This window comes from Bifidobacterium oedipodis (genome assembly GCF_012932425.1).
Taxonomy (GTDB): Bacteria; Actinomycetota; Actinomycetes; order Actinomycetales; family Bifidobacteriaceae; genus Bifidobacterium; species Bifidobacterium oedipodis.
This window is the reverse complement of the sequence record NZ_JAAIII010000004.1, coordinates 1-57,671: the sequence shown is the minus strand read 5'-3', so window position 1 is coordinate 57,671 and position 57,671 is coordinate 1. Positions and strand designations below refer to the sequence as shown.

Below are 57,671 nucleotides of genomic sequence, written 5' to 3'. Positions count from 1 at the left end.
GCAAGGGCTTCTTCTCCAAACTTAAGGACGCGCTGAGCTGATCGTCTGAAGATTGAGGATGATCAGCTCAGGCTGGTTACTTGTTGATTACCTGCTTATTCCCCTTAGCAGATCGTGGCACATGCGGCGGTACTGGCTCACGTAACCGCCGCCGAAGAACACGCAGTGGCCGGCGATGGGGTAGAGCTGCCAAAGGGTGATGCGATCCTGCCAGCCGGCCTTCAGCAGGTGCACGGACTGGTATCCCTCAAGAATGTCACGCAGATAGGTCATGCCGAACAGGTTCAACATGGCCAAATCCTCCTCACGGTGACCGCCATGGGCTGCCGGATCGATCAACACAGCTTCGCTGTGACCCGAGTCGGCGGTCCACATCACATTGCCGCTCCACAGGTCGCCATGGATGCGCGCGGGTTTGTCGTCTGCCGCGCGTCCCATCAGTTCGGGCAGTGCGGCTATCACCTGTTCGGTAAGATCCTCATCGTTGTGGTCGAATTCGCCACGTTCCATGCCCATACGCACCATGGGGCGCAGGCGTCCTTCGGCGAAGTACGACACGGGATCGCTCCATTCACCCGTGTCCATCGGCACCGGATCCTGTAGGGGGCCAAAATAACAGGTGCCGTCATAGCCTGCAGGCGCGGAACCGAAATAATCGGCACCTGCGTCGTGCATGTGGGCAAGAGCGGCACCGAACTGTCGAGCGGCCTCGATGGTGGGGGCGGCGCTCTGCACCTTTTCAATGTCGAGATAATCCTTGCCCCAGCCGATGACCTGCACCACGCGAGGACCACCTTGGCTTCGGGCCTCTCCCAGCCATTGCAAGCCGCGGCCCTCGCATTCGAAGAAGCCTTTCGGCGCGAACAGTCTGCTTTTACGGTATGTGGCCATGATCGCCCTTTCTGCCCTGCATATGCATCGGATAATGATTCCGTGCTGCCTCAACCATTGTAGAAGCCGTGGATATTGCGGTTTCTAAGTCTTGTTCTACACCCCCGTGGGTAGGGTGTTCATGGGTTCGATCCGACATAACCAGTGAAACACGTTACAGGAGAGGGGTTATGGATTTCTTTCAAGCTATTGTGATGGGCTTGGTTCAGGCGCTTACCGAATATTTGCCGGTATCGTCCAGCGCCCATATTCGTATCCTCGGCGATCTGATGATCGGCAAGGATCCGGGCGCGGCGTTCACCGCCATCATCCAGATCGGCACGGAACTGGCCGTAATCCTTTACTATCGGCGCGACATCATCCGCATCCTCGGCGCATGGTTCGGATCGCTGTTCGGTAAGGAAGGCAAAGACGTTAAAAGCCGCTTGGGCGCGCATAATCCCGATACGCAGATGGGCTGGTACATCATCATCGGCACGCTGCCGATTCTGGTCATGGGATTGCTGTTCAAGGACATGATCGAGACCACATTGCGCAACCTGTGGATCACGGTGACGGTGCTGGCCGTGTTCGGTGTGCTGCTGTGGTTCTTCGATTCCCGCTCCAAGCAGGCGAAAACCATGAACCAGATGACGTGGAAGGACGCGCTGCTGTTCGGCATTGGCCAGATGCTCGCGCTGATCCCCGGCGTATCCCGCTCCGGCGGCACCATCACCTTCGGACGCGCGATGGGATACACCCGCGAGGCGGCCGTTCGCGTGGCCTTCCTGATGGCCATTCCCGCCGTATTCGGTGCGGGCATTCTCGAAGCGGTATCCGCCGTCAAGGATGTGAGCGCATGCTCGGCAGGCGACGCCGCGGCCTGCACCGCCATTGGCGCGTTCCCCGGCTGGGGTCCGACCATCGCCGCCGCCATCGTCGCGTTCTTCGTGGGCTATGTGGTGATCATCGGCTTCCTGAAGTTCGTGTCGACCTTCTCCTACAAGGCCTTCGCCATCTACCGCATCGGTTTGGCCGTGGTAGTGGCGCTGCTGCTGATTACCGGCGTGCTGCCCGCCATCGACCCGTCCGTGGCATAGCAGGAGTTCATCGGCACACACGTATATACGCGAACGGGCCCGTTCTCACTGATTCGATGAGAACGGGCCCGTTCACGTATGGACACGGCGACAGGCTCCGGTATACTCTAAGCCGATTTATGCAATCCATCCGCGAACAACGAGGGGGCCGACATGCGCCAGGGATTCGACAACGATAAATACATCGAGCTGCAGGCCAAGCATATCCGCGAGCGGATCGAACAGTTCGGAGGCAAGCTCTACCTCGAGTTCGGAGGCAAGCTGTTCGACGACTATCATGCAAGCCGCGTGCTGCCCGGCTTCGCCCCCGATTCGAAGTTCCGCATGCTGGAGAGCATGGCCGACGATGTGGAGATCGTCGTCGCCATCAATGCGAACGACATCGAGAAGAACAAGGTCCGCGGTGATTTGGGCATCACCTATGATGAGGACGTGCTGCGTCTGACGGACATCTTCCGCGGCTACGGGTTCTATGTGGGATCCGTGGTGCTCACCCAGTACGCCGGGCAAGGCGCGGCCGATGTGTTCCGCCGTCGCTTGGGGGAACTTGGCATCACCTGCTACACGCACTATCCCATCGAGGGATACCCGCACGATATCGACCTTATCGTGTCCGACGAGGGTTACGGTAGGAACGACTACATCGCCACGACGCGTCCGCTTGTGGTGGTGACGGCCCCCGGGCCCGGTTCAGGCAAGCTCGCGACCTGCCTGTCGCAGCTCTATCACGAGCACAAGCGCGGCATCGCTGCCGGCTATGCCAAGTTCGAGACGTTCCCCATCTGGAACCTGCCGCTGAATCATCCGGTCAATATCGCATACGAGGCCGCCACAGTGGATCTCAACGACGCGAACATCATTGACCCCTTCCACTTGGATGCCTACGGCAAAACCACCGTGAACTACAACCGCGACGTCGAGGCGTTTCCCGTGCTGCGCGCCATGATGGAGAGGATCCAGGGGAGGAGCCCCTACCAGAGCCCGACCGACATGGGTGTGAACATGGCTGGATACGCTATCGTGGACGACGACGCCTGCCGTGAGGCCGCCAAAATGGAGATCGTGCGCCGCTACTTCCAGACTGCCGTGAACCTGAAGCGCACGGGCGTGGGCGGCGATCAGGTCGACAAGCTCAACCTGATCATGAAGAAGGCTGGTGTCGATAAGGACTTCTCGCCGGCCCGTTCCGCCGCGCTGCTGAAGGAGGAGACCACCGGAGCCCCGGTGGGAGCCATGATCCTGCCCGACGGCACCGTGGTAACGGGCAAGACCTCCACGCGGCTGGGGGCCGCAAGCTCCCTGCTCATGAACGCGCTCAAGGCGATCGCCGGCGTGGATATGGAGCTTGAGGTCATCTCGAACGACGCCATCGAACCCATCAGCCGATTGAAGACCCGCCAGCTGGGCAGCAAGAATCCGCGTCTGCACTCCGACGAGACGCTTATCGCGCTGTCGATCACCAGCGCGACGAGCGAGGACGCGGCACGCACCTTCGCCGCGCTCGAACAGCTGCGAGGCTGCGACGCGTTCTTTTCGGTGATCATTTCGGCCATCGACGAGCAGATCTACCGCAAGCTGGGCATCAACGTGTGCTGCGAACCCAAATACGAGCGTCACGCCCTGTATCACCGTTGACCACGCGAACCCCGCTGTGAGCGGTCGACCGCAGGCGAGAGATACGTCTGCCGACCGGGATCGTCTTCCCTCGGCTCGCCGAGGGTTCTCCGGATCTGCGCCCGGCTCTTTTCCAACAGCTCCAGCGCTCCACGGCGGATCGCACTCTTGACAGTCTATACAACCTATAATTCGCTTATAGCGAACCTAACGGAAGGGTCGCCTTCCGAAAAGGTCAGTTCTCATGAAACAATCGCGCATAGGCGACGCGCCATTGATGAGCAACAGTCCGGCAGTCCCGCGAAATCTGTCGCTTGTCATTACGCATCATGGAAACAGAGCATAGACTGATATCACCCTATGCTGCGCAGAAAATCCTCGGTTTCGCGCACGAGCTGTTCGGCCTGAGGGGCACCAGGCGAAGCCTCTTGCCTTGCCTGCTCCTCCAAATCGTATTCGTGCTCCAAATGCTCTACATAGTCGTGCAGCTGATCGTTGCAGCGAATCAGAATCGATGCCTTCGCTTTCCAATGCTCTGCCTGCTTGGGCAAATCTCCCTCGGCAAAATCAGCGTCCAATAGTTCATCCAGTTCATGCAATAGTCGCAGCGTGCCGGCCGCGCACGCATCGCTGTCAAGATACTGGGGGATCGATACCCACATTGACGTGTGTGCCAATCCCTCATTGCCAGCCATCATGCCCAGCACGGTGGGAATACCCACCGGTCCGTTGTATTCGCGGTCGCACTCGCACTGATGATCCCCATCCGAAACATCCAGTGGCAGCGGGCGCGTATGCGGGCAATCGGAGAACATCGAACCCAGGGTGATGATGTGGGTCACATCCAATTCCTCGGCGATGTGCAGCACCTCACGGCAGTATTCCTGCCACCGGTAATTCGGCTCAGGAGCGATCAGCGCGTAGAGACGGCCTCCTGAAGGCGGCGTGATCGAGAACACGGTGGTGGAGGGCCATACGATGTTCGCACGCCCTGAAGCGTGGCACAGCATGGGCCGCGCCACTTGATAGTCGTAGAAGCCCTCGCTGTCAATATGACGAACCTCATGGGACTCATACTGCTTGACCAGGTGGCGCACAACGTTCGTGGCCGCCTGACAGGCATCGTTCCAGCCTTCAAAGGCCGCGATCAAAACGGTCTCGTGTGTGGTCGCTTCTTCACTCATACCTCTAGGGTAACGGGTCTCGGGCGCGGCAGAGCGGGCTTTTTGCCGTGGGCGTCATCGTCAGCGGTAATCGCCCTGCTATTCGCTATCGTGCTGAAAACGGCGGAATACTGGGCGACACGCCGAGATTTTGCAAACCGCATAGATGTGAGTATAGTAATCACTCGTGCTCCGGCGGGGACAACCCCGGAAACACCGGAAGAAAGCACCTTTGCGGACATAGCTTAGTTGGTAAAGCGCAACCTTGCCAAGGTTGAGACCGCGGGTTCGAGTCCCGTTGTCCGCTCTAGGTCCGAAGAGTTGACAGACCTTACGGTGGGTTAGCCAAGCGGTTAGGCAGCGGCCTGCAAAGCCGTATAGACGAGTTCGACTCTCGTACCCACCTCTCAGGAGCGCGGAGCACCCGTGTGAATGAGACGCAGACCCGGGCGGTTGGCGCAGTGGTAGCGCACTTCCCTGACACGGAAGGGGTCACAAGTTCGAATCTTGTATCGCCCACAGATGAAAGTCCTGGCTCGAAAGAGTCAGGACTTTTTGCATGTCATAGCCAAATTGTGGATTAGTGCCCCTGTCCATTCATGGCGAGTCTTTCAGTTTTGTGCTATAAATGATGTGGTGGCGCGGTAGCGCTACCTCCAAGTGCCGAGGGTAGTCCCTCGGCTTTTTTGTTCGGAGAAGACAGTATGAAGGAACTCAGCATTTTCGTAGATGAAAGTGGTGACCGCGGTGGTCAAGCCAAGTATTATCTGCTCAGTCTAGTCTTTCATGCTCAAACAAACGATATACGAAACATGGTTCAGCAATATGAACAGTCGTTAAGCGCAGCAAACCTGCCTAACGTTCCTTTCCATTCTGAACCGTTGCTCAACGGCCATAAAGAGTATGAGTATCTCAGTCTTCAACAGCGTAAAAAGATGTTGAGTATGTTTGCCTCATTCGTTCGGCATCTTCCTATTGCATATGCTTCTTTTTCTTACAAACGCAACGACTTCGAGAGTCCTGAACGACTGACCGTCAGAATGAAGAGAGACCTGACCAATCTTTTGGTTGATCATCTCGATTATTTTCAAACTTTTGATGACGTAAAAATTTATTATGACGATGGCCAGGATATCGTCAAAAAGGCGTTGGATCAATCTATTGGATTTGTGCTCTCTAAAGAAGCGGTTGAACGACGCAAAACTTCAATGACTGATTACCGACTGGAACAAGTTGCTGACTACCTGTGTACTCTGGAACTTGCTGATTTGAAGTATCAAGCCGGAGAAGATGGTAACACCTACAACAAGTTCTTTGGTGGCAGTGGTTCTTTCAAAAAGAATTGGCTAAAACAGGTAAGAAGAAAGCAGCTGTAATAGCGGTAATAAAGTTTGTCTGCATATTCGGGCATTCAGGAAGCCGTAGACTTTACGTGTTGGACTGCCCTCGTGGCACTTTTCGAATATTAATAAGAAAAGTGCCACGAGGGCAGATCTTGTCAAGCTCATGCGATTCAGCTTCGTCAGAGCATACCGAAATACATGAAGGCATGGATGGTGACGGAGCAGGCCGTCTGGAACCAGCACATCAACGCACCGGCCAGCAGACCCGGAATATAGGGGTTGTTACAGCGTTTGAAAGCGCGTCGGATGAACACCACAATCACCGGGAATACGGGAATCGCGTTGATCGTATACGTGAACGTGTAGTTCGAGCCGAAAATCGTCGGCGCGACCTTGGTCTGGGCGAAGATCCAATAGCCGATAACCGTGATCAGCAGGGCGGGAACCATGTTCATCACCGCGAAGAACAAGTCGTTGACCCATTCCTTTTCATGCGCGATGCGGCAATGGTAGGCGCTGTTCAGCGCGATCGACACCGACAATCCGAACACCAGGAAGAACGGCAGATAGGCCAAGAAAGTGGGCCACACCTGCATCGGCACGTCACGCAGGCCCCAGAGGTAGTAGCGGAAATCGGTTCTGAACACGCGGTTGGCCAGCTCAACCATAGCCAATATGCCTAGCAGGGCGATAACGACGACAAGCAGGCTCTTGCCGAAGTCGCGCCACGGTATCCTCAATCCCCAGCTGCGCATCGTGGCACCATGCTTGCGCGCATACAGGCGATAGGACACGAATGAGGTAAGGAACATGAACAGGCCGTTGGCGAGCGCCCAGAAGGCGTAGATATTCGACGGCTGCTGGGCGAGCACTTGGGTGTTGAAATAGCCGAGGCCAAATTTGAATATCAGGGAGATGCTGACGAACGCGAATGCGCAGTTGGCTATGGTCAGTCCCCAGAACCATATCTTGCCCGGCCTGTCGGCAGGGGGAGGTGCGAGTGAGGCGTTCTCGCCGGCCCTTAACGAGGCGAAGAGCTTCAGATGTGTGAGCGAGCCGATCAGGTTGATGGCGAAGGCGAGTACAGCAAACAGGCCAAGCACGTTGAACAGCTGATACCAGCGCACCGTCTGATTGGCGCCAAGGCGATACCGTGGCGCTTCGAAGGAGGCTTGGAAGAAGTCGCATACCGCGGCTACGGCACCGTCCCCGTCTTGAGCTTGCGGATGGATTTCGTTGGCCTGCGTGACCTCGCGCACCGCGGTGCGTCCATCGATTTCCCGCTCGTACCATTGTCCCGGCACTACTTGGTCACCGGCGAAGTCAGCGGGGTCGTCGCCGAATGAGAACAACGACTTGGCGCTGTCGGAGGTGAGCCAATCGGCGGCCTTCACCGGCGTGCCGTCGGCGTTCACGGTGGTGAAATACACGTGGTCGTAGGTGGTGTAGTACACGCCGACGTCACGATTGCCGTACACGTTGGCCCATTCCTGATCCTGATCCTTGTACACCGGTTCGGAGGAGACGAGATACACGGCCTGAATCGATTGTGTGGCTTCCTCGTTGTCGAGGCGCACCGCGTTGTTGGCGGCTTGCCCGCCGACTGAATGGCCGGCCACGCCGATTTGGTCGGACTGCACGTATGGCAGGTCTTTGACGTACCGTACGGCGGCGTACATGCCGTAGGCTTCGTTGTCCGTGTAGGGGCCAAGGAATTCGGATTGCGGGCGCACGTCGGAGGAACCGTGATTGATCAGGTCGGGGGTGACCACGACGAATCCACGTTTGGCGAGCTCCATGCCGTATTGCGCGTAACTTTCCTTGTTGGTTGACAGGCCGTGGGCGAATACGATCGCCGGTGCTTTGGCCTCATCCGAGGCACCGGCTGGCTTGTATACGCGCAACGCCACTTTGGCGCCGGCTGACGTGGATGTCGCGTCGTCGAACACGGTGATGTTGCCCGCGTCGCGCAACACCAATCCGGATAGGGACATGCAGATAATGGCGGCTATCAGTGCCGCGATCATGCCAATGATTGAGGTTTTTCCGCGAGTGTACTCGCGCAACCGATGCGTCGCGCTCATGGCGATCACGCTCCTTTGCATGGCACGGATTGGCATATCGCTGTTTGGTCCGTGCACGAGGCGTCACGTAGTTCAGACGAATGCGTCAATCCGGTGCGTATGGCTTGTTAATCCAGAAGTTGATTGAATCTGGCGGGGTTTGGTATCGGGGGATACGGAAATACTGGAACAAAGACAGCCGCGGCGTCGTCGTCCGGCGTGGTGAACAACCTATAGACCACCATTGGCCCATTCGCTGAACTATATCAGCTTTTGTGGGTGCCGTACGGTCCGCCGTCAGCTGAAGAATCGCACCTGCCTTGCGTAAAGGGTCGCGCTGTGCCAACGGCCCGTTATCCAGCAAATTCGACACGCCGAGCAATCCCAGTTGGCAGTAAGGTTTTATGGGTGTCTCGGCAAGGTCGATTTGCGTGATTGAATAATCGCATGTATTGTATCTACTCGTTGCCAAGCGGCGCACCAAGACCTGAGGTCAAGGTGTGAATGGCGGAAACGCAAGCTTTTAAGCGGTTTTCGTTCATTGGCTGTTGGTGATGGATAACTGAATACTGTAGCGTTACGGGCGATTGGCGCAGCGGCTAGCGCACTTCGTTCACACCGAAGGGGTCGTAGGTTCGATTCCTACATCGCCCACCGGATGAGGCTCCCATCAGTTTCGATGGGGGCCTTCTTTGTTTGGTTTTCCTTGGTATTCCGCCATTCCGTCGGCGTGTCGCAAAATCGCCTCAGAGGCCCCGTTTGCGACAGTTTCCGCACGTTTGAGACTGAGATGTATGCCACGTTGTTGCCACGACGCATGGGGGCGTCCATGAGCACGACACGCCGGAGAAGAAGCACCTGGGGTTCCGTCATCGCCCGCACCGGCCCCGACGGGAGGGTCAGGTCATGGCGGGCCAGCTACGCCCACCCCAGGATCAAGGGCAGGAGGGTCTGGCGCGACTTCCCGTCCGACAACGAGCGCCTGGCATGGATATGGCTGGAGGACGAGCGCCGCCTCGTCGAGGACGACGCGCGGGGGAGGGCCGAGTGGACCGCGCCCGCCGACAGGGAGCGCGCCGAACGCATGAGGGACGCCACGTTCCGCGAGTTCGCCGAACCGTGGTACCGCGACACCCAGCGCTCCAGGCGCGGCCGGCCCCTGGCCCCCGCCACCATGCGCTCCAAGGACCTCGCCTTCCGCCGCCTGGTCGACTACTGGGGCGACTGGCGGCTCGACCGAATACGCCCGCCCGACATCGCCCGATGGCTCGCCCGGCCCGGCTTCGACGGCTCCGAGCCGCTCCGCCGCGCCTACTGCATCCTGAGGGCCGCGATGCGCGAGGCCGCCAACCCGTCCGACGGCACCGCCCCGCTCATCGAACGCGACCCGTGCCTGGAGCCGTTGCCCGTCAAGCCGAGGTCGCGCCGCGCGCTCATACCGCCGGCCACCGGCGACGAACTGTCCGAACTGCGCGACGCGATGCCCGACTACACCAGGATCGCCGTGGACCTCATGGCCGTGCTCTCCCTGCGCATCGGCGAGGTGTGCGCCCTGACCGTGGCCGACTGGGATCCGAAGGCGCGCGTCCTGACCGTGCGCCATTCCGCAAGGCGCGGCCCCGGCGACCGCGGATCGTTCACCATCGGGGGCGCGAAGAACGAGAGCAGCGTCGCCGCCATCCCCGTGCCCGAGGGCCTGGCCGCCGAGATCGACCGGCACGTCGCCGCCCACTGCGGCGGCTCCGGCATGCTCATAGCCCCGCTGCGCTCGCGCGTCATGTCGCCGAACACGCTGCGCGAGCACTTCGACCGCGCGCGCCGCGCCGCCGGCCGGCCCGACCTGACCCCGCACGTGCTGCGCGCCACCGGCATCACCGAGGCCGTGCGCCAGGGCGCGAGCCCGCGCGAGGTGCAGACCTTCGGCCGCCACGCCGACGCCCGGGTCAGCCTGGAGCACTACCAGCGCGCCTCCGACGCCGGCCGCATGCGCGAGCTGGGCGAGGACGTGTACGCCGCGCTCGTCACCCGCACCCGCACCCGCGAGTCCCTGGAACGCGAGCTCGAGGCCGCCTACCGGCGGCTCCGCGCCGAACAGGATCGGATCGAGACGCTCATGGACTTGAAGCGCCGCCGCGGCTGGTGACGCATACGGTGGTGAATATTCGCCACGCCACAAATCGTTCTTGATTGTTATTTTTGCTAGCCTATTGCCGTCATAAAATGCGGACGCATGTCTTGGGTGATAGAAGCTGAGATAAGGAGCTTCCGAAATCTTAGGACAGCGGAAACTAACTAGAGCGGAAGGAATCAACGATGATGATAAAGAGGTTTGGAAAGGGCGTTTTAGGCGCCATAGTCGCGTTGGTGATGATGGTCGCCTTCGCACCGGCTGCGCATGCGGCATCCTACTCGATTGAGGATCTGAAAAACGTACGCGGTTATTGGGTCAACCTGGTCGAAGATCCCTCGTGGAACACAAAGCACTACTTCGATAATTTCGATTACAGGAACGCCGGCCCCTATACAATGCCCGCCAACACGAGCACCACCGATATTCATTGGGGAATGGGTCCGATCCCCTCGGGGTGGACCGTGGAGATGGTGGCGGCGGATACCGGAAACTCCCTCACGGTCACTAGCCCAGACGGCTCGTATAAGATGACGTATCGTGCGGTGCACGCCGACCCCACCACCCCCGACTCCACCGGCCTCTCCTCCCTCAAGGTCACGGCAAACGGCCAGGCTCTCTCCTTCATTCCGTCCCAATCTGAGTACCGAGTGTCCGGCGAGGTGGTCATCACCAACCTACCCGCCAACTGGTCGACCCGCATCATCGCCCAGCAGATCTCCTTCTACGACGCCAACAAGCTGTGGGTGGGCGACTACTACTTCTACGGTGCCTCGAAGATCACCGTGCGTTCCGCCTCCGACCCCCAGTGGCCGTCGACGGACAAGGACAGCCTGGGCCGCAGCCCGGTCTACCGCCTCTACAACCCGAATAACGGCGAGCACCTCTACACCATGGATCTCAATGAGTACAAGGCGATCGTTCCGAAGGGATGGCGCGGCGAGGGCATCGCATTCTACGCCTGGCCGAAGGACGGCACGACGGGCTATCAGGTCTACCGCGTCTACAACAAGTTCTCGGGTCGTCATCACCTGACCGCCAGCAAGGGCGAGCGCGATGGTCTGGTGCGCATGGGATGGCGCGACGAGGGCGTGGCCTTCCGCTACCGCGACACGGACGAGACGGTCTACCGCGCCTATAACCCGCACACCAGCGACCACTTATGGACGTTGAGCAAGCCTGAATTGGACAATGCGGTCAGGGCCGGCTGGCGCGACGAGGGCATCGCCTACGGGCGCGGCGCGAACAATTAGCCGCTAAATCGTTAGCGTTCATCATAGGCTTCCGGTGCGTATTGCATCGGGGGCCTTTTCTTTTTGCTTGATCATTATCGACGATCATCGCTCTGTCCTTGGCCTGTTTTGCCGCTGTGTGGTTTCTGCATAGCAAGGGGTGAAGCCGGAAGCAAACCGCAAGCCGGCCGAACAGAAAGGAGCGCCATCATGGCTGCTCGCATTTTCCCTATTGATCAGACCCGCTTCGGTAGGCTCAACATCATTTTCGCCTCGCCCTCGATGAAGCGGGGCGTCCAGAGCACGACGCCCGATGGCGTGCCTCAGTGGGATGTTGAGTGCGCCCGCACTGACGGCGAGTGGACTGGCCGCGTCACCGTTCAGGTCGTTTCCGAGGCCAAGCCCGCCATCCCCGCCGGCACCGAGGTGCTGTTCGACGATCTCAAGGTTATCTACTGGTGGAAGAACGACACTACCAAGGCCAGCGGGGTGTTCCTCGTAGCCGAGGGCGTGACGGCCGCCTAATCGGACAAGAAACCGGGTGTGGGGTGCGATTCGGTAACGGTGCGCCCCACCCCTCTTCCTGTAAGGAGTCGATAATGAAAAAGACTAATGACGATATTGTGGCTGCCGTGTTGTTGGCGGTGTTGCGCGTGCTGCTTATCCCCGCTGTGACGCTGATGTGGCTCGCGGCTTTCACGGCGATGATCTCACCCCATGTCAGCGATGTCATCGGGACTCTGTTGTGCTGGCTGGTGCCGGTGCTGTTGTCGGGCCTGACTATGGCCTATCTGGCCGTGCGCAAACGTGGCTGGGGCTGGCGCGTGGGTTGCTTGCTGCCGGTGATCGGTGACGTGATCCGGTTCCGTCGTCGTAGGGCGCGCATGCTTGGCAATAAATTCGTTCGCGACGTCAAACTGGTCGATAAGGCCGATGAACGACACTATCACGTGTACCTCTATCCCAAGAAGGGGCTGCTGGACATCAAGGTGCTGCCCGTGGTCGGTTTTAATATGGCCAGCCTGCGCCGCTCGGCGGCGCAAGGTCTGGCCCTGATGAACGCAATCGATTACTCGGCAGACGAATACGGCGTGAATTCCTATAGGGTTCGTTTCCACAGTCGTGCCGATCTGGCTCGGTTGCGTGCGCCGCGCGAGCTGACGGCTCCACCTCGGATTGTGGCGGAACCGGGGCGGATCTCGATACACGTCGGTCGCACCTTGGACGGCGAGGCATGGGTCGATTTCGCGGAGATCTCCGGTGGCGTCTGGGCCGGCATGCCCGGCACCGGCAAGAGCTGCGCCTGCACCCTCATCGCCGCAGGACTGCTCACCGTGCCCGATCTCGTGGACGTATATGTGCTCGATGGCAAGGGCGGCATGGACTGGGCGTGGGCCGTTACTGATGGCGGATTGCCAAAGAGCCGGTTCGTGGCCGGCCGTGCCGGCGATTACGGGCGAGCGTTGGAGGTTCTGCGGGATGTGCAATCGACAATGGAGTGGCGCTTGGCGTGGGAGAATCAAGTCGGTTCGTTCTGGGGTCATGGGCCCACCGACCGGGAGAGGGCCGTGGTCGTGATCATCGACGAGTGCCAAGCGTGGGGTGCGTCCGATGGCACGAGGGAGGGCAAAACCAACGCTGCCGAATTCAACGCCTTGGTGACGGATCTGGTTAAACGTGGGCGGAGCGCCGGTGTGAGCACGCTGATCATTACGCAGAAGCCCACCTCCGATGCTCTCCCTACCGCGATCCGTGACAGCTGCGTGTTGCGCTCGTGCGGTTACGCCATCTCTTCGGAAACGGCCAAAGCCGCGTTGGGTGACATCCCCGAGGGAAACCCCACACCGGACTTACTGCGGTTCGAGGACAAGGGCATGGCCGTGTGGCGTACCCCCAGCAGCACGTTCGAGATTGTCCACTACGATCACTTCGACCCAACCCAGATCAGCGTTCAACAACAAGCCGACAAATAGCCTGATACCGCCATTCGTACCGCTTCCGGCGGCGTCTCAATCGGAATGTTTCGGGCATGTAAACCGCTGACGCATGGGGTGTTCTGCGAAGGGTGGCGAACGCCGCCCCGCAGGAAGGAAATATGCGCGAACCGCATCGGCTTGTTGCAGGCAAAGTCCCGGGTAGTGTTACCCGGGACTTTGCTGTGCCATGTGTCAAAACTCCCATTTCCGGTGTTATCTCGCCATTTTCGTCGGCACATGAGAATGACACAAACAAAGGTCTGTGCCAGTCCCCGCATAGGGGGCTGACATGGTAACGAAAAAGAAAATCACCAAGAACACCACCAGCACCAGCGAAAGTCCACGACACCGGGATTGGCTGGTCACCATCCCCTATGATCGGATCAGTCTCGACGAACTTGCAGCCCTGATGCAGAACAAAAAGGCGACGTGGATCGCGTCCCACGAGAAAGGCGGTGCCAGCACCGAGAAAAACCCCAATGGGTACGAACACTGGCAGCTTTTCTTCCAGACTGCGAATGCGCTGCACTTCACCGCCGTGAAAAAATATTTGCCGGCCGGTTCCCACATTGAGGCCAGGCGCGGATCGGTGGCGCAAGCCGTCGCCTACTGTTCGAAATCCGAAACGCGCATCGACGGCCCCTACGGCAACAAACCCGAAGAATTCCAAGGATGGAAGCCCGAGGGGCAGAAGATGCGCTCGACCGACAGCGAGAAGAAGCGCCAGATGCTGAGGAACGCCATCGAGGGCGGCATGAGCTACGACGATTTGTTGAGCGACGATCAGCTCGGCCTCTATGCATCCGCTTGCCTTCCGTGGATCAGGGAGATCTACGCGTTGAAGAACCGCCGCAAGCCTCACTCACGCAACGTGCAGATACTGTGGGTCTATGGCAATGACACCATTAAGTTGGAGATCGCCGTGCGTCGCTGGCTCGATGGCTGGCAGCCGGGCTCGTGGTCGGAATGGCTGTCCGGGTCCGGATTGCAGCCTGGAATCAGCGATCGTACTGAAACGCTTCTTGTGTCCGATCCTCGGCAGTGCATGAACTGGTTGCCACGCGCGGTCAGCGGCGCGCCTCTCCAGGTGCACAGCGAGCTGTCAAAAGTCACCTGGGCGGCATGGACAACGGTCGTCGTTGTGGCCGACTGCTCCCTGTATGACCTTTCGCTTGGTGACAAATGGGAATCTCATGGCAAGGCGATTGAGTTGATAGGTTCCTGCAAGCCGATGATTGTGCCGGCCGACACGTTGGATCCCGATTTGCTCACCCACCATCTCGATAAGATGATCGCAGGCGAAGGTCTTGAAACTTTCCTGCCCTTGGCTCGTGGTGCCGGCCTGCAACTGGAAGGAAATACGATTGTCGATATTGTCGGTGTAGCGCCGTCGTCGGGCCTTTTGATTGCGGACTATAACGAAGAAGAAGATGAGTTCTGATGCTATGGCGGTGCAAGACGCCGGTGTGTCGCAAGAGCGCGACACGCCGGCGCCTTGCACCCGCATGATGTTTCCCCTAATATGCCATCTTGTTGCCACGAGATAACACGGGTCCTCGGAAACGTTGGAATCTCGCGGAAAAGTGAGATGCAGGATGGGTTCCTACATCGCCCACTGGAATCCGCTTCTCACGGCGGAATCCTTTGCGGACATAGCTTAGTTGGTAAAGCGCAACCTTGCCAAGGTTGAGACCGCGGGTTCGAGTCCCGTTGTCCGCTCCATTCAAACCTCGCTGTTAAGCGAGGTTTTCTTGTTTCTATCGTCCCCTTAATAGCCCACGTGGTCTTTTCGATTACATGACAGGCCCATACGCGCATAAACCTCCCTTACCGTTGAATTATCGGATATTCGTATGCGCCGACGGCTCGGGCCACGCATGACACAGGGAGGCGAAGAATGCGTAACCAAGCAAAGCCATATAAGCTGCCCATGATCATGACAAGTTGTATGCTCGCTGCCATGTTGTTGTGCGGCTGCGGCAATATTGCTGTGCAGCAGGAAGAGTTTACCGATGACGCTGCGGTTGGAATGGCAGACATTGCCCAGACCATGCTGTCCGATGATCGGATTACACGTTCGGAAACACAGCAGGCGATCGAAAACATCGTGCGATGCTACGAGGAACGGTCGCTTGCAGGGGAATACGCAGTGAATCTGGATATATACCCGTGGATGTTCGGCGGTTCCATAGGGCTTTCCACCACGCATCCCGATTTTCAGCGATTGCCAGACATATTGGATGACGAAACGCGTAAGCTCGCCGAACAACAGGGCAGTATCATCAGCAGGATCCAATCACAGTGCAACGCTCCATATCAAGACGTTTACGATTGGATTTTCGCGCATGCCGATCTCTCTGAATATGAATTGAAACGGTACGAGGATGTGCTGCTATGCACGGCAAATGCCGCCCCGACCTTATATCGCAGAATCGATTCGCAGTGGCGTGAGCATGAGGATCGGGACATAATGCTCAGTCAGATCAAGCCGTATCCTGCAAACGCGCAGGAACAGGCTGAGTATGAACGGTTCGTGGAGTGCCAGGTGCACGGCACCACGCCGTTGGTGACGTTCGGCGTATCGTAGCCTGTATGGCGTTCAAGGCAGCAGGCGGAAGCATGACACGCAAGATCGGGTTGGTGGACAATGATCCGTTCACCTTGGCGGCACTGCGATCGGTATTGGCCGATATGTCCAGCTGCACGGTGGCATGGGCGGTTCGTTCGGCGCTTGAGGCGCTTGAACTATGCGCGGGGGAGGCCACGAGGCCCGATGTGCTGGTCACTGACGTGTCGATGCCGGATATGAACGGCATCACGTTGTGCCGGCTGATACGCAGTGCCACACCGCAGGTGCCGATTCTGGCAATCACCTCCTACAACCTTGATGTGTATGCCATGCAGGTGGCCGCCGCCGGTGCCCAGGGCATCGTCAACAAAGATGATCCGATGACGATCACCGCGGCGGTTGCGGCGGTGGGTAGCGGTGCGGTCTGGCCGTACAAGTCGAATGGTAACGGCAGGTCGATGGCCGTCCGATTCCGTACCGCCGAACAGGCTTACGGCAGTGTCGAGGCATCACCTGCGGCTCAAGCCATCGCCACGCTTAGCGCCAAGGAGTTGGCGGTGGTGCGACTGACCTGCGAAACACTGGGAACCTTCGCCGAACTGGCCAGCCAGCTTGGTTGCTCTGAATCAACGGTGAAAACCCTTGCACAACGCGCCTACCGGAAACTTGGCGTATCCAACAAACGCGAATTGATGGCCTTATGGAACGAGGGGATCATGGCATGAAAAGCACACTGATCGCACGCATGGGCGAAAGCATGCGGAAGATAATCGCAACCGCTCTCCGTTTGCTGCGCATGCGTTGGATGCTGACGGCGTTGACCGTGGCGGCCGGCGCATGCTCTCTGGCGGTGGCGCTTGTCGACGTCACTCTGGCAATGAATCTTGTCTATCATCCGCTGCTGGGAGCACTGATGAGCGCATACGTTGTTGCGCTGGTTATGCTGCCATTCCAGCCGGTATGGGCGGCAGGTGCGCTGATCGTCGTCTGTGCTGGATGGGTGGCTTCGGTTCCGTATGAGGTCGGCACATTTGCTGGCGGCGTGTGCCTGGCAGTCGGCGTACTCGCCTATCGAGGGGCAGAGTGTGCCTTCTGGTTGCCGTTCATTGGGTGGGGTTTGTTTCTTGTGGGTACAGGTATCGGCTGGGTGTGGCATCGGCATGATATCTACCGTTTGGGTGACATGCTGTTGCCGATCGCATTGGCCGCCACAGCCGCGTTCTTCCTGGGTTGGTCGCTGCATTGGCGAGTGTTGGCGAACGAGGGGCAGACGGCGCGGATGGAACGGCAACGAGCCGAGTTCGAACTGGCACGCCGCCGACAGAACGAGCACGTTGCCAAACGGGTGCATGATTCGCTCACCGGCAGCCTGTCGTATATCGTATTGATGGCACAACGGCAAATCGCGACGGACCCAACCAGTGCGGACGATGCCACGGTATGGCGCAATATCGAACGGAATGCACTCGAAGCGCTCTCCGGCGTGCGCAAAGTCATCGGGCTGCTGGAAGCCGGGGATACGCCAGACATGGCGGAAGCGAATGGGCTACGGTCCTTCGAGACGATCACGCGCGAACAGGATGCCAAACTCGCCGATTTGGGCATTGACGGCACCAGCGTGGTGATCGACCCGGGCGTCGATATCGCCGATGACACGAGACTGCGCGCGGCATACGCCATATTGGAGGAGATATACGCCAATCTCATGCGCCATTGCCCCGTTGGTGTCAATGCGTACTTCTTGCGCGTTGGCGTTAGCGAAGAGGGCATCACCATCGCCGAAGCGAACGCGATGCGCGAACACGGTGAGCAGGCCTCGTCCCTACCCGACTCCGGCACCGGCTTGGTGCGTCATGCGCTGGAATTGCGGCGAGTGGGCGGCACACTCGATTATCGCGCGGAAAACGGCGAATGGCTGCTCAGCGCTTTCATCCCTAATGCAGACATATCGTCACGCCACTGACGTTTCGCATCGTTCTATCGGGTTCATCGCGTACTAATTCACCGTGCGCCAGCTGCTTTCTTTTCTGCTGCACCGTCGCTGCGCTGTCGTCCTTTCGGTGACGGCCGCGCGTGATCCTCGCTGTTTCCCCATCGACAATGGAACTGGGCCATCCTTACGAGGCGGCTACTGCTCGTGGTTGAGCAGCGCAACACCATCAGGGCAAGGAAGTGCATTATGGAACGGTCGATGATGCTCATACGGACTCGCACTGCCGCAGTGTCGTGCTTGCTGGCAATCACAACTGCAATGCTGTTGTGTTCTTGCGCGGGGCCGTCGGAACGTTTTGTCGATGCCGAACAAAGTGTCTCCGGGAATCAATACGAACAACTTGCCTCAGCCGTGCTGCTCGATGATGCGGTGAGTCGTGCGGAAGCGGAGCAGGTTCTTGATGCAATCACACAGTGCCTGTCGCAAGGAGGTCTTACAGGCGAATACGGCAATAATCTCGACGAGTACCCTTGGTGGCAAGGCAACTATGGTCTTTCCTCGCGCCATGAACTGTATCAGGTGATTCAGGATACGGATTCCAGAGAAGAGCAGGCCCTTATGGAACGCCAAAGCCAAGCCATAGGGCAAGTCGTCGATACCTGCGATTCGTATTTCGAGCACGTCGAGGAAACCTATATGGCTTCTGCTGACTGGGAACGTCTTGATACGGCGAAAGCACAAGGGATTCATGCCTGCTTCGTCAACGCGCAGCCGGAATATGCGCAGATGCTTCCGCAGGAGTTCGATGATACCCCAGGTTTGGAGTATCTCAGCGAACTGCTTACGGATAACGACTTTGACGACGAGGCCAACAGAACATTCGCGAAATGCTATCAATTTGGTTCGGCTGATGTGAAAACATATGGCCTGCCTTGATTGGCTGGGAGGTGAATTATGAAACGGGCGATTTCAGCACTGCTGATCGCGTTGGCAGTAGTGCTGCCGACGGTGGGGGTCGGCGTGTTTTCCTGGGCGCAGGCGCATGATCCGCAGGCTTTGGCGCCGAAACCTACCGCAGTGCTGCAACAGCCCAATCCCATCGATGATGATGGTGCCACCGAAGCGACGATCATAGTAACCTTCAATCCAGCGGTTACCGTGAACGCTCCGAACTGGACCGGCATCATCACCCGCGTGGACGTGGCGGCCGGCTCAAGCGTGAGCACGGGAACCCCATTACTGGCTATTAACGGTGTGACACGTTTGGCCGCGGCCACCGCTTCGCCGTTCTATCGCACGCTTGACGAAGGCATGCAAGGCGATGACGTACTGCAATTGGAAACCCTGCTGCAGCAACTGGAATATTTCTCCGGTTGGCCCGACACCAACTACGATTGGATCACCGCCGCCGCGGTACGCAACTTGGAAAGCGATCTGGGCATTGCACAGCCAAGCGGCGGCTTCGATCCGTCATGGTTCGTATGGATACCCGGCGAGGGACTGGCTGTCGATACCGTGCCGTTGGCGGTGAACCATACGGCACCCGCTCAAGGGGAGACGGTATTCGCCACAGCCCGCAGCATCAATACGATCGCACTAACCGTTGCCACCGGAGCATTCCCCTTTGACGGCACCACACGGTACGTGCTCAGCCAACAGAATGCCGACATCGCCACCATCGTCGCAGACAGCGACATCAATGCCGGACTGCTGGATCATTTGACCGCATCCGAAGATGATTCCGCACAATCCGATACACGACGCTACGCGGTGACAATACGCCGCGAGCAGCCGGTACGCATGCTGGCCGTGCCCACATCATCAGTACTGACCGGACAGAACGGAACAGACACCTGCGTCTTCGGCAAAACCGGTACGGATGATACCGACTACAGTGCGCGCGCCGTCACCGTCAGCAACGGATCACTGGGCGTCAGCCACCTGGCCGCAAACGACGCACTGTCCGACTTCTACGTGCTTGCCAATCCATTGGACATACTCGGAAAAGACGCGCAATGCCCATCGAACTAGACAACGTGACTTTCCGATACGGGCCGCAAACGCCGCTGGTAATCGACGGCATGAGCTTCACCGTGCCACACGGGCAAATGCTGGCGCTGATGGGCCCCTCCGGCTCAGGCAAATCCACACTACTGCAACTAATCGGCGGCATACTGCGACCCACATCCGGGCAAATCAACAATTCGATACCATCGCATGAAACAACATGGGTGTTCCAAACACCGACACTACTGAACGCACAAACCGTGCGCCACAACATCGACATCGCGCTATACGCCACCGGTTGGAGCCCAAAACAACAACATGCACGGGTTGAAACGGTAATCGAATCGGTCGGACTGCACGGATTGGGCGAAACCGGGGTCAGCACACTCTCCGGCGGCCAACAGCAACGTGTGCAAATCGCCCGCGCATTGGCCGCACAACCACAACTGGTATTGGCCGACGAACCAACCGGGCAACTCGACCATACCACCACCGCACTGGTCATGGACGCACTCATCGCCGCCCGCGACGCAGGCACCGGCATCATTATCGTGACCCACGACCGATACGTCGCCGAACGATGCGAACGCATCATCACACTCGAAGACGGGCACATACTATCGGACGAACATCGCGCCGAGGGGAGTCCAACATGATGCCGCAATGGACAATACACACCGTGATACGCCAAGCATGGCGATCATTCGCCTCACGCATAGGCTTCGCAGCAATAGCGGTCTGCCTGATCGCCATGGTCTCTGCAACATGCGGATACTTGGAAGCGGGTGCACGACAGAACGCGCTCGACGAAGAAACCCAACTGACAGCCGCAGGCCAATACGTGTATCGTGCACAGGCCCGCGACGAAAACGGCAGCGGACTGATCCCAGCCGCACTCTGCCAAAAACTCAACAACGTACAAGGCGTTAAATCCGCGATGGGCATAGGTGCCTACCAAACGGCGACCGTACGGAAAGCACCCGGCGAACACATCACCTACGTGCCGGTAACAGGCAACCCCACACCCATATTGGACGCATCACAACCATTAATGCAAGCCACCACAATCGGCGATAGCGACGAATCCACCAACGAAACAATAGGCGACATCATCATGGACGCGGCGCTCGCAAACCGACTGGGCATCACCGACGGCACGCGCCTGCAAATCACGGTCGGCGACCAGCCACAGCAGCTTGGCGAAATAGTGCGCGTGCATACATTGGACGCACAGACACGAGGCTTCGCAGACAGCCAGCTTATCTGGAGCCAAAACGCCCCGATCGGCATGGTGGGGGAGTGCGTGGCAGAAGTCACGCCCGGAGTAGACGAACACACGGCACGCGAACTCATCGCCACAGGACTGGACGATGGAAGCGGCACCATCATATCGATCAGCACCCTGCTGGAACGCGATCCAAACACGCGCTCGCCGCTGGAACGGTTCCGCACGCGCAACACCCGATGGCTATGGGCCGCCTCCGGCATGGTCTGCTGGGCCCTGTTGTTCATACCTTTGCTGTTCCGGCGACATGAATTCGCCCTGCTGCGCAGCGTGGGCGCGGGCTCCAATCCCACGGCACTGACGTTTGCGGTAGCCAACATGCTGCCGTTGCTGGCCGGCCATATCGCTGGATGCGGATGGATGATACTGGTCTCCCTGTGGATTCATCGCAATCCTCTAACCGAACCGTGGCTTGCAGCAGCCTTCATCGGAGCGTCGCTATTGACCTCAATAATGCTGCTTATGGTGGGATGCACCATACTCGCCAGAGGCTCCATCACCCGTTTCATCCATAACCGACTGTGATCGTTGAGTCGTATAATTAAAAAGCGGTTTCAATGGGGTCGGTCGCATGAATTGAGGGCGAGATGGTGGTTGTGATGGTAATGGGGCAATCAATTCCGAGGCGATCACGCCACAAGGTGGCAAGATCCATTATTTCCGTTGTGACATGTGCTGCATTGCTGATGATGGTGGCGGCATGCGGGGGAGAGGCTTCTGCTGCGAAGAACGACGGTGCAACCGCACAGTCCGATGACGTAGGGCGCCTGATGAATGATGGACTTGGCGAAAAGGCGGCGTCATCCCTATCCGAATACATCGATCAATCCATGCGAACACTTGAGTCAAGTCAACAGATGAAGGAGTTCGATCCCTCCGGTGAAGCCACCCAGCGAATACTGAAGGTGCTTGAACGGGCCAAGGAACAGGGAAGAGTTTCCGTATCGGATTACGAATCGGCCTGGGCCGACTACAAGCAGTGCATGGCGGATCGCGGATACAAGGAAATCGTGCTGATCAAGGAGCCCAACGGCATATACAAGGAGGCGTCGCACCGCGCAGGAACCGCAGAACAGGACGCCCGTTATGGGCAGGACATGCTTGCGTGTGGTGCAACCACATACTCATCGATCGCCGACGTGTACAAGATGCAGATCGGCAATCCGAACCTATATAAGAACCAGTATGAGGCGGCGCTGGATTGCCTTCATCGCAACGAAGCGGCACCGAAGGACTACAGCATGGATGATCTGCGATTCGACTTGTACGAAGCCGCTTCCAAGGATGAGCTGAAGCTTGACATCTACACGCCGGAGGTCTCGCAATGCTTGGTGGCGAACAACATCACCGTGTTCAGCGACAACAGCGTAACCGAACAACTCTGGTAGGCAAAGGAGTTTGCGATGACTCGGGCGTCGGCGAAGCGCGGCATGCGCATTCTTCTGTGCGTCATATGTGCGCTGGCCGTTGTCGCAGGCGGTATTGGATGGTATCTTATCCGCGCGAAACAGAATTCCTCACCACTGGTGATCGCCTACGCCCATGAGGATGGGCGGCAGTCCGTGGCAACAACTCAATGGGCACAACGCGTGGCCGCCGCCTGCGATTGCGACATTATCTGGCGGGACGTAACGCCGAACAGCATAGAAGCACAACATGTATATGGCATGTATACCCCGTACAATTCGGATCCCGAACTGAAGGATTTGGCGCAGCCGGATGTATTCGTCTCGTTCGCTCCGGTGACTGGACGTGACGCCATCGCTCGCGGACAGTCCGACGATTATCTGAATCTGCGCAAATATCTCAAACGTATGCCCAACGTGACTCGATACTTTCAGGAGGTTCCCCAAGCATTCGAAACTGCGCAGCAGGCTGATGGATCGATTCTTTCCATTCCAGGGGATGCCGGTGAGGATTATGACGGTTCCACCGTGCATATGTTCATCAACCGAACATGGCTGAATCGATTAGGCTTGAGCGTCCCTACCACTTGGGCGCAGCTTAAGGACGTGCTGACAGCTTTTCGAGACGGCGACCCGAATGGCAATGGTGGGCATGACGAGATTCCGTTCGCCATCAGGCCCACGGAAGACAACTCTCGCGAGAGCACTGCCACATTCAGCAATGATGGATGGCAATTGCTGCTCAATTCCACCGGCATGACCACACAACTCAATGAGCAGGCCGGCCAGAATCTGTTTGTCGTCGAGCATGCAGCCATACAAGACGTTGCCACATCCGATGCCATGCGGCGGGTGGGCAATTATCTCGCCGATCTTGCATCCGAAGGCTTGGTGCCCAAGGAGTCCTTCGCAAGATCCTATGCGCTGAAACGATATAACGAGGCGATGGCCAATGCTGCGCAGGGGAAGACGGACGCAACTAATCCTGTTCCTGATGTTTCCGCTACGTTTGTCGGCACGACTTTCGCCGAATACGAGTCCCAGCTGGCCTCGGCGACGCCGCTGGTGGGTGTGGCATTTGCTTTTGATACGTCAGCGTTTGGAGACAATGCAGATCAGTATGAATCTTTCCCCGTTCCTGCCGAACATGATGGCATCCAACCGGTCTGGGATCGAAGCGGTCGCACACGTTTCAACCTTACGGGAGTATCGGTGCGGGCAGACAGCTGGCACAGGGACGATGCGTTGCAAGCGGTGGACGCGCTATTCGACGAGACAATTTCGTTCGCCCAGTTCTATGGGGAAGATCACATCGAAATCTCCCATTCGAACGGTCACACCACGGTGAACGTGCAGGGTGACGGAACCTACCCGTCGGGCTACGGGCGTTCGTTTGTCGGATGGATTCGGCCCGGCACCATCATCACCGGAGACAAACCCCGAGAACGCTACCTGGCAGCCGACAAACCGTATCGGGAAATCTACCGTCGTATGGGATCAAACGGCGTATTGCCGATGGGCATGTATGCGCCACAGATCGGCGGAACCGGCATTGGTAGCCCCACGGACGAATGGCTGGCCGAACAGGTGTGCAATGCGTCAGCTGGCTTTGACCGTGATGCCTCATGGAACGCCTATGTGCAATCAATGAATGAGGATTATGGCCGCGCCGATAATGCACGCGACTGGCAGAAAGAATATGACCAGTATATGAAGCGCGATCAAACGCTACGATAATGGTCGTCGATTGTCTTCCCGCGCTCCTATCGTGTCCACTGTTGATTAACCAGTCCAGGTCTGTACTTTAGTAACGCGGACCCCGAAAGATAGGACATTATCATGGCTGCAAGCCCCATCTCCATTACGGTCAACGGCGAAGTGAAGGAGGTGGAAGCAACCACCACCGGCACTGAGCTGTTCGCGGATGACAAGAACATCATCGCCGTGCGCCTTAACGGCGAACTGCGCGATCTGTACACCCCGTTGAGCGACGGTGACACCGTCGAGCCTGTGACGCTCGACTCCGAGGACGGTCTGAACATCATGCGTCACTCGGCCACGCACGTCATGGCCCAGGCCGTGCAGGAGATTTATCCGAACGCCAAGCTGGGCGTCGGCCCGGTCATCAAGGACGGCTTCTACTACGACTTCGAAGTGGACAAGCCTTTCACCCCGGAGGATCTCAAGGAGATTGAGAAGCGCATGCAGCGCATCATCAAGTCTTCCCAGTCGTTCCGCCGTCGCGTGGTGAGCGAAGAGGAGGCACTGGCCGAAGAAGCCGACCAGCCCTTCAAGATCGAACTCATCAAGGACAAGGAAGCACATCTCGACCCTGAGGCCGCCACCGAAATCGACGAGAAGGAACTGAGCTTCTACGACAACGTCGACCGTGACGGCAACGTGGTATGGAAGGATTTGTGCCGCGGTCCGCACCTGCCGAACACTCGCTACATCAAGGCGTTCAAGATCGAACGTTCCGCCGCAGCCTACTGGCGTGGCAGCGAGAAGAACCCGATGCTGCAGCGCATCTACGGTGTGGCGTTCTTCACCAAGGACGATCTGAAGACCTATCAGACCCGACTGGAAGAGGCCGCCAAGCGCGACCACCGCAAGCTTGGCGCTGCGATGGATCTGTTCTCCTTCCCGGATGAGATCGGTCCGGGCCTGGCCGTGTTCCACCCGAAGGGTGCCGCGGTGATCAACGCGATGGAAGACTATTCTCGCGAAATGCATCGCAAGCACCACTACAGCTTCGTGCAGACCCCGCACATCACCAAGGGCGGCCTGTACGAAACCTCCGGCCACCTGCACTGGTACAAGGACGGCATGTATCCGCCGATGCACCTCGATGAGGAGCGCGACGCCGAAGGCAACATTACCAAGCCGGGCGCGGACTACTACCTGAAGCCCATGAACTGCCCGATGCACAACCTGATCTTCAAGGCACGTCAGCGCTCCTATCGTGAGCTGCCGCTGCGCCTGTTCGAGTTCGGCACCGTGTACCGCTACGAAAAGAGTGGTGAGGTTCACGGTCTGACCCGTGTGCGTGGTTTGACTCAGGACGATTCGCACATCTACTGCACCCGCGAGCAGATGAAGGACGAGCTGACCAACCTGCTGACCTTCGTGCTGAACCTGCTGAAGGATTTCGGTCTGACCGACTTCTACCTGGAGCTGTCTACCAAGGATGAGCACAAGTACGTCGGCAGCGACGAAATCTGGGAGGAAGCTACCAACACGCTGCGTGAGGTCGCCGAGGCATCGCACCTCGACCTCGTGGCCGATCCGGGCGGTGCCGCGTTCTACGGCCCGAAGATCTCCGTGCAGGCCCGCGACGCCATCGGCCGCACTTGGCAGGTCTCGACCATTCAGCTTGACTTCAACCTGCCCGAGCGTTTCCAGCTCGAATACATCGCCGCCGATGGCACGCACCAGCGCCCGGTGATGATTCACCGCGCCCTGTTCGGCTCCATCGAGCGCTTCTTCGCCGTGCTGCTTGAGCACTATGCGGGTGCGTTCCCAGCGTGGCTTGCCCCCGTGCAGGTGCTTGGTGTGCCGGTGACCGACGAGGTCGTGCCGCATCTGGCCGGCTTCATCAAGTCCCTTGAGGACGAGATGGTGCGCTGCGAAGTGGACTACTCCGCCGACCGCTTCGGCAAGAAGATTCGCAACGCCTCCAAGTCCAAGGCGCCGTTCATCCTCATCGTGGGCGACGAGGACATGACCAACAATGCGGTGAGCTTCCGCTTCCGCGATGGCAGCCAGCTCAATGGCATGCCGGTGGACGAGGCTCGCGCCAAGATCCTCAAGGTGATCGCCAAGCGCGTACAGGTCAACTCCGCCGACGACTTCAACGCCGCCACCGCCGAGTAGGAAGACGAAATCATGACTGACGAACGCGTGCGTGTCGACGATCCGGGGGAGTTCCCTCCTCAGGAGGACACCGTTGAACGACTGTGGACGCCGCAGCGCATGACCTATGTGCTGCGCAACAGCGAGGATCGGCCGACAAAGCCGAAAACCAAGGAATGCCCGTTCTGCACAGGCCCGAAAAAGTCCGATGAGGATGGCTTGATCGCATGGCGCGGCACGCACGTGTTCGCCATCATGAACCTATATCCCTACAACGTGGGGCATCTTATGATCTGCCCATACCGCCATGTGGGGTTCATCACCGAATTGGACGATGCGGAACTGTTCGAATTCGAAAAGGCCACCACGCTGGCCATGAAGGTGATGGAAAAGGTCTCGCACCCCGACGGTTACAACATCGGCATCAACCAAGGCGAGGTTGCTGGTGCCGGAGTCGCCGCACACCTGCACCAGCATGTGGTGCCGCGCTGGAACGGCGACGCGAATTTCATGCCGATCGTCGCACAGACGCGCACCATGCCGATTCTGTTGTCCGATCAGCGTGCTGCCTATGCGCAGTGCTTCGCCGAACTTGCGCCGGCGTTCAATCTTCCCTCGCACAACTGAGCGAGACGTATTACTGTCTGCTTAATACGAGCAGACGGTTCCTCTCATTGTTCGCTCGTCCGGTTTCCATGGTTTTGGTGCCGCGCGAGCGAACAATGCGTCTCACTCAGGGAGCATCATTGGCCGTTTTGTCGTAAATGCGGCCTACAATCATCCCGTTTGACTTATCCGATTCATATTCGCTAGGAGCATTATGTCAGGTCATTCCAAGTGGGCGACCACCAAGCACAAGAAGGCCGCCATCGACGCCAAGCGCGGCAAGCTCTTCGCCAAGCTTATCAAGAACATCGAAATCGCCGCCCGTCTTGGTGGTGGCGATCCGGACGGCAATCCGTCCCTGTACGACGCCATCTACAAGGCTAAGAAGGCCTCTATGCCGGCCGACAACATCGCCCGCGCCGTCAAGCGTGGCTCCGGTGCTGAAGACGGTGCCGCCAACTATGAGGACATCGTCTACGAGGGCTATGCTCCTGCCGGCGTCGGCCTGATCATCGAATGCTTGACCGATAACCGCAACCGTGCGGCTGCCGAAGTGCGTTCCACCCTGACCAAGGGCAATGGCTCTCTGGCCACCTCCGGTTCTGTGTCCTTCAACTTCGAGCGCAAGGGCCAGATCGTTGTGCCGTCCGAAGGCGTTGATTTCGACGACCTGTTCGAGAAGGCTGCTGAGGCCGGTGCCGAAGATGTGACCGACGATGGTGAAGTGTACACCGTCATCACCGGCCCGTCCGACCTGTTCACCGTGCGCAAGGCCCTGCAGGATGCCGGCGTGGATTACGATTCCGCCGACCAGGTCATGCAGCCGAAGAACGAGGTCGAATTGAGCCTCGAAGATGCCCGCAAGGTCTCCAAGCTCATCGACAACCTCGATGATCTGGACGATGTGCAGAACATCTACTCCAACTGGACCGCCTCCGACGAGGTGATGGCCCAGCTGGACGAGGAGTAATCTGCAGTGATTATCCTTGGCGTCGATCCCGGGCTTACGCGCTGCGGGGTTGGCGTGATCGAAGCCGGCGTGCATCGCCGGCTTTCGTTTATTCACGTCGATGTGGTGCGTTCCTCGCCCGACTTGTCGCAGGATCTGCGACTGTTGGCCATCTACAACGGTCTGGTGGAGAAAATCGAACGATTCGCCCCCGACACCGTATCCATCGAACGAGTGTTCGCACAAGACAATCGCAACACTGTGCTCGGCACCGCACAAGCGGCCGGCATGGCGATGCTTGCCGCTGCGCAGCGTGGCATTCCCGTGGCATTGCACACGCCGACCGAAGCCAAATTGGCGATTACTGGCAACGGCCATGCACAGAAGGTGCAGATCGAACGCATGGTGACGCGCATGCTGAACCTTACGAAAATGCCTACACCAGCTGATGCCGCCGATGCGCTTGCCTTGGCGATATGCCATGCGTTGCGCCCAGCAGGCGCGCTGCAGGGCGGGGAGCGCGAACAGCATCTAACCACAGCGCAACGTCAGTGGGCCGAAGCCGCACAGCGTTCCGCCCACCGCCGTCGCATCAGTGCAGACAGAGGAATGTGAGCCGGAACAAGCGAAAGCCCAGTGGGCTTTCGCCCGGCGGAGCTATCCTTATAACAAAACTGTAGCCAGTGCTTTGCATGTTTAAATCAATCCAGTTCCAATCTTGGAACTAACTGATGCCAAACCCCGCAGCATCTCATACACCCCGACCCATCCAATATGATATACTTCGAACAGTTGTTCGAAGGAGTGTGCCATGATAGGAATGCTGACTGGGCGCGTGGAATCGGTCGAAGCCGATGCCGCGCTGATCGATGCGGGAGCAGTAGGGTATGAGGTGCGTATGTCAGCCGCCGATCTCGGGCGCATGCATGTCGGTCAGGATGTCCGCGTCTACACATATATGAACGTGTCGCAGGATGCCATCACACTGCACGGCTTCCTTGACCGTGAAGCCAAAAAAACGTTTCTGCAACTTATCAAGGTTTCCGGTATTGGACCGAAGGTGGCCCAATCATTGCTATCCACATTGACGCCGAATCAGCTGGCACACGCCATCGCCGATAACGATGCCGCAGCGCTGGCCAAAGCACCAGGTTTAGGCAAGAAGGGCGCACAGAAAATCATCCTTGAACTCAAAGGCTCAATCGATTTAAGCCAGATTGAGCAAAGCGAAACGGTGAAAGCCACAAGCGTCGCCCCTGTGGATACGGGCATGGAACAGGTAATCGAAGGCCTGATGAACCTTGGATGGCGGCAGCAGGACGCACAACAGGCTGTTGATGAAGCCTGCCGTGAGAACGAGATAGCCACACCACTGTCCAGCGAGGATGTGCCGCGTGTGCTGCGTTTCGCGCTCACCCTGATGGACAGAGGCCGCTGAAACAAGCGGAAAAGACTGGCTATGCCAAGCGCAACTTGTAAGATAATTCGTCGCGAGATAACAGGCGTCGCAACCGAACGGATGGAGGGATAGGCGTGAGGGAAAGCCCGAACTACGGACAGTCGAACACCGGTGCCAACGAGGAGTCGTTGCGCATGGTTTCCTCGCAGCCCATCGGCAACGAACCGGTGAGCGACGAAGAGCTGCGCCCCCATGTGTTGGATGGCTTCATCGGGCAGCCTACGCTCAAAGCACAGCTTCAGCTGTTTCTCGATGCCGCGCGTAAGCGCGATGTGCCGCCTGATCATATCCTGCTCGCAGGTCCTCCAGGTCTAGGCAAAACTACTTTGGCGATGATTGTGGCCAACGAACTTGAGGTGCCGATTCGTGTCACCTCAGGCCCGGCTATCCAGCATGCCGGCGATTTGGCTTCGATTCTGAGCTCACTGGACACCGGTGAGGTATTGTTCATCGACGAAATCCATCGTCTGCCCAGGGCAGCCGAAGAACTGCTGTATATCGCCATGGAGGATTTCCGCGTGGACGTGATGGTGGGCAAAGGACCTGGTGCCAGTTCGATTCCGCTCACCCTGCCGCGTTTCACGGTGATCGGTGCCACCACGCGCGAGGGCATGCTGCCCAGCCCGTTGCGCGCCCGCTTCGGCTTCACCGCGCATTTGGACTTCTATCCGCACGAGGAGTTGGAAAAGCTTATCGAACGCTCCGCCAACGTGCTCGGCGTGAACCTCGGTGAGGGCTCGGCGCAAGAGATGGCGTTGCGTTCGCGAGGCACGCCACGTATCGCCAACCGTCTGCTGCGCCGCGTGCGTGATTGGGCCATTGTGCACGATCTGGTGACCGTGCATCCCAATGATGTCAAAGAGGCGTTGGCCTTGTATCAGATTGATTCCGAAGGCCTCGACCGTCTCGACATTGCGGTGCTGAACGCCATTGTGCGCAACTTCAACGGCGGCCCGGTGGGACTGAACAATCTGTCGGCCATGGTGGGGGAGGAAAGCGAAACCGTGGAAACGGTGTGCGAGCCGTATCTGGTGCGCGAAGGCTTCCTGATGCGCACGCCCAAGGGGCGTGTGGCCACAGATAAGGCATGGCGTCACTTAGGCATTGTTCCCAATGATTCCAAGGATGATGTCAGCAAGCTCTTTTAGACTGCTGAAGGTTGCATTAGTTCCTGTTTCTCATGTAAGGAGTTCTGAACCCCATGGAATATATGTCCCTGATTCTGATTCTTGTGGTGTTCGGCGGAATGATGTGGTGGCAGTCCAGGAAGGCCAAGCAGCAGCAGGCCGAGAAGCAGGACTTCCGTCGCAATCTGAAGCCCGGCACTGAGGTCATCACCATCGGCCAGGTGATTGGCAAGGTCGTCGAGGTCGATGAGCAGTACGAAGAGATCGTTATCGATTCTGAAGGCTCCAAGCTGCGCTTTGGCTTCAACGCCATTGCCCGTGAATACGTGCGTCCGGCCTATGTGTCCGATGAGGAATATGAGGCACAGCAGGCCGAGGCCGCCGAATCCGATGCTGACGCCACCGCTGATGACGAGCCCGCCCAGGTTGCAATTGAGGCTTCTCTCGCCAACAACAACGCCGACGTGACCCCGGTTGACGAAGCCACGGATACCAAGGATTCCGCGACCAAGTAGTTCGCACACGACTCTATATTCCATTCCAATGCACTGGCAAGAGGCTTAGCATGACATCAAACGACATCACCATTCGTGATTTGGCTCGAGTGGGGGCTGAAGACGCCAACTATCTGGTTCCCCTGATCGGCACGATTCCCGACGTTCCTAAAAAAGGCATCCTGTTCAGGGATTTCATCCCCGTACTCAACGATGCACGTGGACTTCGCATTCTGCTGGACGCTCTTATTGCCTCTCTGCCGGTTCCGGCCGACGAATTTGATTCCATCGCCGGTCTCGAAGCCCGTGGCTTCCTATTCGGTCCTGCCCTGGCCGCTCGCTTGGGTAAAGGTTTTATCGCAGTGCGCAAGGCTGGCAAATTGCCCACCGCAACCATCGGCGAGGAATACCAACTGGAGTACGGCACCGCGAAAGTCGAAATCGAAGTCGGCGCGGTCAGCGAGGGCGAACGCGTGCTGATCGTGGACGATTTGATCGCTACCGGCGGGTCCGCCAAGGCAGCGGCTGATCTTATCGTAAAGGCCGGAGGCACGGTGGCAGGCTTCAGCTTTGTTATGGGGCTTGACGGTCTTAACGGCACCGACAAGTTGGGGGAAGCCCCCACAAGCATTCTGGTCACCATGCCCGCCTGAGACTGCCGTCTCATATAGGGACAATCGTTGATCGCAGTCCGGCATGTAACGTGTACTGTTACATGCCGGACTCACTAATAGCAGGGAAGGATTCATGGATCTTTACGAACACCAGGCAAGGGAGCTGCTCGACGAGCAGGGCATTCCCACCCCGGGCGCTATTTTCGCCCAGAACTCCCATGAAGTCGCCGAAGCGGCGGATCGCATTGGATACCCGTGTGTAATCAAGGCTCAGGTAAAAATCGGTCACCGTGGCCAAGCCGGCGGCGTCAAAATCGCGCATAACCGTGACGAGGCCGTGCTCAAAGCCGAATCGATTCTGCCGATGACCATTCACGGCCACAAAGTGTCCGGTGTGCTCGTGGCTGAGGCCAAGAACATCCTGCACGAATACTACGTGTCGATTTCCGTAGACCGTACCTCACGCGATTATGACGTGCTCGCCACCGCCAACGGCGGCACCGAGGTCGAAACCATCGCCAAGGAACATCCCGAATCCGTCAAGCGATTGCACATCAACGCCCTTGATGACTTTGATCTGGAAGCGGCCACGCAGATGGCCGAAAGCATCGGTTTCTACCATGCCGACACCGAGCAGGCCGCGCAGATTCTGCTTAAGATGTGGCGTTGCTTCAAAGACAACGATGCCACACTGGTGGAGATCAACCCGTTGGCTAAAATCGGCGACCCCGATGACGAATCCAGCAAGCAGTTGAGCGCGCTTGACGCCAAGATCTCCCTCGACGACAACGCCGCCTTCCGCCATGACGGTTGGAAGCGTTTTGAAGATCCCATTGTTTCCGACCCATTCGAGCAGCGCGCCCGTGAACACGGGCTGCACTACGTGCACCTGCACGGCGAAGTCGGTGTGATCGGCAACGGCGCAGGCCTGGTCATGAGCTCGCTGGACGCCGTATCTGGTGCCGGCGAGGAGCAAGGCACTAACATCAAGCCCGCCAACTTCCTGGACATTGGCGGCGGCGCATCCGCGGCAGTAATGGCCGAAAGCTTGGAAATCGTGCTTTCCGACCCGCAGGTCGAATCCGTGTTCATCAACGTGTACGGCGGCATCACCTCTTGTGTGGAAGTGGCCAACGGCATTCTCGAGGCCAGCGCACAGCTCAACAACGCCAAGCCGATTGTCGTGCGTTTTGACGGCAACGCTGCGGCGGAAGGCCTGCGCATTCTCGCAACGGCTAATAATCCGACCATTCATGTGTCTGAAACCATGGAGGGCGCGGCCGCAAGGGCCGCCGAACTCGCTGCCAAGGCAGCCGGCAAAGAGGAGGTTCGCTGATGCTGTTCATCGAAGATGGCGCACCCGTTATTGTCCAGGGCATGACCGGCCATCAGGGCATGACGCATACCGCTCGCATGCTGAAAGCCGGCACTAATATCGTCGGCGGCGTCAACCCGCGCAAGGCCGGCACCACCGTTACCTTCGAAGGTGCCAACAATGGTGCCGATGCTGAGATACCGGTGTTCGCCACCTGCGGCGAGGCCCGTGAAGCCACTGGCGCCAAGGCATCGGTGGTATTCGTGCCGCCGCGTTTCGCCAAAGATGCTGTGGTCGAAGCCATCGAAGCCGGCATCGAACTGATTGTGGTCATCACTGAAGGCATTCCCGTGGCCGATTCCGCCTACTTTGTGGAACTCGCCCTTGCCAAGGGCGTTCGTATCATCGGCCCGAACTGCCCGGGACTGATCACCTTGGGTAGCCAGCCTAACAAGCCCGGCGTGAACCTCGGCATCATCCCCGACGGCATCGTTGGGCGCGGTCCGCTCGGTCTGGTTTCCAAGTCCGGCACGCTCACTTACCAGCTTATGGGCGAATTGTCTGATATCGGCTTCACCGCATGCCTGGGTGCAGGCGGCGATCCTATCGTCGGCACCACGCTGCTGGAAGCGCTGGAAGCCTTCGAAGCCGATCCCAATACCAAAGCCGTAATGATGATCGGCGAAATCGGCGGATTCGCCGAACAAGACGCTGCAGCATGGGCCAAGGAGCACATGACCAAGCCTGTTGTGGCCTATATCGCCGGTTTCACCGCTCCCGAAGGCAAGCAGATGGGCCATGCCGGTGCCATCGTTTCCGGTGGCAAGGGAACCGCACAAGATAAGAAGAACGCGCTGGAGGCCGCAGGCATCCCCGTGGGACGTACCCCGGGCCAAGCTGCTGCCATCATGCGCGACGTGCTCGCCAAAGCCCATATCGCCTGATACGTTGCGAGACGCCAACGCCATATGAGCATTATGATTCGCCAATGGATACGAGGAGCGCTAGCAGCCCTCGTATCCATGGCTATATACGCCATCGCCTTGGGCTGTTATCTGGCCCTGATGCTGCTCGTCATCTCCATGGAGGAGGGCGGCGACAACCTCACCACGCACACCAATCCGCTAACCTTTGCGCTGGTGCTACTTTCCGAAGGTTCCGGTTTCACCACCACTGCGGTGACACTGACCATCACCCCATTACTGCTGACCATATTGCTGATCTGGTTGATTGCAACTGTGACCACACGGTTGAAGGCAATCGATTTGCCGGCCTATGCGGCTGGGCTAGTCGTCTGGCTCGTCATCAACGAAGGTTTCCGCCGGTCCGTGGAAGTGGGCTTGACGGATGACCAGTGGCTGGTGCTGTGCAAGGCCGGTGCAGTGTTCACATTGGGTTTCGCCTGTGCCGCGCTTCCCGCCAGCAAACGCCTGCGTGGTGTAGTCGCCAAAATCGCCTCACAGATATCCGTATCAGTGAAACGGTGCTTGATTTTGGGCACTGTTGTCGCCGCTATGCTCATCGGCATGATTTTGTTGGCCGGACTGATCACCGTTATCGTATGGTGCGTCAACAACCATGCGGCAGTGGTCACCATTTTCGAGGGTTCCGGTATGGAAACAGGATCGAGAATCCTCACCACAGTGGCCATGGTGGCATGGCTGCCCAATGTGATGCTTTGGGCCGTTTCGTGGTTGTTCGGTGCCGGATTCGCCATCGGTGATTTGGCGGATTTCACGCTGTGGTCAGGCCAGGCAACGGATTTGCCGTCGATACCGGTATTCGGCATTCTGCCCGAGGCGGTGAATGACGACATCATCCGCATGGTACTGATGAATCTGCCGTTGGCACTGGCGCTGATCGTTGGCTTACTGATGCTGTTCCTGCCGCAGGGCTTCGGATATCGTCCACAATCCATCCTTGGTGAACGCCGTGGTGCGGCACTGGTGAATTTGGCGTATCCGGCTGCATCCTTCTGCCTGGCTGCAGGATTGGTGTCACTGATCTCCACAGTATTGTTCACATTGTCCAACGGTTCGCTCGGCCAGCATCGTCTCGCCAATGTAGGCGTTAATGTCATGGCCGCTACGCGTGCCATAGGGCATCCCGTTGCCATAGGACTCGCCGCGGCATGGCTTGTGGCGCTAGTTGGCACAGCACTGGTTTTTTCGATAGGCTGGTTAGCTGAGAGAATCAAGGCTTCGCGCGCCGTACCATCCCCGAACGCCGGCATCATGACAGATGCCTCCGAACGGCCATCGGACGCGCAACAACCCCAAACATCCAAGGAGGAATCCGATGACAAACACGAATCGACCGATACGCCGAGCATTGGTATCCGTCTTCCATAAGGAAGGCATCGAAGTGCTCGCTCAGGCGTTTGTTCAGGCTGGCACTGAAGTCGTATCCACCGGCTCCACGGCCAAGAAGCTCGCCGAACTGGGCGTCAAGGTCACCGAAGTGAGCGAGGTCACCGGCTTCCCCGAATGCCTAGACGGTCGCGTCAAAACGCTGCACCCCTACATTCATGCCGGCATCCTGGCCGATATGACCAACCCCGAGCACGCGGCACAGCTTGAAGGCTTCGGCATCAAGCCGTTTGATCTGGTGGTGGTGAACCTGTATCCGTTCGCCGACACCGTGCGCTCCGGTGCATCCGATGCCGACATCATCGAGAAGATCGACATCGGTGGCCCCTCCATGGTGCGTGGCGCTGCGAAGAATCACGCCACTGTGGCAATCGTCACCGACCCGAAGGATTATGCACTGGTTGCCGAGCGCGTGGCCAATGGCACCGGATTCTCGCTGGAAGAGCGCGAATACTTGGCGGCCAAGGCGTTCGCACACACCGCAGCCTACGATGCAACGATTAATGAGTGGACCGCCAAGCACTGGCCCAAGCCCGAAACCTTCGTCGCTCCGGCCCCCGAAAACGCTGACGAGAACGCAGCGGACAAGTCCCAGACCAAGTTCGCTCCGCAATTCACGCGCACCTGGGATCTTGCACACACGCTGCGTTACGGTGAGAACAGCCACCAGCAGGCAGCCCTGTATCTCGATCCGCTTGACCAGACCGGCTTCGCGCATGCCGAGCAGCTGGGCGGCAAGCCGATGAGCTACAACAACTATGTGGATGCCGACGCTGCCTGGCGTGCGGTGTGGGATATGGCTCCCTCCATCGCCGTTGCAGTGGTCAAGCACAACAATCCCTGCGGTCTGGCCATTGGTGCCACCGCCGCCGAAGCGCACAAGAAGGCACACGCCTGTGATCCGGTGAGCGCCTATGGTGGTGTGATCGCCTGCAACACCACGGTGACGTTGGAGATGGCCGAAAGCGTTCGTCCGATTTTCACCGAAGTGATCGTGGCTCCCTCCTATGAGCCCGCTGCGCTTGAACTGCTGCAGACCAAGAAAAAGAACCTGCGTATTCTTAAGGTTGCCGAACCGGTGAAGAACCGCACCCAGTTCAAGCAGATCGACGGTGGTCTGCTGGTGCAGGACATGGATCTGATCAACGCGACCGGCGACGATCCGGATGCATGGAAGCTGGTGGCCGGCGAGGCTGCTGACGAAGCAACGCTCAAGGATCTGGTGTTCGCTTGGCGTGCGATTCGCTGCGTGAAGTCCAACGCCATTCTGATTGCTCACGATCAGGCTACTGTCGGTATCGGCATGGGCCAGGTCAATCGCGTCGATTCCTGCCACCTGGCTGTCGAGCGTGCCAACACGCTGGCCGATGGTGCGAATCGCGCCAACGGTGCTGTGGCTGCCTCCGACGCGTTCTTCCCCTTCGCCGACGGTGCACAAGTGCTGATCGACGCAGGTGTGAAGGCCATCGTGCAGCCCGGCGGCTCCATCCGTGATGAAGAGGTTATCGAAGCGGCCAAGGCCGCAGGCGTGACCATGTATCTGACCGGCATCCGTCACTTCTGCCACTGATTGGCAGCCCCAAGGAACCTTTCCAAGGAACCTATCGATAGGAATCCAATGAACAACCACCCGTATGTATCCGAGGCACATGAAGGCAAACCTTGGTTTGAATGGATTGTATGCGCGATCGTGGTAGTGGTCGCCGTGCTCGCAGGTCTCGGATACACGATGGCCGCCACGGTATTGATTTCCGTGACGGCCATCGCAACCGGGCTGATTCGCTTGATTCTGCGCGAACGCAGCCCGTGGAAAGTACGCTCAGTGGCGTTCGATTCCTTCATCGGCATCAGCCTGGGCGTCGGCCTGCTGATTACCTACTTCAGCTTCTTCGGCTTGTTCGGAGACGCCCTGTTCGGCTGAATTATCAGTCTGCTCGGACGCTTCAGGATTTTCGTCTGACTGCTGCTCCGCGGCATAGGAATCTTCGACGAAATCGGCATACGCTGTATCATCATCGGCATCCTGCAAGGGAGCGGGCTTCGGCGTGGTGGCCATCTGCACGATGATGATTGCCAAGGCCACTACCGCCGCAGCCAGCACGGGAGCAATCCAGAACACCCACAGCTGCTGCACCGGATTCTGGGTGAGGCCCTCATTCATCGTGGCGAGCGCAATACCGGTGGAACGGGCCGGATTAAGACCTGCACCGGTCACCGGATAGGTGATTGCAGTGGCCAGACCATACGCCGCGGCCATGGCAATCGGATAATGCGCCGAAATCTCACCATGCTTGCCCGTTGCGGCCATAGCGGCAGCAACCACAATCAGAGAACCGAGCACTTCCACAACGATTGCTAGGCTCACCGAGAATGTGATGCCATAGCCGTTGAGCAACGAATACGAAACCGAGCCCTGTTCGAAACCGTTCACCGCAGGAGTCAGCCATACAACCGACGTCACCTGTTCGGACGTCGGCAGCAGTTTGACCACGGCGAAGCTGGCAGCAATGGCGCCGATTACCTGGGCCAGTACATACAGCACGCCGTCAACCAGCTTGGTCGTGGAAGCCAGTACCGCAGCCACGGTGATAGCCGGATTGAATTGACCGCCGCTGATACGCGCGAAAATAAAGCTTACAGTGCCGTAGGCAAGTGCCGTTGCCGCGGCCATAAACACGATATTGACGCCATATACGGCCGAACCCCACGTGGAGAATGCGTAGATGGCGAAGCACAGCAGAAAACTACCGGCCAGTTCCGCGCACACGCGCACGGCCAGCGGCTGTTGCTTGGTTTCTTCCATAATATTTCCTTTTCAACTGGTGAAAGGCGGCAAAGCCGCACAAACGACTGACAGTCTAGCAGCAGTCAAGCCTTGCGGTATGATAGTAAGGTTGCAATTGGCTGACAATGACAGCCGAATGCGACGTTTGCAATATACATTGACAGGCTATGGTGTATTCCGATTCGTCTGATTCCCCCCGCTGATTCGGGGCAGCTATCGGTGCCAGCCTGCTCGGCCACGTTGGGAGAACGATGCCACACGCATATTCCCGCGCTGAAAAGGCGCATGATGATTCCAATTCCATTCGACTGCAGAAGCTGCTCGCTCAGGCGGGCTTCGGTTCGCGCCGCAAGTGCGAGAATATGATCACCGAAGGCCGCGTTGAGGTGGACGGCGAACTGGTCACCGAACTCGGCTCCAGGGTCGATCCCAAGAAACAGCAGGTGCGCGTGGACGGTTCGCGCGTGCATGTTAATCCGAACCATGTCACGCTTGCACTCAACAAGCCCAAGCGTGTGCTGTCCGCGATGGACGATCCCAAGGGACGTTACACACTGCGCGACATTGTGGGCGATAAGTATGATCGCATTTTCCACATGGGTCGCCTGGATTACGATTCCGAGGGTCTGATCCTTATGACGAACGACGGTGAACTGTCGCAGCACGTCATGCACCCCAAGTATGAGGTGGAGAAAACCTATATCGCCACGCTTGAAGGCAAGATCTCCGGCACTGTGTGCCGTCGTCTGGTCACTACGGGCGTGCAGCTCGACGATGGCTGGATCAAGCTCGACCGTTGCGCGATTATCGATTCCAGCCGTGACGCCACCATCGTCAAGGTAGTACTGCACTCCGGCAAGAACCGCATCGTGCGCCGCATCTTCGGCTCCATCGGCTTCCCGGTCAAGCGTCTGGTGCGCACACAGATCGGACCGATCAAGCTCGGAGAACTCAAGCCCGGATCCTACCGTGTGCTCAGCCAGGCCGAGATCCGCTCGCTGCAGAAGGAGGTCGGCCTGTGATTCGCGTCGCCATCGACGGCCCGGCTGGCGTAGGCAAATCGTCCACGTCCAAGGCCTTGGCCAAGTACTTCGGATACGCCTATCTCGATACTGGTGCCATGTATCGCGCCTGCGCATGGTGGTGCCTCCAGCAGGGCATCGATTTGGATGCCGAACAGGTGGACGAGCGTCTGGTCACCGAAACGGTGGGGGAGTTCTTCACCGGTGATCATTTTGATATTTCCGTTGATCCCGACAACCCGCGCGTGTTTGCAGACGGTGAGGATATTTCCGAGGCGATTCGATCGGCCGAGGTTTCCTCACATGTTTCCAAGGTGTCGAATGTCATCCCCGTGCGCAACGTGCTTATCGCGGCGCAACGCGCCTATATCGCCCGTGAGGCTTCCGCTGACTCGTTCTCCGAGGGAGCCGGTGTGGTGGCTGAGGGACGTGATATCACCACCGTGGTGGCCCCTGATGCTGAAGTGCGTGTGCTGTTGACAGCCCGTGAAGAGGTTCGTCAGGCACGTCGTACTGGTCAGACCGCTGCCGCCCCCGGTGTTGGCACCGATGACGTGGCTGCCCGCGACAAAGCCGATTCCAAGGTGACAAGCTTCCTGACGGCCGCCGAAGGCGTGACCACTGTGGACAATTCCGACATGGATTTCGCCCAAACGCTCGACGTGCTGATTCGCATCGTCGAAGATGCCGTCGAAGAGCAGGAATATGAGCAGTATGCCGCCAACCTCGAAGGCTATGATCTGGATGAAAGCGATGAGGCGCTGGTCTCCGGACGTGCCTTCGCTGACGGTCCTGCCGAATCCCGTCGCAAGCCGGTGGGCGTGCTTGCCATCGTGGGGCGTCCGAATGTGGGCAAATCCTCACTGGTCAACCGCATTCTCGGCCGTCGTGCCGCTGTGGTGGAGGATACGCCGGGTGTTACGCGAGATCGCGTGAGCTATGATGCCGAATGGTCCGGTGTCGACTTCAAACTCGTGGATACGGGTGGATGGGAAGCCGATGTTGAAGGCATCGATTCGGCCATTGCCTCACAGGCGGAAATCGCCGTGCACCTGGCCGACGCCGTGGTATTCGTGGTCGATGGCCTGGTGGGCATGACCGATACCGACGAGCGCATCGTTAAAATGCTGCGCGCTGCCGGAAAGCCGGTCACCTTGGCCGTCAACAAGCTTGACGATCAGGCCAGCGAATACATGGCAGCCGAATTCTGGAAGCTTGGACTGGGCGAGCCGTTCGCCATCTCCGCCATGCATGGCAGGGGAGTGGGTGACCTGCTTGATGAGGCCCTGAACAAACTCAAGAAGGCCGAGAAAACCTCCGGCTATCTCACACCTTCAGGGCTGCGCCGCGTGGCCTTGGTGGGGCGTCCGAATGTGGGCAAATCCTCGCTGCTCAACCAATTGGCCCGCGAGGAACGTTCGGTGGTCAACGATCTGGCTGGCACCACGCGCGATCCGGTGGATGAGATTATCGATATTGACGGCGAGGATTGGCTGTTCATCGACACCGCTGGCATCAAGCGTCGTCAACACAAGCTTTCGGGTGCGGAATACTATTCGTCGCTGCGTACGCAGGCCGCCATCGAACGAGCTGAACTGGCATTGATTCTGTTTGATGCCTCCCAGCCGATTTCCGACCAGGATCTGAAGGTTATGTCCACCGCCGTGGACGCTGGCCGTGCCATCGTGCTGGTGTTCAACAAATGGGATGCGATGGACGAATTCGACAAGCAGCGTCTGGAACGCCTGTGGATTACCGAATTCGATCGCGTGACCTGGGCGCAACGCGTGAACCTTTCCGCGAAAACTGGTTGGCACACCAACCGTTTGAAGAACGCGATGGATCAGGCGTTGGAAAGCTGGGATCAGCGTATTCCCACTGGCAAACTCAACGCCTTCCTCGGCAGGATTCAGGCCGCTCACCCGCATCCGCTGCGCGGTGGCAAGCAGCCTCGCATCCTCTTTGCCACCCAGGCTGGCACACGTCCACCACGCTTCGTGATCTTCGCCACCGGCTTCCTTGAGCACGGCTACCGTCGCTACATCGAACGCTGCCTGCGTGAGGAATTCGGCTTCGAAGGCACGCCGATTCAAATCTCGGTGAATATCCGCGAGAAGAAGCGCAAATAAGCCGTAAGCCAGTTGTGCTGCTGTACCTGCTGCGTAGCGCGACACGCTATGTTTTGCACTGTGGATGATCTATGGTAAATTATCCAACTGTTGCAAAAAGCAATGTTCGGGCCGTAGCGCAGTTTGGTAGCGCACTTGACTGGGGGTCAAGGGGTCGCGGGTTCAAATCCCGCCGGCCCGACCGATAAGCCCCGGAATCTTAACGATTTCGGGGCTTTTTCGTGTTTTTGGACAATATGCCGAACACGGAGGGGGCGCGTTGTCCTCAACGATTCAAACAACATAACCACAATGTCCGAAGGGCGAGTATCATAGATTGCTGTTGCTTTGGCGAGGGAAGCGTGCAAACGGCTTCCGTTATCGACTCGGCGTAAATCATCCCTCCTTGGGACGTTCTGCGGCGCGTCGTGGCGTCAAACAGGACAAAACGATAAGTAACACAACCAAGGAGTAACCATGGCTACCACCATCAAGCTTGAAGGCGAAGTCCGCAACGAGTTCGGCAAGGGCGTTGCCCGCCGTCTGCGCGTCGCCAAGAAGATCCCCGCCACCATCTACGCCGGCGGCGAAGAGCCCGCTTTCGTGACTCTGCCGATGCGCGAGACCACCCTGTCTCTGCGTCACACCAACGCTCTGTTCACCATCGCATTTGGCGATCAGACCAAGATGGCCGTCGTCAAGGACGTGCAGCGCAACCCTGTCAAGCGCATCATCGAGCACATCGACTTCCTCGAGGTCAAGGCCGGCGAGAAGATCGACGTTGAGGTGCCGGTGTTCGTCGAAGGCACCCCGAAGGGCGTCGCTGTGGCGTTCGTCGACGTGCAGGAGCTCAAGGTTCGCGCTGATGTGGCCAACCTGCCTGAGAAGATCGTTGTGAACGTCGAAGGCCTGACCGACGGCACCAAGGTGCTGCTCAAGGACGTCGTGCTGCCCGAAGGCGCCGAGCTCGATATGGATGACCTCGAAGAGTCCGTGGTCACCGTTGAGGTGCCGGCTGATGCCACCGAATCCACCGCTGCCCCTGAGGCTGCTCCGGCCGCCGATGCCGCTCCGGCCGCCGACGCTCAGTGAGTGAAAACGTCTCCGGAGCGCGCATGCGCACTTGCGAGACGATAATGGTGTAATACCATCACGCAACCGGTGAACCCGTGACCGCGCATAGGCGGCGCGGGTTCACCGGTTTATGCATCCAAACGCCTTTCACCATGTGAACTCAGTCGCACGCGCGACACACGCATGTGCAAGAGTAAACAGCAGGCCATACGCCACAAGCGCAAGGCAGCCCCATTGAACAGCGGCGCAACGCCGCAAAGTCAAGAAGAAGTAATACGAGATGACTGAAAACACGCATCACGATCCGGCAGCACTGGATAAGCTGACCGAACCGTTCACCATCCTGCCGAACGACAATCCGGCCTCCGACGCCAAGCGCGCCGAACTCATCGACAAGCCGGCATTCGGCCAGCTGTTCTCCGACAACATGGCCCACATGAGCTGGACCAAGGGCGAAGGCTGGGGCGATCGTCGCATCGAGCCGTATGCGCCGCTTAAGCTTGACCCGGGTGCTTCCGTGCTTCACTATGCGCAGGAAGTGTTCGAAGGCCTCAAGGCCTATCGTCACGCCGACGGATCGACTTGGCTGTTCCGTCCGGATGCGAACGCCGAGCGTTTCCAGAACTCCGCCAAGCGTCTGTACCTGCCGGAACTGCCGATCGACGATTTCATCGGTTCCGTGGCCGCGCTGGTCAAGCGTGATGTGAACTGGGTGCCCACCCGCCGCGAATACACGCTGTACATGCGTCCCTTCATGTTCGCTTCTGAGCCGTTCCTTGGTGTGCGTGCCCCGCAGGAAGTCGATTATTGCGTGATCGCATCTCCTTCCGGCCCGTACTTCCCGGGTGGCGTCAAGCCCGTGAGCATCTGGGTGGAAGATAAGTGGTTCCGTACCGGCCCTGGTGGCACCGGCTTCGCCAAGTGCGGTGGCAACTACGCTGCCTCCCTGCTCGGCGAATACAAGGGCATTGACAATGGCTGCGAACAGGTGTGCTTCGTGGATGCTGCCACCAAGACCTACCTGGAAGAGCTCGGCGGCATGAACATGATGATCGTCCACAAGGATGGACATGTGGAGACTCCGTCGCTGACCGGCAACATTCTGCCCGGCGTGACTCGTCGCTCCCTGATTCAGCTGATGCAGGATCGTGGTATCGACGTGGTCGAGACCATGATTCCGCTGGCTCAGCTGCTTGAGGATATTAAGTCCGGTGAGGTCACCGAGGTGTTCGCCTGCGGTACTGCCGCTATCATCACGCCTATCGGACGTTTCAAGTCCGAAGAGTTCGATGTGACCGTCGCCGACGGCGGCTCCGGTAAGCTCACCGTTGACCTGCGCAACGAACTGCTTGGCATCCAGCTCGGCGAGATCGAGGATCCGCACAACTGGATGTGGCGCGTCGCCTGACACACCAAACAATGCGTAGTGAGAAACGACACGGGTTGGTTGCATAACTGACTCAAGTCGGACGAAGGCTACACTCTTCAAGGGGATGGAATATTCCATCCCCTTTTGTTGTATAGAAGAGAGGTTCGCCATGACGGTGGCGCTGGAAACCAGCGGATTCATACTGGGAATCGAATACGTGGCCATCTTCTGCTGCGCCATGGTCGGAGGACTGTCTGCCGTGCGCAAAGGGTACGACATCACCGCCATTCTGATCACCGCATGGCTGACCGCTTTGGGCGGCGGCATCATCCGCGACGTGATGCTTGGCGTTACACCGGTGGGAGTTTCCGATAAAGGACTGGTGCTGACCGCATTGGCCTCCGGCATCGCCGTAGCATTGCTGCATCCGGAAGTCGACAAACTGAAATGGTCCATGCTTACGCTCGATGCCCTGGCCATGGCATTGTTCGCGGTCAACGGTACCGCCAAGGCCATGGGATTGGGAGCCTCAGGCATGACCGCAGCATTTATGGGCATGTTCACCGCGCTTGGCGGCGGTTTGATTCGTGACACTCTGATCAACGAAGTGCCGATGATTATTCGCGATCGTCACTGGTATTTCGTGCCGGCGGCGGTGGCCTGCGTGGCCACTGTGTTCGTATGCAAGGCTGATTTTGCCGGGCTGATTAATCTGCAAGGCGAGATTGGTTTGGATCTGGCGATTGTGGCGCTGGCCGTGGCGATGCGTCTGTTGTCCGTGCGATTCAACATTGGTGTGCCAGGTGCTGTCGAACGGCATAACGTGTATTTACCCAGCGAAGCGAAATACCTTAAGCGGCCGAATATCGCCAGCAAGTCTGCGTCCGGCGAAAATTCGGGGGAGAAGCAGGACAAGCAATAATCAAATTAACGGGAATATAACGAAAAAATCCCGCGAATCGATGTGATTCGCGGGATTTTCTGCGTCTTCAGCGTTGCGTATGAAGCGCTAAACTCACAGGGCGTTGATGGCCACGGCGAGACCGGACTTGCGGTTGGCAGCCTGGTTCTTGTGGATCACGCCAGAGCCAGCAGCCTTGTCGAGCTTCTGGGCGGCGACCTTGTAGGCGGCCTCGGCGGCGGCCTTGTCACCGGCGGCGATAGCTTCGCGGGTGGCGCGGATGGCGGTCTTCAGGCCGGACTTCACAGCCACGTTGCGAAGGTGCGCCTTCTCATTGGTGAGCACGCGCTTCTTCTGCGACTTAATGTTTGCCACGTTTACTCCAAACGATGTTTATAAGGACATACAAAACTGTTAGGATAGCATGGCCCGTGGAAAAGCACGCAATGCCACGCCGTGCCCACACCGTCCGCTAAGATACTTGAAGTTTGCGAACTTAACGAGGAGGCATATTCGGTGGTCGTCCAGCACAATCAGCCGGGGTCCACGGATCAGTCACTGATCCGCAATTTCTGCATCATCGCGCACATCGATCACGGCAAATCCACTGTGGCCGACCGCATCCTGCAACTGTCCGGCATCGTGCCCGAGCGCGAGATGCGCGACCGGTTCCTTGACCGCATGGACATTGAGCAGGAGCGCGGCATCACCATCAAATCCCAGGCAGTGCGCGTGCCGTGGACCTTCGACGGCACCGAATACACGCTTGGCATGATCGACACCCCAGGGCACGTGGATTTCACCTATGAGGTGTCACGCGCCTTGGCCGCATGCGAGGGCGCGGTGCTGCTCGTCGACTCCACTCAAGGCATCGAAGCGCAGACCCTGAGCAACTTGTACATGGCCATGGATCATGATCTGACCATTATTCCCGTGCTCAACAAAATTGATCTTCCCTCCGCCGAACCAGACAAACACGCCGAGGAGATCGCCGGTCTCATCGGCTGTGAGCCGAATGAGGTACTGCGCGTCTCCGGCAAAACCGGCGAAGGCGTGGCCGATCTGCTCGATCAGATCGTGATGGACGTGCCGGCACCCAAGGGCAATCCGGACACCCAGGCACGCGCGCTGATTTTCGATTCCGTCTACGATTCCTACCGCGGCATCGTCACCTACATCCGCATGGTCGACGGCGAGCTGCGCAGCCGCGAGAAGCTGCACATGATGGGCATCGGCATGACCCACGATCCCATCGAAATCGGCGTGATCAGCCCGGACATGACCCCCACCAAGGCGCTTGGCGCCGGCGAGGTCGGCTATGTGATCACCGGAGCCAAGGACGTCAGCCAATCCAAGGTGGGCGACACCATCACCTCCGCTGCCAAACCGGCCACCGAGCCATTGCCCGGATACCGTGACCCCAAGCCCATGGTGTATGCCGGTCTGTTCCCGATTGACAACGCCCAGTTCCCCGAACTGCGCGACGCACTCGACAAACTCAAGCTCAACGACGCCGCCCTGATCTATACGCCCGAAACCTCCGTGGCACTGGGCTTCGGCTTCCGTTGCGGCTTCCTCGGACTGCTGCACATGGAAATCGTCAACGAACGTTTGAGCCGTGAATTCGGCCTCGATCTGATCCAGACCGCCCCCAACGTCACCTACGATGTGACCGCCGAGGATGGCAGCGAGGTCCATGTCACCAATCCAAGTGAATTCCCCGACGGCAAAATCAAGAACATCGTCGAACCGATGGTCGCCGCCGACATCATCACCCCCAAGGAATTCATCGGCGCGGTGATGGATCTGTGCCAGGAGCACCGCGGCATCATGGGCACGATGGAATACATTTCCACCGACCGTGTGGAGATGCATTACCGTATTCCTCTGGCCGAAATCGTGTTCGATTTCTTCGATGCATTGAAGTCGCGCACCAAGGGCTATGCCTCGCTTGACTACCACGAGGATGGCGAACAATCCGCCGACCTCGTCAAGGTTGACATTCTCATCCAGGGTGAGAAGGTTGATGCTTTCTCCGCCATCGTGCACCGCGACAAGGCCTACAGCTACGGCGTGATGATGACCAAGAAACTGCGTGAGCTGATTCCTCGCCAGCAGTTCGAAATCCCGATTCAGGCCGCGATCGGCTCGCGCATCATCGCACGTGAGAACATTCGCGCCCTGCGCAAGGACGTGCTCGCCAAGTGCTATGGCGGCGACATCACCCGTAAACGCAAGCTGCTGGAAAAGCAGAAGGCCGGCAAGAAGCGCATGAAAATGCTCGGACATGTCGAGGTGCCGCAGGAGGCGTTCATCGCCGCCCTGTCCACCGGCGACGACTCCGCCAACGACCGCGACACCAAGGACAAGATCCGCGCCGCCCAGAAAACCGAAGGCTGATGTACGAAGTCTATGTGCATGTGCCGTTCTGCCTTCGGCGCTGCGGGTATTGCGATTTCAACACGTATACAGCGGTCGATCTCGGCGGTGGCGCCTCACGCGGCAATTACGCCACTATGGTGATTCGCGAGATGCGATTGGCACGCGATTGGCAACTCGCCCATGGCATTGATGAGCCTGCCGTTTCAACCGTGTTCTTCGGCGGCGGCACGCCCACGATTCTGCCAGCCGGCGATTTAGTAGCGATGCTCAACGCGATTCGCGAGATATGGGGTATCAATCCCGGTGCGGAAATCACCACCGAAGCCAATCCCGACACTGTGGATGCTGATTACATCAGACAACTGGCAGACGGCGGTTTCACGCGTATTTCCTTCGGCATGCAGTCGGCGGTGCCGCATGTGCTCTCCACCTTGGATCGCACGCATACCCCCGCCAATGTTGAGGCCGGCGTACGCGCAGCCGACGCGGCCGGATTAGCCAGCAGTGTCGATCTGATTTATGGCGCGCCGGGGGAGAGCTTGGATGATTGGCGCACCAGCGTCAGCACAGCCATAGACTTGGGCGTGAACCACATTTCCGCCTATGCGCTGACCGTGGAACCTACCACGAAAATGGGGCGACAGATTGCCGCCGGCATACTGCCCAAGCCTGACGACGACGATGAGGCTGCGAAATATGAAATCGCTGACGAACTGTTGTCGGAGGCTGGCCTTACCTGGTACGAGGTGAGCAATTGGGCGCGTCCGGGCTACGAATCGCGCCACAACCTTGGCTATTGGCGCAATGTTGATTGGGCCGGTCTTGGCCCTGGTGCTTACAGTCATTACAACGCCGTTGTAGACGCGCGCGTGACTGCAAACGCCATTGACGACACAATCGATGGCTGCAACGCGCTGCAGCCGCACCCGCAGACCACTGGTCTTCGAGCGTGGGATATCGCGCATCCGCGTATGTGGGGGCTCAATATTCAAAAGGGCGAAATGCCATGGGCCGGCAGTGAAACCATCAGCCGCAACGAAGATCTTGAGGAAAGGCTCATGCTCGCCCTACGCATTCGCGACGGACTTGACATTCATGCCCTTGAAGCACAGTCCGACGTTCGCATCGACACCGCTGCATTGCATCGCATGGCTGACGAGGGATTAATCGACTGCATCACGGATGAAACCGGCATCAGCCGCATCGTCGCCACACGCCGCGGGCGTTTGCTCAATGACCTGCTTATCGAGCGTTTCTTCGAACTGCTGGATTTGTGAATACGCGATGAGCGCAGTCACGCGGTTGCACCGCAGTCTGTCATCATGTCGGATTGTGTCAGAAGCGTCTTGGAAAGGATGCTATGAGCGAAAACACGGATGATCGCAAGGCGTTGGAAGCGTTGGCGGGGGAGCCGGCCGCCGAACAAATCGCCTATTATCGCAAACCGTTCATGGTGCTATGGGCCGCCGTGCAGGAGGCCTCCAGCGAATTGGAGGAGGACTACGGACTGTCGGCGGATCTGGCGCAGCTATGGGTGGCCGAACGGATGCGGCAGGTGTCTGATTCGTTGGTAGACCGTTTGGCCGAAAAAGCCGTGGCGCACGGGGCAAGCAAATCAAACGTGGCACGTGCGGCTGAGGCAAGCCCAGCCAACGCGATGCGCCGGTTCCCGCGTCTCAAGGAAGGCGGTGGCGCCATGCAGGAGCGCACCCTGATTGATGACGTGCTCGATACGCTGGAATAGAAGTTGTTCCTGCTTCAACGATTCCAACGTATCGAGAATTGATGAGGAAGCGGCCGCACGATTATTCGGTGATGATTGCGTACGCCTTCATGTAATCAGTGGTGGTTGCCGTCGGATCAACACAATATGCGGGTACCGACTCGTTGCAATCTTTGCTTAAGACGCTGGCTGCGGTTTCGGCGATTGAACCGGCCTGCTCATTCCCCAAAGCTTTGAGAATGCCAAGCTGGTTGCCGCCCGTGGCTTCATCGATGTCACTGGATTGATCCATAAGAGCATACAGCCATGCTCGCGCCTGCCCATCGAGGTGGCCAGTGCCATTGTCTCCCTTGGTAGCGGTGCTGGCGGCGAGGATTCGCTTGGTTTGCTCGATAATCGGTGTGGGGTCAACGTGGCCGATTTGGTCTGGGCGCAACCGTCCTCGCATTTCGTCAAGATCGCCTATCATCCGCTGAATTTCGCATTCGAACTGCAGAATGGTGGTTTGCGCGAACAGTCGGCTGATGGCATCGGCGTCGATCTGCTTGCCGCCTTCGTTGGTGAATCGGACTAGACGCGGACGATTGAAATAGTGCGACATGGCGAAGGTGACAAACTGCGGCATCTCGTCGTTGAGTCGTTTCGCGCGTTGGGCGGTGAGTTTCATATCCGATAGCGGCTGCTCCAATAATGTGGTTGTAAGCAGTTCCTTCGCCTGCTCGAACGTCATCGGTTCGCCCGGCGCGGCTGTTTTCTTTGGCGCATGAATATGCAACGACTCGGCAATCTTATCCCATAGTCCCATGACTATCGCCTCCGCGCACCAACCTTACTCCTGATTCGCCACATGCTCCGCCATATGATTCGTCATGTTGCGCCGTAATGTTTGCTACACCCTTCGCTATACTGAGTGACGGCAATTTACGGCCTTAAGAGAAAGGCAACTATGACTGGCGAAGACGCAGGCGACAAGCCCCGCAGGGTGCTGCTCAAACTATCCGGCGAAGCATTCGGCGGTGGTAAGGTCGGCATCGATACGACGGTTGTCCGTCGCATCGCTGAAGAAATCGTGCCGGCCGTTCAACAGGGCGTGCAGGTCGCAATCGTGGTCGGCGGCGGCAACTTCTTCCGTGGTGCCGAACTGCAGCAGGCGGGCATCGACCGTTCGCGCGGCGACTACATGGGCATGCTTGGCACGGTGATGAACTGCTTGGCATTGCAGGACTTCCTGGAGCAGGAGGGCCAGGCCACGCGCGTACAGACCGCTATCACCATGGGGCAGGTCGCCGAACCGTACATCCCGCTGAAGGCCATTCGTCATCTTGAAAAGGGACGTGTGGTGATTTTCGGTGCCGGTGCCGGCATGCCGTACTTCTCCACGGATACGGTTTCCATCCAGCGTTCCCTCGAAATCCACTGCGATGAGGTGCTGATGGGCAAGAACGGTGTGGACGGTGTTTACACCGCCGACCCGCGCAAGGACGAGAACGCTAAGCGTTTCGCCACCCTGAGCTACAACCGCGCACTGGTTGACAACCTGGCTGTTATGGACGCCTCGGCACTGTCCATGGCCCGCGACAACCGCAAGCGCATCCGCGTGTTCGGCCTTGAAGGCACCGGCAACGTGACCCGCGCGTTGGTGGGCGATGAAATCGGCACGCTGGTTTCCACCGCAGAATCCACGCTTGCCGAATAAGCCGACTACAATCAGACATAATCGTTCACGGACGAACAGTACACAAGCATATAAGGAGTGACTATGACCCTCGTCGATCAGGCCAAAGAACAAATGACCAAGACCGTTGAGAACACCAAGGAAAACTTCGCAGGCATCCGCACCGGTCGCGCCAACCCGGCCTTCCTCAACGGCATCACCGTGGACTACTACGGTGCTCCCACGCCTCTGAAGCAGATGGCCACCATTGGCGTGCCTGAGCCGCGTACCCTCGCCATCACCCCGTTCGACGTCACCCAGGCTGCGGCCGTGGAAAAGGCCTTGCGTGATTCGCCGCTGGGCGTGAACCCGAACCGTGACGGCAATGTGATCCGCGTCACCATGCCGGAGCTCACCGAGGAACGCCGTAAGGAATACGTCAAGCTCGCCAAGACCAAGGCTGAGGATGGCAAGGTGGCCGTGCGCAACATCCGCCGTAAGACCAAGGAAACCATCGACAAGTCCGTCAAGGACGGCGATATGGGCGAAGATGAAGGCGATCGTCTGCTCAAGGATCTGGACAAGGTCACCAAGCAGGTCACCGACGAAATCGACACCCTGCTGGAAACCAAGCAGAAGGAAATCATGGAGGTCTGATTCCTTCTCATTGATGTAAAGCCCGGCGAATCCCTGCAATATCAGGCAATTCGCCGGGCTTGTTTATTGTCGTCGCGCCGGTGGCGCATGAATTACGCGGTGCTCGCTATTATTGTCAAGGATTAGCGGTGCAACTGCTGGAGGAACATGGAACGCAACGAACAACTCCATGAGGAGGCCGAGGAGGCCCTCGACCAAATCAATAAGAAAACCGGGCGTAACATGCCTCAAGCCATCGCCACCGGCGCAGCGCTGGTTATTCTGATTCTCGCCTGCCTGCTGATCAGCATCGATGTATTCGTTGGCTTGGTCGTGGTATTCATGGTGCTGGCTCTGTGGGAGCTGCGTGTGGACTTTGCCACGGTGGGGCTGCATATTCCTGTCATCATGCTGTGGATATGCTCGGCATTCACCCTGTTCGCCACCTACTATTCGCCCTATCATCTGATCACGATGTCGTTGAGCGTGATCATTTCAATTATCCTGGTCGCCATAGCGGCCAGCGCTAAAATCAGCGTTGGTAACAGGCTTTCTCTGGCTGTGGCCAGCAAACTGTCCAGCACCGATGCCGGTGCGCGTCTTGAATCCTCCTTTAACCACGAGGGTGGGGAACAGCACCATTCGCGCCTGAGCCACGTGGCTGTCTCCGTGCTCACGGTGCTGTATATTCCGCTGCTCGCCAGCTGCATCATCATCCCACTGACGTTCAACGGGCACCCCGTAGCTCACGCAATTATGCTGGTCTTTTTGCCAGCTCTGTCTGATACCGGCGGTCTGTTCGCCGGCGCTTGGTTGGGCAAGCATAAGCTGTCGCCGCGTATTTCTCCGAAGAAATCGGTCGAAGGCCTGATCGGTTCGATGCTGTTCGCCATGGCTGGTGCCTTCGCCGTGTTCGCCTGCACCTATGACGCCGCCGCTTGGGCCACGCGCTGGTGGGTGCCGATTGTCGCCGGTATCCTGATTGGTGCCGTCGGTACATTTGGTGATCTGTGCGCCTCAATGCTCAAGCGCGATATCGGCATCAAAGACATGGGGCACCTGCTCAAAGGCCATGGCGGCGTTATGGATCGCGTCGATTCGATTCTGATGAGTGCACCCTTCACCTGCGCACTGCTGTGGGTCACCGGACTGTAATTCGTTATTGCATAACTTACTACCGATATCCCGACCATTACTGTCTACTGTCATCCCAGCGTTCATTATTGTCATTCCGATGTTCATTACTTCGTCATCCCGAGCGTAGCCGAGGGATCTCCACCCGTCATTAAAGAGGTCACTATGAGCGAAACCAACCCCATGAACTCCGACCAGCCTGAAACCGGCATCACCCCCGGCGGCACGACGGGCGCGTTCCGCGACGTGCTCTCCAAAGACCACGCCCGCCGTGGCAAACCACCGCTGCACTTCACCGACATGACGCCCGAACAGCGCATCGACACGGCCAAGGAACTGGGCCTGCCCAAATTCCGCGTCAAGCAGCTGGCCAACCATTATTACGGGCATTTTGACGTCAACGCCGCCGAATTCACCGACTTCCCGGCGGCGGCACGTGCTGATGCCGCATCCGCATTCTTCCCGAACCTCATCAGCGAAGTCACCCGTCAGGTAGCCGACGAAGGCACCACCATCAAAACGTTGTGGCGACTGTTCGATGGTTCGCTGATCGAATCGGTGCTCATGCGCTACCCGACGCGCACCACACTGTGCATCTCCTCGCAGGTTGGCTGCGGCATGGGCTGCCCGTTCTGCGCCACCGGCAAACTCGGCCTCACCCGCAATATGTCTACCGGCGAAATCCTCGAACAGGTGCGCATCGCCGCCAAAATGATGCGCGACGGCGTGGTCGCAGGCGGCCCTGGTCGTCTGAGCAACATCGTGTTCATGGGCATGGGCGAACCAATGGGTAACTACAAGTCCGTGCTCTCCGCCGTACGCCAGATCTCAGCCATGCCGCCGGAGGGTTTCGGCATTTCGGCGCGCAACATCACCGTCTCTACCGTGGGCGTGGTGCCCGGCATCAAGAAGCTCACCGCCGAGGGTATTCCGGTGCGTTTGGCCGTCTCGCTGCACGCGCCAAGCGATGAGCTGCGCGACGAACTGGTACCGATGAACAAACGCTTCAACACCACGCAGGTGCTCGACGCCGCGCACGACTACTGGCTGGCCTCCAAGCGTCGTGTCAGCATCGAATACGCGCTAATGCGCGGCATCAACGATCAGGCTGAACACGCACGACTGCTGGCCAAGCGTCTTAACCATTACGGCGACGATTGGGCGCATGTCAACCCGATTCCGCTCAACCCCATTGAGGGTTCGCGCTGGACCGCTTCCAAGCCCGAAGACGAGAAACGATTCCTGGATATTCTGCACCAGGCCGGCATCACCGCAACCTTGCGCGATACTCGTGGCCAGGATATTGACGGTGCCTGTGGTCAGCTTGCAGCCAAGGGCGATCAGAGCGGGGAAGCGACTGCCGCATAACCGGCGGCAATGGCGGCAACAGCATTGCCGTGTATCGACTATGCCCGCTACACTGCGTGACGATACTGTAACGAACCTGTAGCTTAAGTCAATGGAGTCTCTATGTCACAGCAGCACACCAAGCAGCCTGCCCAAGACGCACCGCAGCCCATCGCTGTCAACATCAATGCGCTTACCCCGGCAGAAACCGAAGAAGCGGTTGAGAAAGCAGGCGTGAACAAAACCCGTATGGGCAAGCGCAAAACTTTCGTCTCCGCGATGTTTGCGGGTGCATTCATCGGTTTCGGCGCACTGTTTTTCCTTATCGTCACCTGTGATCCGGCAATGACTTGGGGGCCGAAGCGTTTTGTCGGCGGCTTGGCCTTCTGCATGGGACTGGTACTGGTACTGTGCTGCGGTGCCGAATTATTCACCGGCAACTCTCTGATGGTCTCCGACTTGGCCGCGCGCAAAATCTCATGGACCGCACTGGCCAAAAACTGGGTGATCGTCTGGTTCGGCAATCTGGTAGGCGCGCTTGTGCTGGTCACGCTGATCGCCTTGGCCGGCACCATGGGACTGAATGATGGAGCGGTCGGTGCCACCGCCGTGGCCACCGCCGCAGGCAAGATAAACCTGAGCTGGGGCGTAATCTTCGTGCGCGGCATCCTATGCAACATTCTCGTGTGTCTGGCGGTGCGCGTCGGCTTCTCCGCGCGTTCCGTGGGCGACAAGGTGCTCGGCATTCTTCTGCCCATCGCAGGCTTCGTGGCCATGGGCTTTGAACACTGCGTGGCCAACATGTTCTTCTTGCCGATTGGTATGGTCTCCCGTCTGGCCGGCTACGGTGCGGATGTTGCCGGTGCTGCGGCCGTGGATCTACCCGGCATTCTCTACAACCTGTCCGCCGCTACGTTGGGCAATATTATCGGCGGCGCAGTGTTCGTGGCTTGGGCCTACTGGTTCGTCAACGCCCGCAAGGACTGAGCCATACGCCCCATCTTCATTCCCGTATTCGGACATAGCCGTGCGATGTAACGTAGAGCCGGTAGTCTGGGAAGCCGGACAATAAGACAAACAACCTTAAGGGGAGTGGAACATGTCGCTGGCGGTACGAGTCATCCCGTGCCTGGACGTCGATGCCGGACGAGTGGTCAAGGGCGTGCATTTCGAAAACCTCAAGGATGCCGGCGATCCGGTGGAACTCGCCGCCGAATACTACCGTCAGGGTGCGGACGAGCTGACCTTCCTTGATGTAACCGCCTCAAGCTCGCATCGCAACACCATGATCGACGTGGTTTCGCGCACCGCCGAACAGGTGTTCATCCCCATGACCGTTGGTGGCGGCGTGCGCACTCCCGAAGATGTAGATTCCCTGCTGCGCTGCGGCGCAGATAAGGTGGGCGTGAACACGGCGGCTATCAACGACCCCACGTTGATCAGTCGCGTGGCTGACCGTTTCGGCAACCAGGTGCTGGTGCTGTCGGTGGATGCGCGCCGCGAACAGGGCGAACAGCACACCCAGTCCGGGTTTGAAGTCACCACGATGGGCGGGCGCAAATCCACTGGCATCGATGCGATTTGGTGGGTTAAACGCGCTGAGGAACTGGGCGCAGGCGAAATCCTGCTTAACTCCATGGATGCTGACGGCACCCAGCAGGGATTCGACATCGAAATGATTCAAGCCGTGCGTCGCGAGGTCAAGATTCCGATCATCGCCTCGGGTGGCGCGGGCAAGGTCGAGGATTTTCCCCCGGCCATCGCCGCTGGTGCGGACGCGGTGCTCGCCGCCTCCGTGTTCCACTATGGCATCATGACCATCGCCGACGTCAAAGCCGAGCTGCGCAAGGCCGGCTACACCGTGCGCTAAAGCATCGCAGATCGCAGAAAGAACAAAATTATTATGGAGCAGTTCGATAACAGCGAAACACTGGATCCGCGTATCGCGGATCGGCTGAAGCGCGACGCCAAGGGATTGGTCGCTGCGGTTATCCAGCAATTCGACACCCGTGAAGTGTTGATGGTCGGCTATATGAACGACGAGGCGCTGCGTCGCACGCTGACCTCCGGTCGCGTGACGTTCTGGTCTCGTTCTCGCCAGGAATACTGGCGCAAGGGCGACACTTCGGGCCATGTGCAGTACGTCAAATCGGTATCCCTTGACTGCGATGGCGACGCACTGCTGATCGAAGTCGATCAGGTGGGCGCTGCCTGCCACACTGGCAAACGTAGCTGCTTCCTCGAAGGCGGGCCGCTGCCAGTGGTTGTGGGTAATCGTACTGCGGAACAGGAGGGACAACGATGAGCGAATGCAGCGTTGAGCATCTTGCATGGGGCGGCACTTGGCCGAGCCGTGAGCAATTCCATGAACTCGCCGACCAAGGCTACCGCATCATCCCCATCGTGCGCAGGCTGCTCGCCGACTCGTTGACCCCTGTGGGCTTCTATGAGCGTCTGGCGGGCGGACGAACCGGCACCTTCATTCTTGAATCAGCGGAATTCGGCGGCTCATGGTCACGCTACAGTTTCATCGGCGTCAACTCCATCGCCCAATTGCGCTCCAAGAATGGGCAGGCCGACTGGCTCGGCAAGGTGCCGACCGGCATACCAACACAGGGCGATGTGATGGAGGTGGCTCACGCCACGCTTAAGGCCCTGAAAGCTCCGAAGGTTAAGGGTCTGCCGAATCTCACCTCTGGCTTGGTTGGTTCGGTTGGCTGGGATGCGATTCGCCATTGGGAACCGACACTGAGGGCTGAGGCCCCGGATGAAACCGGTCAGCCCGAATTGGCGCTGGCCTTGGCTACGGATATTGCGGTGGTTGACCACGTTTCCGGATCGGTGTGGATGATCGCCAACGCCGTCAATATTGACGACAAGCCCACACGCGCCGACTGGGCATATGACGATGCGTTGAAGCGACTCGATCGCATGCAGCGCGACGCCGCCACGCCCACGCCTGGTGAAGCACGCGTCAACGTGCTCGATCCGAATGCCAAGCAGCCGGAACTTCGCTTCCGCACCGCCAAAGCCGAATACGAGCGTTGGGTGGAAGCCGCGCGCCAGCACATCATCGATGGTGACGTGTTCCAGGTTGTTGTCTCCCAGCGACTCGACATCGATTCGCCGGCCGATCCCTTCGACGTATACCGCGTGCTGCGCACCCTGAACCCCAGCCCCTACATGTATTTCATGTCGCTCACCGATGCGGCCGGGCGCAACTTCAACGTGATTGGCTCCAGTCCTGAAACCCTGATCAAGGTGGACAACGGCCATGCCATGACCTTCCCGATCGCCGGCTCGCGTCCGCGCGGTGCCACGCCCGAAGAAGATGAGAAACTGGCCAAGGAGCTGTTGTCCGACCCCAAGGAACGCTCCGAACACATCATGCTCGTGGATCTGTCACGCAACGATTTGAGCCGTGTGTGTAAGCCGGAGTCGGTGGAAGTCGTGCAGCTTATGGATATCAAACGTTTCAGCCATATCATGCACATCTGCTCCACGGTCACCGGTCAGGTGCGCGATGATATGACAGCATTCGACGTGTTCACCTCCGCCTTCCCCGCAGGTACGCTCTCCGGTGCCCCCAAGCCGCGTGCCATTGAAATCATCGATGAGTTGGAGCCTGCCGACCGTGGCATTTATGGCGGTACCGTGGGCTACTTCGACTTCTCCGGCAATATGGATATGGCCATTGCCATCCGCACTGCTTTCTTGCGCGACCATCAGGCCTCCGTGCAGGCCGGTGCCGGCTTGGTGCTGGACTCCGTGCCCGCCAACGAGTGGCAGGAAACCCGCAACAAGGCCGAAGCCAGCGTTGAAGCCATCCAAATCGCCGCCCAACTCAAGAGTGCGTGAGCTTCACTCACCCGTCAATGCCGTCCATAACCAATGGGCGGCATTTTCTTTTCTGCCTCATTTTCCAGTTTTCTGCCCTTGAATTTTCAGAGCAAGTGCAACGTTGTTGAATGGTGGATTTCCCAGGGTGTCCTGTAGCCGTGGCGTTTGCGTGGTCTGTGGTTGATAGCGTCGTATACGGTCCGGACCTGGCCGTCGTCGATG

At 58.4% G+C, this 57,671-nt stretch carries 53 protein-coding genes, 6 tRNA genes and 1 pseudogene (1 of these 60 running past the window's edge); 53 read left to right on the top strand and 7 right to left on the bottom strand.

Going from position 1 to position 57,671, the window contains the following annotated elements; translation table 11 throughout:
- Window positions 1-41, top strand: the 3' portion of a protein-coding gene (gene dnaJ, locus G1C95_RS07170; protein ID WP_169172285.1) for a molecular chaperone DnaJ. Its footprint begins 1,105 nt before the window's first position; the window shows 41 of its 1,146 coding nt (coding positions 1,106-1,146); its start codon lies off the left edge, out of view; its stop codon occupies window positions 39-41.
- A gap of 46 nt (window positions 42-87) precedes the next feature.
- Here dnaJ and G1C95_RS07165 read toward each other — a convergent pair whose 3' ends face one another.
- Window positions 88-915, bottom strand: a complete 828-nt coding sequence (locus G1C95_RS07165) for a fructosamine kinase family protein (protein ID WP_335341421.1) — start codon at window positions 913-915, stop codon at window positions 88-90.
- Window positions 916-1,061: 146 nt separating this feature from the next.
- Between G1C95_RS07165 and G1C95_RS07160 the strand changes: the two genes are divergently transcribed.
- Window positions 1,062-1,970: an undecaprenyl-diphosphate phosphatase gene (locus G1C95_RS07160; protein ID WP_169172283.1), complete on the top strand. Its 909-nt coding sequence runs from the start codon at window positions 1,062-1,064 to the stop codon at window positions 1,968-1,970.
- A gap of 153 nt (window positions 1,971-2,123) precedes the next feature.
- Window positions 2,124-3,605, top strand: a complete 1,482-nt coding sequence (locus G1C95_RS07155) for a DUF1846 domain-containing protein (protein ID WP_169172282.1) — start codon at window positions 2,124-2,126, stop codon at window positions 3,603-3,605.
- 332 nt (window positions 3,606-3,937) lie between these two features.
- Here G1C95_RS07155 and G1C95_RS07150 read toward each other — a convergent pair whose 3' ends face one another.
- Complete coding sequence (locus G1C95_RS07150) at window positions 3,938-4,768, bottom strand: PAC2 family protein (RefSeq protein ID WP_169172281.1); 831 nt, start codon at window positions 4,766-4,768, stop codon at window positions 3,938-3,940.
- 213 nt (window positions 4,769-4,981) lie between these two features.
- Between G1C95_RS07150 and G1C95_RS07145 the strand changes: the two genes are divergently transcribed.
- The 4 genes from G1C95_RS07145 (at window position 4,982) to G1C95_RS07130 (ending at window position 6,123) form a co-directional block, all read left to right on the top strand.
- A tRNA-Gly gene (locus G1C95_RS07145) sits at window positions 4,982-5,054 on the top strand.
- 28 nt (window positions 5,055-5,082) lie between these two features.
- Window positions 5,083-5,153: transfer RNA gene (locus G1C95_RS07140), tRNA-Cys, on the top strand.
- Between the two features lie 41 nt (window positions 5,154-5,194).
- A tRNA-Val gene (locus G1C95_RS07135) sits at window positions 5,195-5,266 on the top strand.
- Window positions 5,267-5,451: 185 nt separating this feature from the next.
- A complete protein-coding gene (locus G1C95_RS07130; RefSeq protein ID WP_169172280.1) occupies window positions 5,452-6,123 on the top strand; it encodes a DUF3800 domain-containing protein in 672 nt (223 codons plus the stop codon).
- A gap of 146 nt (window positions 6,124-6,269) precedes the next feature.
- On the opposite strand, the gene G1C95_RS07125 is transcribed toward G1C95_RS07130, so the two are convergent.
- Complete coding sequence (locus G1C95_RS07125; RefSeq protein ID WP_169172279.1) at window positions 6,270-8,174, bottom strand: alpha/beta hydrolase; 1,905 nt, start codon at window positions 8,172-8,174, stop codon at window positions 6,270-6,272.
- Window positions 8,175-8,734: 560 nt separating this feature from the next.
- Between G1C95_RS07125 and G1C95_RS07120 the strand changes: the two genes are divergently transcribed.
- The 29 genes from G1C95_RS07120 (at window position 8,735) to G1C95_RS06980 (ending at window position 37,395) form a co-directional block, all read left to right on the top strand.
- Window positions 8,735-8,807: transfer RNA gene (locus G1C95_RS07120), tRNA-Val, on the top strand.
- A gap of 175 nt (window positions 8,808-8,982) precedes the next feature.
- Window positions 8,983-10,296, top strand: a complete 1,314-nt coding sequence (locus tag G1C95_RS07115; protein ID WP_169172278.1) for a tyrosine-type recombinase/integrase — start codon at window positions 8,983-8,985, stop codon at window positions 10,294-10,296.
- Between the two features lie 170 nt (window positions 10,297-10,466).
- The gene (locus G1C95_RS07110) at window positions 10,467-11,534 is read left to right on the top strand and encodes a hypothetical protein (RefSeq protein WP_169172277.1); all 1,068 of its coding nucleotides are present in this window, start codon (window positions 10,467-10,469) and stop codon (window positions 11,532-11,534) included.
- Window positions 11,535-11,723: 189 nt separating this feature from the next.
- Window positions 11,724-12,038 carry a hypothetical protein gene (locus G1C95_RS07105; protein WP_169172276.1) on the top strand — a complete coding sequence of 105 codons (315 nt, stop codon included), beginning with the start codon at window positions 11,724-11,726 and terminating at the stop codon, window positions 12,036-12,038.
- Window positions 12,039-12,112: 74 nt separating this feature from the next.
- Window positions 12,113-13,486, top strand: coding sequence for an FtsK/SpoIIIE domain-containing protein (locus G1C95_RS07100; protein ID WP_169172275.1), 1,374 nt, complete (start codon window positions 12,113-12,115; stop codon window positions 13,484-13,486).
- 292 nt (window positions 13,487-13,778) lie between these two features.
- Entirely contained in the window at window positions 13,779-14,930 is a 1,152-nt protein-coding gene (locus G1C95_RS07095; protein WP_169172274.1) for a hypothetical protein, read from the top strand.
- A gap of 205 nt (window positions 14,931-15,135) precedes the next feature.
- A tRNA-Gly gene (locus G1C95_RS07090) sits at window positions 15,136-15,211 on the top strand.
- A 214-nt stretch (window positions 15,212-15,425) separates the two neighbouring features.
- On the top strand, window positions 15,426-16,076 hold the full coding sequence (locus G1C95_RS07085) for a hypothetical protein (protein WP_169172273.1): 651 nt from the start codon (window positions 15,426-15,428) through the stop codon (window positions 16,074-16,076).
- Between the two features lie 32 nt (window positions 16,077-16,108).
- Window positions 16,109-16,783 (top strand): response regulator transcription factor, encoded by a 675-nt coding sequence (locus G1C95_RS07080; protein ID WP_169172272.1) that lies wholly within the window; start codon window positions 16,109-16,111, stop codon window positions 16,781-16,783.
- Entirely contained in the window at window positions 16,780-18,021 is a 1,242-nt protein-coding gene (locus G1C95_RS07075; RefSeq protein ID WP_169172271.1) for an MFS transporter, read from the top strand. The genes G1C95_RS07080 and G1C95_RS07075 overlap by 4 nt, the downstream gene beginning before the upstream one ends.
- Window positions 18,022-18,237: 216 nt before the next feature.
- Complete coding sequence (locus G1C95_RS07070) at window positions 18,238-18,927, top strand: hypothetical protein (RefSeq protein ID WP_169172270.1); 690 nt, start codon at window positions 18,238-18,240, stop codon at window positions 18,925-18,927.
- Between the two features lie 18 nt (window positions 18,928-18,945).
- Window positions 18,946-20,022 carry a peptidoglycan-binding protein gene (locus G1C95_RS07065; protein WP_169172269.1) on the top strand — a complete coding sequence of 359 codons (1,077 nt, stop codon included), beginning with the start codon at window positions 18,946-18,948 and terminating at the stop codon, window positions 20,020-20,022.
- The gene (locus tag G1C95_RS07060) at window positions 20,007-20,654 is read left to right on the top strand and encodes an ABC transporter ATP-binding protein (protein WP_169172268.1); all 648 of its coding nucleotides are present in this window, start codon (window positions 20,007-20,009) and stop codon (window positions 20,652-20,654) included. The genes G1C95_RS07065 and G1C95_RS07060 overlap by 16 nt, the downstream gene beginning before the upstream one ends.
- Window positions 20,651-21,808 (top strand): hypothetical protein, encoded by a 1,158-nt coding sequence (locus G1C95_RS07055; protein ID WP_169172267.1) that lies wholly within the window; start codon window positions 20,651-20,653, stop codon window positions 21,806-21,808. The genes G1C95_RS07060 and G1C95_RS07055 overlap by 4 nt, the downstream gene beginning before the upstream one ends.
- Window positions 21,809-21,924: 116 nt before the next feature.
- On the top strand, window positions 21,925-22,671 hold the full coding sequence (locus G1C95_RS07050; RefSeq protein WP_169172266.1) for a hypothetical protein: 747 nt from the start codon (window positions 21,925-21,927) through the stop codon (window positions 22,669-22,671).
- A gap of 15 nt (window positions 22,672-22,686) precedes the next feature.
- A complete protein-coding gene (locus tag G1C95_RS07045) occupies window positions 22,687-24,426 on the top strand; it encodes a type 2 periplasmic-binding domain-containing protein (RefSeq protein WP_169172265.1) in 1,740 nt (579 codons plus the stop codon).
- A gap of 102 nt (window positions 24,427-24,528) precedes the next feature.
- Entirely contained in the window at window positions 24,529-26,562 is a 2,034-nt protein-coding gene (gene thrS / locus G1C95_RS07040) for a threonine--tRNA ligase (protein WP_169172264.1), read from the top strand.
- 12 nt (window positions 26,563-26,574) lie between these two features.
- On the top strand, window positions 26,575-27,168 hold the full coding sequence (locus G1C95_RS07035) for an HIT family protein (RefSeq protein WP_169172263.1): 594 nt from the start codon (window positions 26,575-26,577) through the stop codon (window positions 27,166-27,168).
- Window positions 27,169-27,361: 193 nt separating this feature from the next.
- A complete protein-coding gene (locus G1C95_RS07030) occupies window positions 27,362-28,117 on the top strand; it encodes a YebC/PmpR family DNA-binding transcriptional regulator (RefSeq protein ID WP_169172262.1) in 756 nt (251 codons plus the stop codon).
- Window positions 28,118-28,123: 6 nt separating this feature from the next.
- Entirely contained in the window at window positions 28,124-28,711 is a 588-nt protein-coding gene (ruvC, locus tag G1C95_RS07025; protein ID WP_169172261.1) for a crossover junction endodeoxyribonuclease RuvC, read from the top strand.
- Window positions 28,712-28,907: 196 nt separating this feature from the next.
- Window positions 28,908-29,534 carry a Holliday junction branch migration protein RuvA gene (ruvA, locus tag G1C95_RS07020; RefSeq protein WP_169172260.1) on the top strand — a complete coding sequence of 209 codons (627 nt, stop codon included), beginning with the start codon at window positions 28,908-28,910 and terminating at the stop codon, window positions 29,532-29,534.
- Window positions 29,535-29,689: 155 nt separating this feature from the next.
- The gene (gene ruvB, locus G1C95_RS07015; protein ID WP_205832773.1) at window positions 29,690-30,703 is read left to right on the top strand and encodes a Holliday junction branch migration DNA helicase RuvB; all 1,014 of its coding nucleotides are present in this window, start codon (window positions 29,690-29,692) and stop codon (window positions 30,701-30,703) included.
- A gap of 53 nt (window positions 30,704-30,756) precedes the next feature.
- On the top strand, window positions 30,757-31,197 hold the full coding sequence (locus G1C95_RS07010) for a preprotein translocase subunit YajC (protein ID WP_169172258.1): 441 nt from the start codon (window positions 30,757-30,759) through the stop codon (window positions 31,195-31,197).
- A 50-nt stretch (window positions 31,198-31,247) separates the two neighbouring features.
- The gene (locus tag G1C95_RS07005; RefSeq protein WP_169172257.1) at window positions 31,248-31,829 is read left to right on the top strand and encodes an adenine phosphoribosyltransferase; all 582 of its coding nucleotides are present in this window, start codon (window positions 31,248-31,250) and stop codon (window positions 31,827-31,829) included.
- A gap of 94 nt (window positions 31,830-31,923) precedes the next feature.
- Complete coding sequence (gene sucC / locus G1C95_RS07000; protein WP_169172256.1) at window positions 31,924-33,126, top strand: ADP-forming succinate--CoA ligase subunit beta; 1,203 nt, start codon at window positions 31,924-31,926, stop codon at window positions 33,124-33,126.
- On the top strand, window positions 33,126-34,049 hold the full coding sequence (gene sucD, locus G1C95_RS06995) for a succinate--CoA ligase subunit alpha (RefSeq protein ID WP_205832752.1): 924 nt from the start codon (window positions 33,126-33,128) through the stop codon (window positions 34,047-34,049). Before sucC ends, sucD begins: the two co-directional genes overlap by 1 nt.
- A 78-nt stretch (window positions 34,050-34,127) precedes the next feature.
- Window positions 34,128-35,456, top strand: a complete 1,329-nt coding sequence (locus tag G1C95_RS06990; protein ID WP_470287742.1) for a cell division protein PerM — start codon at window positions 34,128-34,130, stop codon at window positions 35,454-35,456.
- A complete protein-coding gene (gene purH / locus G1C95_RS06985) occupies window positions 35,404-37,044 on the top strand; it encodes a bifunctional phosphoribosylaminoimidazolecarboxamide formyltransferase/IMP cyclohydrolase (RefSeq protein ID WP_169172254.1) in 1,641 nt (546 codons plus the stop codon). Before G1C95_RS06990 ends, purH begins: the two co-directional genes overlap by 53 nt.
- A gap of 48 nt (window positions 37,045-37,092) precedes the next feature.
- Window positions 37,093-37,395: a DUF3017 domain-containing protein gene (locus tag G1C95_RS06980; protein ID WP_169172253.1), complete on the top strand. Its 303-nt coding sequence runs from the start codon at window positions 37,093-37,095 to the stop codon at window positions 37,393-37,395.
- Here G1C95_RS06980 and G1C95_RS06975 read toward each other — a convergent pair.
- Entirely contained in the window at window positions 37,294-38,277 is a 984-nt protein-coding gene (locus tag G1C95_RS06975) for an MIP/aquaporin family protein (protein WP_169172252.1), read from the bottom strand. The two genes, G1C95_RS06980 and G1C95_RS06975, sit on opposite strands and share 102 nt — an antisense overlap.
- Window positions 38,278-38,510: 233 nt before the next feature.
- On the opposite strand from G1C95_RS06975, the gene G1C95_RS06970 reads away from it, so the two are divergent.
- The 6 genes from G1C95_RS06970 to G1C95_RS06945 all read left to right on the top strand — a co-directional run bounded on the left by G1C95_RS06970 (window position 38,511) and on the right by G1C95_RS06945 (window position 44,754).
- Window positions 38,511-39,281: a pseudouridine synthase gene (locus G1C95_RS06970; RefSeq protein WP_169172251.1), complete on the top strand. Its 771-nt coding sequence runs from the start codon at window positions 38,511-38,513 to the stop codon at window positions 39,279-39,281.
- Window positions 39,278-41,410 carry a bifunctional cytidylate kinase/GTPase Der gene (gene der / locus G1C95_RS06965; protein WP_169172250.1) on the top strand — a complete coding sequence of 711 codons (2,133 nt, stop codon included), beginning with the start codon at window positions 39,278-39,280 and terminating at the stop codon, window positions 41,408-41,410. Before G1C95_RS06970 ends, der begins: the two co-directional genes overlap by 4 nt.
- Before the next feature lie 107 nt (window positions 41,411-41,517).
- Window positions 41,518-41,591, top strand: a tRNA-Pro gene (locus tag G1C95_RS06960).
- Window positions 41,592-41,866: 275 nt separating this feature from the next.
- Entirely contained in the window at window positions 41,867-42,481 is a 615-nt protein-coding gene (locus G1C95_RS06955; RefSeq protein ID WP_169172249.1) for a 50S ribosomal protein L25/general stress protein Ctc, read from the top strand.
- Window positions 42,482-42,743: 262 nt separating this feature from the next.
- The gene (locus G1C95_RS06950; protein ID WP_169172248.1) at window positions 42,744-43,871 is read left to right on the top strand and encodes a branched-chain amino acid aminotransferase; all 1,128 of its coding nucleotides are present in this window, start codon (window positions 42,744-42,746) and stop codon (window positions 43,869-43,871) included.
- A 130-nt stretch (window positions 43,872-44,001) separates the two neighbouring features.
- On the top strand, window positions 44,002-44,754 hold the full coding sequence (locus G1C95_RS06945) for a trimeric intracellular cation channel family protein (RefSeq protein WP_169172247.1): 753 nt from the start codon (window positions 44,002-44,004) through the stop codon (window positions 44,752-44,754).
- A gap of 93 nt (window positions 44,755-44,847) precedes the next feature.
- Here the strand turns inward: G1C95_RS06945 and rpsT are convergent, their stop codons facing one another.
- Window positions 44,848-45,108: a 30S ribosomal protein S20 gene (gene rpsT, locus G1C95_RS06940; protein WP_169172246.1), complete on the bottom strand. Its 261-nt coding sequence runs from the start codon at window positions 45,106-45,108 to the stop codon at window positions 44,848-44,850.
- A gap of 141 nt (window positions 45,109-45,249) precedes the next feature.
- Between rpsT and lepA the strand changes: the two genes are divergently transcribed.
- The 3 genes from lepA (at window position 45,250) to G1C95_RS06925 (ending at window position 48,859) form a co-directional block, all read left to right on the top strand.
- Window positions 45,250-47,133, top strand: coding sequence for a translation elongation factor 4 (gene lepA / locus G1C95_RS06935; protein ID WP_169172245.1), 1,884 nt, complete (start codon window positions 45,250-45,252; stop codon window positions 47,131-47,133).
- The gene (gene hemW / locus G1C95_RS06930) at window positions 47,133-48,392 is read left to right on the top strand and encodes a radical SAM family heme chaperone HemW (RefSeq protein ID WP_169172244.1); all 1,260 of its coding nucleotides are present in this window, start codon (window positions 47,133-47,135) and stop codon (window positions 48,390-48,392) included. Before lepA ends, hemW begins: the two co-directional genes overlap by 1 nt.
- Window positions 48,393-48,475: 83 nt before the next feature.
- A complete protein-coding gene (locus G1C95_RS06925) occupies window positions 48,476-48,859 on the top strand; it encodes a transcriptional regulator (RefSeq protein ID WP_169172243.1) in 384 nt (127 codons plus the stop codon).
- 61 nt (window positions 48,860-48,920) lie between these two features.
- On the opposite strand, the gene G1C95_RS06920 is transcribed toward G1C95_RS06925, so the two are convergent.
- On the bottom strand, window positions 48,921-49,643 hold the full coding sequence (locus G1C95_RS06920) for an aldose epimerase family protein (RefSeq protein WP_169172242.1): 723 nt from the start codon (window positions 49,641-49,643) through the stop codon (window positions 48,921-48,923).
- 141 nt (window positions 49,644-49,784) lie between these two features.
- Between G1C95_RS06920 and pyrH the strand changes: the two genes are divergently transcribed.
- The 8 genes from pyrH to G1C95_RS06880 all read left to right on the top strand — a co-directional run bounded on the left by pyrH (window position 49,785) and on the right by G1C95_RS06880 (window position 57,467).
- A complete protein-coding gene (gene pyrH, locus G1C95_RS06915; protein WP_169172241.1) occupies window positions 49,785-50,534 on the top strand; it encodes a UMP kinase in 750 nt (249 codons plus the stop codon).
- A gap of 63 nt (window positions 50,535-50,597) precedes the next feature.
- A complete protein-coding gene (frr, locus tag G1C95_RS06910) occupies window positions 50,598-51,149 on the top strand; it encodes a ribosome recycling factor (protein ID WP_169172240.1) in 552 nt (183 codons plus the stop codon).
- A 147-nt stretch (window positions 51,150-51,296) separates the two neighbouring features.
- Window positions 51,297-52,283, top strand: a complete 987-nt coding sequence (locus tag G1C95_RS06905) for a phosphatidate cytidylyltransferase (protein WP_169172239.1) — start codon at window positions 51,297-51,299, stop codon at window positions 52,281-52,283.
- A 162-nt stretch (window positions 52,284-52,445) separates the two neighbouring features.
- The gene (gene rlmN, locus G1C95_RS06900) at window positions 52,446-53,630 is read left to right on the top strand and encodes a dual-specificity RNA methyltransferase RlmN (RefSeq protein WP_417852266.1); all 1,185 of its coding nucleotides are present in this window, start codon (window positions 52,446-52,448) and stop codon (window positions 53,628-53,630) included.
- Window positions 53,631-53,732: 102 nt separating this feature from the next.
- Window positions 53,733-54,596 carry a formate/nitrite transporter family protein gene (locus G1C95_RS06895; protein ID WP_169172237.1) on the top strand — a complete coding sequence of 288 codons (864 nt, stop codon included), beginning with the start codon at window positions 53,733-53,735 and terminating at the stop codon, window positions 54,594-54,596.
- Between the two features lie 112 nt (window positions 54,597-54,708).
- Window positions 54,709-55,479 carry an imidazole glycerol phosphate synthase subunit HisF gene (gene hisF, locus G1C95_RS06890; protein ID WP_169172236.1) on the top strand — a complete coding sequence of 257 codons (771 nt, stop codon included), beginning with the start codon at window positions 54,709-54,711 and terminating at the stop codon, window positions 55,477-55,479.
- Window positions 55,480-55,512: 33 nt separating this feature from the next.
- Window positions 55,513-55,914, top strand: coding sequence for a phosphoribosyl-AMP cyclohydrolase (gene hisI, locus G1C95_RS06885; protein WP_205832751.1), 402 nt, complete (start codon window positions 55,513-55,515; stop codon window positions 55,912-55,914).
- Complete coding sequence (locus G1C95_RS06880) at window positions 55,911-57,467, top strand: anthranilate synthase component I (protein ID WP_169172235.1); 1,557 nt, start codon at window positions 55,911-55,913, stop codon at window positions 57,465-57,467. Before hisI ends, G1C95_RS06880 begins: the two co-directional genes overlap by 4 nt.
- An 86-nt stretch (window positions 57,468-57,553) precedes the next feature.
- Here the strand turns inward: G1C95_RS06880 and G1C95_RS12855 are convergent.
- Window positions 57,554-57,671: pseudogene (locus G1C95_RS12855) on the bottom strand (IS30 family transposase); the annotation flags it as partial.

Bases quoted from the DNA above. Each gene is read 5' to 3' on its own strand.
- rlmN (WP_417852266.1), top strand. From the start codon at position 52,446: ATGAACTCCGACCAGCCTGAAACCGGCATCACCCCCGGCGGCACGACG.
- G1C95_RS07030 (WP_169172262.1), top strand. From the start codon at position 27,362: ATGTCAGGTCATTCCAAGTGGGCGACCACCAAGCACAAGAAGGCCGCC.
- sucD (WP_205832752.1), top strand. From the start codon at position 33,126: ATGCTGTTCATCGAAGATGGCGCACCCGTTATTGTCCAGGGCATGACC.
- G1C95_RS07070 (WP_169172270.1), top strand. From the start codon at position 18,238: ATGGAACGGTCGATGATGCTCATACGGACTCGCACTGCCGCAGTGTCG.
- G1C95_RS06905 (WP_169172239.1), top strand. From the start codon at position 51,297: ATGGAACGCAACGAACAACTCCATGAGGAGGCCGAGGAGGCCCTCGAC.
- hemW (WP_169172244.1), top strand. From the start codon at position 47,133: ATGTACGAAGTCTATGTGCATGTGCCGTTCTGCCTTCGGCGCTGCGGG.
- G1C95_RS06945 (WP_169172247.1), top strand. From the start codon at position 44,002: ATGACGGTGGCGCTGGAAACCAGCGGATTCATACTGGGAATCGAATAC.
- pyrH (WP_169172241.1), top strand. From the start codon at position 49,785: ATGACTGGCGAAGACGCAGGCGACAAGCCCCGCAGGGTGCTGCTCAAA.
- G1C95_RS07075 (WP_169172271.1), top strand. From the start codon at position 16,780: ATGAAAAGCACACTGATCGCACGCATGGGCGAAAGCATGCGGAAGATA.
- sucC (WP_169172256.1), top strand. From the start codon at position 31,924: ATGGATCTTTACGAACACCAGGCAAGGGAGCTGCTCGACGAGCAGGGC.
- G1C95_RS06990 (WP_470287742.1), top strand. From the start codon at position 34,128: ATGGCTATATACGCCATCGCCTTGGGCTGTTATCTGGCCCTGATGCTG.
- G1C95_RS07005 (WP_169172257.1), top strand. From the start codon at position 31,248: ATGACATCAAACGACATCACCATTCGTGATTTGGCTCGAGTGGGGGCT.
- G1C95_RS06895 (WP_169172237.1), top strand. From the start codon at position 53,733: ATGTCACAGCAGCACACCAAGCAGCCTGCCCAAGACGCACCGCAGCCC.
- G1C95_RS07095 (WP_169172274.1), top strand. From the start codon at position 13,779: ATGGTAACGAAAAAGAAAATCACCAAGAACACCACCAGCACCAGCGAA.
- G1C95_RS07105 (WP_169172276.1), top strand. From the start codon at position 11,724: ATGGCTGCTCGCATTTTCCCTATTGATCAGACCCGCTTCGGTAGGCTC.
- G1C95_RS06975 (WP_169172252.1), bottom strand. From the start codon at position 38,277: ATGGAAGAAACCAAGCAACAGCCGCTGGCCGTGCGCGTGTGCGCGGAA.
- G1C95_RS06980 (WP_169172253.1), top strand. From the start codon at position 37,093: ATGAACAACCACCCGTATGTATCCGAGGCACATGAAGGCAAACCTTGG.
- G1C95_RS06880 (WP_169172235.1), top strand. From the start codon at position 55,911: ATGAGCGAATGCAGCGTTGAGCATCTTGCATGGGGCGGCACTTGGCCG.
- hisF (WP_169172236.1), top strand. From the start codon at position 54,709: ATGTCGCTGGCGGTACGAGTCATCCCGTGCCTGGACGTCGATGCCGGA.
- G1C95_RS06920 (WP_169172242.1), bottom strand. From the start codon at position 49,643: ATGGGACTATGGGATAAGATTGCCGAGTCGTTGCATATTCATGCGCCA.
- G1C95_RS07160 (WP_169172283.1), top strand. From the start codon at position 1,062: ATGGATTTCTTTCAAGCTATTGTGATGGGCTTGGTTCAGGCGCTTACC.
- frr (WP_169172240.1), top strand. From the start codon at position 50,598: ATGACCCTCGTCGATCAGGCCAAAGAACAAATGACCAAGACCGTTGAG.
- G1C95_RS07150 (WP_169172281.1), bottom strand. From the start codon at position 4,768: ATGAGTGAAGAAGCGACCACACACGAGACCGTTTTGATCGCGGCCTTT.
- G1C95_RS07055 (WP_169172267.1), top strand. From the start codon at position 20,651: ATGATGCCGCAATGGACAATACACACCGTGATACGCCAAGCATGGCGA.
- ruvA (WP_169172260.1), top strand. From the start codon at position 28,908: ATGATAGGAATGCTGACTGGGCGCGTGGAATCGGTCGAAGCCGATGCC.
- G1C95_RS07035 (WP_169172263.1), top strand. From the start codon at position 26,575: ATGACTGACGAACGCGTGCGTGTCGACGATCCGGGGGAGTTCCCTCCT.
- G1C95_RS06950 (WP_169172248.1), top strand. From the start codon at position 42,744: ATGACTGAAAACACGCATCACGATCCGGCAGCACTGGATAAGCTGACC.
- G1C95_RS06955 (WP_169172249.1), top strand. From the start codon at position 41,867: ATGGCTACCACCATCAAGCTTGAAGGCGAAGTCCGCAACGAGTTCGGC.
- thrS (WP_169172264.1), top strand. From the start codon at position 24,529: ATGGCTGCAAGCCCCATCTCCATTACGGTCAACGGCGAAGTGAAGGAG.
- G1C95_RS07100 (WP_169172275.1), top strand. From the start codon at position 12,113: ATGAAAAAGACTAATGACGATATTGTGGCTGCCGTGTTGTTGGCGGTG.
- purH (WP_169172254.1), top strand. From the start codon at position 35,404: ATGACAAACACGAATCGACCGATACGCCGAGCATTGGTATCCGTCTTC.
- G1C95_RS07045 (WP_169172265.1), top strand. From the start codon at position 22,687: ATGACTCGGGCGTCGGCGAAGCGCGGCATGCGCATTCTTCTGTGCGTC.
- ruvB (WP_205832773.1), top strand. From the start codon at position 29,690: ATGGTTTCCTCGCAGCCCATCGGCAACGAACCGGTGAGCGACGAAGAG.
- G1C95_RS07010 (WP_169172258.1), top strand. From the start codon at position 30,757: ATGGAATATATGTCCCTGATTCTGATTCTTGTGGTGTTCGGCGGAATG.
- G1C95_RS06970 (WP_169172251.1), top strand. From the start codon at position 38,511: ATGCCACACGCATATTCCCGCGCTGAAAAGGCGCATGATGATTCCAAT.
- G1C95_RS07060 (WP_169172268.1), top strand. From the start codon at position 20,007: ATGCCCATCGAACTAGACAACGTGACTTTCCGATACGGGCCGCAAACG.
- G1C95_RS07065 (WP_169172269.1), top strand. From the start codon at position 18,946: ATGAAACGGGCGATTTCAGCACTGCTGATCGCGTTGGCAGTAGTGCTG.
- G1C95_RS07130 (WP_169172280.1), top strand. From the start codon at position 5,452: ATGAAGGAACTCAGCATTTTCGTAGATGAAAGTGGTGACCGCGGTGGT.
- G1C95_RS06925 (WP_169172243.1), top strand. From the start codon at position 48,476: ATGAGCGAAAACACGGATGATCGCAAGGCGTTGGAAGCGTTGGCGGGG.
- G1C95_RS07115 (WP_169172278.1), top strand. From the start codon at position 8,983: ATGAGCACGACACGCCGGAGAAGAAGCACCTGGGGTTCCGTCATCGCC.
- hisI (WP_205832751.1), top strand. From the start codon at position 55,513: ATGGAGCAGTTCGATAACAGCGAAACACTGGATCCGCGTATCGCGGAT.
- G1C95_RS07110 (WP_169172277.1), top strand. From the start codon at position 10,467: ATGATGATAAAGAGGTTTGGAAAGGGCGTTTTAGGCGCCATAGTCGCG.
- G1C95_RS07125 (WP_169172279.1), bottom strand. From the start codon at position 8,174: ATGAGCGCGACGCATCGGTTGCGCGAGTACACTCGCGGAAAAACCTCA.
- G1C95_RS07085 (WP_169172273.1), top strand. From the start codon at position 15,426: ATGACAAGTTGTATGCTCGCTGCCATGTTGTTGTGCGGCTGCGGCAAT.
- G1C95_RS07080 (WP_169172272.1), top strand. From the start codon at position 16,109: ATGACACGCAAGATCGGGTTGGTGGACAATGATCCGTTCACCTTGGCG.
- G1C95_RS07155 (WP_169172282.1), top strand. From the start codon at position 2,124: ATGCGCCAGGGATTCGACAACGATAAATACATCGAGCTGCAGGCCAAG.